The sequence below is a fragment of the Belnapia moabensis DSM 16746 genome, assembly GCF_000745835.1.
GTDB lineage: Bacteria > Pseudomonadota > Alphaproteobacteria > Acetobacterales > Acetobacteraceae > Belnapia > Belnapia moabensis.
In genome coordinates this window covers 1-53,214 of record NZ_JQKB01000014.1, presented here as the reverse complement: position 1 = coordinate 53,214, position 53,214 = coordinate 1, and the positions used below count along the sequence as shown (strand labels likewise).

The 53,214-nt window shown below is 68.8% G+C and carries 61 protein-coding genes (1 of these 61 only partly in view); 26 read left to right on the top strand and 35 right to left on the bottom strand.

Annotated elements, in window-relative coordinates; genetic code table 11:
- The 7 genes in view from EP26_RS11535 to ccoN are tightly spaced (at most 14 nt apart) and all read right to left on the bottom strand, a layout consistent with a single transcriptional unit that may run on beyond the window.
- On the bottom strand, positions 1 to 1,264 hold the 5' portion of the coding sequence (locus EP26_RS11535) for a heavy metal translocating P-type ATPase (RefSeq protein WP_043338680.1). Its footprint begins 1,073 nt before the window's first position; the window shows 1,264 of its 2,337 coding nt (coding positions 1-1,264); it begins with the start codon at positions 1,262 to 1,264; its stop codon lies off the left edge, out of view.
- Entirely contained in the window at positions 1,261 to 1,734 is a 474-nt protein-coding gene (locus EP26_RS11530) for a FixH family protein (protein WP_043338679.1), read from the bottom strand. The genes EP26_RS11535 and EP26_RS11530 overlap by 4 nt, the downstream gene beginning before the upstream one ends.
- On the bottom strand, positions 1,731 to 3,182 hold the full coding sequence (gene ccoG, locus EP26_RS11525) for a cytochrome c oxidase accessory protein CcoG (protein WP_043338678.1): 1,452 nt from the start codon (positions 3,180 to 3,182) through the stop codon (positions 1,731 to 1,733). The genes EP26_RS11530 and ccoG overlap by 4 nt, the downstream gene beginning before the upstream one ends.
- A 10-nt stretch (positions 3,183 to 3,192) precedes the next feature.
- A complete protein-coding gene (gene ccoP / locus EP26_RS11520; RefSeq protein WP_043338677.1) occupies positions 3,193 to 4,047 on the bottom strand; it encodes a cytochrome-c oxidase, cbb3-type subunit III in 855 nt (284 codons plus the stop codon).
- A gap of 11 nt (positions 4,048 to 4,058) precedes the next feature.
- Positions 4,059 to 4,214, bottom strand: a complete 156-nt coding sequence (locus EP26_RS33020; protein WP_084112468.1) for a cbb3-type cytochrome oxidase subunit 3 — start codon at positions 4,212 to 4,214, stop codon at positions 4,059 to 4,061.
- A 10-nt stretch (positions 4,215 to 4,224) separates the two neighbouring features.
- Positions 4,225 to 4,953, bottom strand: coding sequence for a cytochrome-c oxidase, cbb3-type subunit II (gene ccoO, locus EP26_RS11515; protein ID WP_043338675.1), 729 nt, complete (start codon positions 4,951 to 4,953; stop codon positions 4,225 to 4,227).
- 14 nt (positions 4,954 to 4,967) lie between these two features.
- Complete coding sequence (ccoN, locus tag EP26_RS11510; protein ID WP_052389067.1) at positions 4,968 to 6,425, bottom strand: cytochrome-c oxidase, cbb3-type subunit I; 1,458 nt, start codon at positions 6,423 to 6,425, stop codon at positions 4,968 to 4,970.
- Positions 6,426 to 6,573: 148 nt separating this feature from the next.
- Here ccoN and EP26_RS11505 point away from each other — a divergent pair, with 148 nt between their 5' ends.
- Positions 6,574 to 7,341 (top strand): DUF2189 domain-containing protein, encoded by a 768-nt coding sequence (locus EP26_RS11505; RefSeq protein ID WP_052389066.1) that lies wholly within the window; start codon positions 6,574 to 6,576, stop codon positions 7,339 to 7,341.
- Here the strand turns inward: EP26_RS11505 and EP26_RS11500 are convergent.
- The gene (locus EP26_RS11500) at positions 7,338 to 8,051 is read right to left on the bottom strand and encodes an urease accessory protein UreH domain-containing protein (RefSeq protein ID WP_245624372.1); all 714 of its coding nucleotides are present in this window, start codon (positions 8,049 to 8,051) and stop codon (positions 7,338 to 7,340) included. The two genes, EP26_RS11505 and EP26_RS11500, sit on opposite strands and share 4 nt — an antisense overlap.
- A 131-nt stretch (positions 8,052 to 8,182) precedes the next feature.
- Here EP26_RS11500 and EP26_RS31870 point away from each other — a divergent pair, with 131 nt between their 5' ends.
- On the top strand, positions 8,183 to 9,154 hold the full coding sequence (locus tag EP26_RS31870) for a glycosyltransferase family 2 protein (RefSeq protein ID WP_169747385.1): 972 nt from the start codon (positions 8,183 to 8,185) through the stop codon (positions 9,152 to 9,154).
- Here EP26_RS31870 and EP26_RS11490 read toward each other — a convergent pair.
- Positions 9,122 to 9,871: a hypothetical protein gene (locus tag EP26_RS11490; protein ID WP_043338673.1), complete on the bottom strand. Its 750-nt coding sequence runs from the start codon at positions 9,869 to 9,871 to the stop codon at positions 9,122 to 9,124. The genes EP26_RS31870 and EP26_RS11490 overlap by 33 nt on opposite strands.
- Positions 9,872 to 9,901: 30 nt before the next feature.
- On the opposite strand from EP26_RS11490, the gene sigJ reads away from it, so the two are divergent.
- Both sigJ and EP26_RS11480 read left to right on the top strand, forming a co-directional pair.
- The gene (sigJ, locus tag EP26_RS11485; protein ID WP_043338671.1) at positions 9,902 to 10,825 is read left to right on the top strand and encodes an RNA polymerase sigma factor SigJ; all 924 of its coding nucleotides are present in this window, start codon (positions 9,902 to 9,904) and stop codon (positions 10,823 to 10,825) included.
- Between the two features lie 40 nt (positions 10,826 to 10,865).
- Positions 10,866 to 11,309, top strand: a complete 444-nt coding sequence (locus EP26_RS11480; protein ID WP_043338670.1) for a carboxymuconolactone decarboxylase family protein — start codon at positions 10,866 to 10,868, stop codon at positions 11,307 to 11,309.
- 39 nt (positions 11,310 to 11,348) lie between these two features.
- On the opposite strand, the gene rpsD is transcribed toward EP26_RS11480, so the two are convergent.
- Positions 11,349 to 11,966, bottom strand: coding sequence for a 30S ribosomal protein S4 (rpsD, locus tag EP26_RS11475; protein WP_043338669.1), 618 nt, complete (start codon positions 11,964 to 11,966; stop codon positions 11,349 to 11,351).
- A gap of 193 nt (positions 11,967 to 12,159) precedes the next feature.
- On the opposite strand from rpsD, the gene EP26_RS11470 reads away from it, so the two are divergent.
- Entirely contained in the window at positions 12,160 to 12,372 is a 213-nt protein-coding gene (locus tag EP26_RS11470; protein ID WP_043338668.1) for a hypothetical protein, read from the top strand.
- 21 nt (positions 12,373 to 12,393) lie between these two features.
- Positions 12,394 to 12,942: an ester cyclase gene (locus EP26_RS11465; protein ID WP_084112467.1), complete on the top strand. Its 549-nt coding sequence runs from the start codon at positions 12,394 to 12,396 to the stop codon at positions 12,940 to 12,942.
- 47 nt (positions 12,943 to 12,989) lie between these two features.
- Here EP26_RS11465 and EP26_RS11460 read toward each other — a convergent pair whose 3' ends face one another.
- The 5 genes from EP26_RS11460 to EP26_RS11440 form a co-directional block, all read right to left on the bottom strand.
- Positions 12,990 to 13,802, bottom strand: coding sequence for an RNA methyltransferase (locus tag EP26_RS11460; RefSeq protein WP_052389085.1), 813 nt, complete (start codon positions 13,800 to 13,802; stop codon positions 12,990 to 12,992).
- 358 nt (positions 13,803 to 14,160) lie between these two features.
- On the bottom strand, positions 14,161 to 15,588 hold the full coding sequence (cysS, locus tag EP26_RS11455) for a cysteine--tRNA ligase (RefSeq protein WP_043338667.1): 1,428 nt from the start codon (positions 15,586 to 15,588) through the stop codon (positions 14,161 to 14,163).
- A 130-nt stretch (positions 15,589 to 15,718) separates the two neighbouring features.
- Positions 15,719 to 17,053, bottom strand: coding sequence for a glutamate--tRNA ligase (gene gltX, locus EP26_RS11450; RefSeq protein WP_043338666.1), 1,335 nt, complete (start codon positions 17,051 to 17,053; stop codon positions 15,719 to 15,721).
- Positions 17,050 to 17,274 carry a hypothetical protein gene (locus tag EP26_RS11445; protein ID WP_043338665.1) on the bottom strand — a complete coding sequence of 75 codons (225 nt, stop codon included), beginning with the start codon at positions 17,272 to 17,274 and terminating at the stop codon, positions 17,050 to 17,052. The genes gltX and EP26_RS11445 overlap by 4 nt, the downstream gene beginning before the upstream one ends.
- Positions 17,271 to 17,663, bottom strand: a complete 393-nt coding sequence (locus EP26_RS11440; RefSeq protein ID WP_043338664.1) for a hypothetical protein — start codon at positions 17,661 to 17,663, stop codon at positions 17,271 to 17,273. The genes EP26_RS11445 and EP26_RS11440 overlap by 4 nt, the downstream gene beginning before the upstream one ends.
- 110 nt (positions 17,664 to 17,773) lie before the next feature.
- On the opposite strand from EP26_RS11440, the gene EP26_RS11435 reads away from it, so the two are divergent.
- Positions 17,774 to 18,514 carry a class I SAM-dependent methyltransferase gene (locus EP26_RS11435; protein WP_052389063.1) on the top strand — a complete coding sequence of 247 codons (741 nt, stop codon included), beginning with the start codon at positions 17,774 to 17,776 and terminating at the stop codon, positions 18,512 to 18,514.
- Between the two features lie 81 nt (positions 18,515 to 18,595).
- Positions 18,596 to 19,852: a flavin-dependent oxidoreductase gene (locus tag EP26_RS11430; RefSeq protein ID WP_043338663.1), complete on the top strand. Its 1,257-nt coding sequence runs from the start codon at positions 18,596 to 18,598 to the stop codon at positions 19,850 to 19,852.
- Here EP26_RS11430 and EP26_RS11425 read toward each other — a convergent pair.
- Entirely contained in the window at positions 19,824 to 20,297 is a 474-nt protein-coding gene (locus EP26_RS11425; RefSeq protein WP_245624371.1) for an Lrp/AsnC family transcriptional regulator, read from the bottom strand. The genes EP26_RS11430 and EP26_RS11425 overlap by 29 nt on opposite strands.
- Positions 20,298 to 20,410: 113 nt before the next feature.
- Here EP26_RS11425 and phhA point away from each other — a divergent pair, with 113 nt between their 5' ends.
- Positions 20,411 to 21,244, top strand: coding sequence for a phenylalanine 4-monooxygenase (gene phhA / locus EP26_RS11420; RefSeq protein ID WP_043338662.1), 834 nt, complete (start codon positions 20,411 to 20,413; stop codon positions 21,242 to 21,244).
- Positions 21,245 to 21,256: 12 nt separating this feature from the next.
- Positions 21,257 to 22,360 (top strand): 4-hydroxyphenylpyruvate dioxygenase, encoded by a 1,104-nt coding sequence (gene hppD / locus EP26_RS11415; protein WP_052389062.1) that lies wholly within the window; start codon positions 21,257 to 21,259, stop codon positions 22,358 to 22,360.
- Between the two features lie 3 nt (positions 22,361 to 22,363).
- On the opposite strand, the gene EP26_RS11410 is transcribed toward hppD, so the two are convergent.
- From EP26_RS11410 to EP26_RS11400, 3 genes are all read right to left on the bottom strand, one after another.
- Positions 22,364 to 22,645 (bottom strand): hypothetical protein, encoded by a 282-nt coding sequence (locus EP26_RS11410; protein ID WP_043338661.1) that lies wholly within the window; start codon positions 22,643 to 22,645, stop codon positions 22,364 to 22,366.
- Between the two features lie 70 nt (positions 22,646 to 22,715).
- Positions 22,716 to 23,117 (bottom strand): hypothetical protein, encoded by a 402-nt coding sequence (locus tag EP26_RS11405; RefSeq protein WP_043338660.1) that lies wholly within the window; start codon positions 23,115 to 23,117, stop codon positions 22,716 to 22,718.
- A complete protein-coding gene (locus EP26_RS11400) occupies positions 23,107 to 24,456 on the bottom strand; it encodes a FliI/YscN family ATPase (protein WP_052389061.1) in 1,350 nt (449 codons plus the stop codon). Before EP26_RS11400 ends, EP26_RS11405 begins: the two co-directional genes overlap by 11 nt.
- 133 nt (positions 24,457 to 24,589) lie before the next feature.
- Between EP26_RS11400 and ctrA the strand changes: the two genes are divergently transcribed.
- A complete protein-coding gene (gene ctrA, locus EP26_RS11395) occupies positions 24,590 to 25,330 on the top strand; it encodes a response regulator transcription factor CtrA (RefSeq protein WP_043338659.1) in 741 nt (246 codons plus the stop codon).
- Between the two features lie 64 nt (positions 25,331 to 25,394).
- Here the strand turns inward: ctrA and EP26_RS11390 are convergent, their stop codons facing one another.
- The 6 genes from EP26_RS11390 to EP26_RS11365 all read right to left on the bottom strand — a co-directional run bounded on the left by EP26_RS11390 (position 25,395) and on the right by EP26_RS11365 (position 31,516).
- Positions 25,395 to 26,216 carry a CheR family methyltransferase gene (locus EP26_RS11390; RefSeq protein WP_043338657.1) on the bottom strand — a complete coding sequence of 274 codons (822 nt, stop codon included), beginning with the start codon at positions 26,214 to 26,216 and terminating at the stop codon, positions 25,395 to 25,397.
- Positions 26,213 to 27,310 (bottom strand): chemotaxis-specific protein-glutamate methyltransferase CheB, encoded by a 1,098-nt coding sequence (gene cheB, locus EP26_RS11385; RefSeq protein WP_456303874.1) that lies wholly within the window; start codon positions 27,308 to 27,310, stop codon positions 26,213 to 26,215. The genes EP26_RS11390 and cheB overlap by 4 nt, the downstream gene beginning before the upstream one ends.
- Positions 27,307 to 27,702, bottom strand: a complete 396-nt coding sequence (locus EP26_RS11380) for a response regulator (RefSeq protein ID WP_043338656.1) — start codon at positions 27,700 to 27,702, stop codon at positions 27,307 to 27,309. The genes cheB and EP26_RS11380 overlap by 4 nt, the downstream gene beginning before the upstream one ends.
- A gap of 30 nt (positions 27,703 to 27,732) precedes the next feature.
- The gene (locus tag EP26_RS11375; RefSeq protein WP_043338655.1) at positions 27,733 to 28,227 is read right to left on the bottom strand and encodes a chemotaxis protein CheW; all 495 of its coding nucleotides are present in this window, start codon (positions 28,225 to 28,227) and stop codon (positions 27,733 to 27,735) included.
- Positions 28,228 to 28,239: 12 nt separating this feature from the next.
- Complete coding sequence (locus EP26_RS11370; protein WP_043338654.1) at positions 28,240 to 30,825, bottom strand: hybrid sensor histidine kinase/response regulator; 2,586 nt, start codon at positions 30,823 to 30,825, stop codon at positions 28,240 to 28,242.
- Between the two features lie 67 nt (positions 30,826 to 30,892).
- Positions 30,893 to 31,516, bottom strand: coding sequence for a histidine phosphotransferase family protein (locus tag EP26_RS11365; RefSeq protein WP_043338653.1), 624 nt, complete (start codon positions 31,514 to 31,516; stop codon positions 30,893 to 30,895).
- A 24-nt stretch (positions 31,517 to 31,540) separates the two neighbouring features.
- Between EP26_RS11365 and EP26_RS33015 the strand changes: the two genes are divergently transcribed.
- The 6 genes from EP26_RS33015 to EP26_RS11340 all read left to right on the top strand — a co-directional run bounded on the left by EP26_RS33015 (position 31,541) and on the right by EP26_RS11340 (position 36,175).
- Complete coding sequence (locus EP26_RS33015; protein WP_211259423.1) at positions 31,541 to 31,780, top strand: DUF3553 domain-containing protein; 240 nt, start codon at positions 31,541 to 31,543, stop codon at positions 31,778 to 31,780.
- A 97-nt stretch (positions 31,781 to 31,877) separates the two neighbouring features.
- The gene (gene moaA, locus EP26_RS11360; RefSeq protein WP_043338652.1) at positions 31,878 to 32,870 is read left to right on the top strand and encodes a GTP 3',8-cyclase MoaA; all 993 of its coding nucleotides are present in this window, start codon (positions 31,878 to 31,880) and stop codon (positions 32,868 to 32,870) included.
- A 6-nt stretch (positions 32,871 to 32,876) separates the two neighbouring features.
- Entirely contained in the window at positions 32,877 to 33,218 is a 342-nt protein-coding gene (locus EP26_RS11355; RefSeq protein ID WP_052389059.1) for a hypothetical protein, read from the top strand.
- Between the two features lie 61 nt (positions 33,219 to 33,279).
- Complete coding sequence (locus tag EP26_RS11350) at positions 33,280 to 34,155, top strand: carbon-nitrogen hydrolase family protein (RefSeq protein WP_052389058.1); 876 nt, start codon at positions 33,280 to 33,282, stop codon at positions 34,153 to 34,155.
- An 8-nt stretch (positions 34,156 to 34,163) separates the two neighbouring features.
- Positions 34,164 to 34,973: an NAD kinase gene (locus EP26_RS11345; protein ID WP_408735099.1), complete on the top strand. Its 810-nt coding sequence runs from the start codon at positions 34,164 to 34,166 to the stop codon at positions 34,971 to 34,973.
- A 23-nt stretch (positions 34,974 to 34,996) separates the two neighbouring features.
- Entirely contained in the window at positions 34,997 to 36,175 is a 1,179-nt protein-coding gene (locus tag EP26_RS11340) for an MFS transporter (RefSeq protein WP_043338651.1), read from the top strand.
- On the opposite strand, the gene EP26_RS38105 is transcribed toward EP26_RS11340, so the two are convergent.
- From EP26_RS38105 to EP26_RS11315, 6 genes are read right to left on the bottom strand one after another with little or no spacing between them, the layout of a single operon-like run.
- Complete coding sequence (locus tag EP26_RS38105) at positions 36,160 to 36,282, bottom strand: hypothetical protein (protein ID WP_281177078.1); 123 nt, start codon at positions 36,280 to 36,282, stop codon at positions 36,160 to 36,162. The two genes, EP26_RS11340 and EP26_RS38105, sit on opposite strands and share 16 nt — an antisense overlap.
- Positions 36,279 to 37,316 carry an ABC transporter ATP-binding protein gene (locus EP26_RS11335; protein ID WP_043338650.1) on the bottom strand — a complete coding sequence of 346 codons (1,038 nt, stop codon included), beginning with the start codon at positions 37,314 to 37,316 and terminating at the stop codon, positions 36,279 to 36,281. Before EP26_RS11335 ends, EP26_RS38105 begins: the two co-directional genes overlap by 4 nt.
- The gene (locus EP26_RS11330) at positions 37,313 to 38,293 is read right to left on the bottom strand and encodes an ABC transporter ATP-binding protein (protein WP_043338649.1); all 981 of its coding nucleotides are present in this window, start codon (positions 38,291 to 38,293) and stop codon (positions 37,313 to 37,315) included. The genes EP26_RS11335 and EP26_RS11330 overlap by 4 nt, the downstream gene beginning before the upstream one ends.
- A complete protein-coding gene (locus EP26_RS11325) occupies positions 38,290 to 39,204 on the bottom strand; it encodes an ABC transporter permease (RefSeq protein WP_043338648.1) in 915 nt (304 codons plus the stop codon). The genes EP26_RS11330 and EP26_RS11325 overlap by 4 nt, the downstream gene beginning before the upstream one ends.
- A complete protein-coding gene (locus tag EP26_RS11320; RefSeq protein ID WP_043338646.1) occupies positions 39,201 to 40,175 on the bottom strand; it encodes an ABC transporter permease in 975 nt (324 codons plus the stop codon). Before EP26_RS11320 ends, EP26_RS11325 begins: the two co-directional genes overlap by 4 nt.
- Positions 40,172 to 41,761 (bottom strand): ABC transporter substrate-binding protein, encoded by a 1,590-nt coding sequence (locus EP26_RS11315; protein WP_043338645.1) that lies wholly within the window; start codon positions 41,759 to 41,761, stop codon positions 40,172 to 40,174. The genes EP26_RS11320 and EP26_RS11315 overlap by 4 nt, the downstream gene beginning before the upstream one ends.
- Before the next feature lie 278 nt (positions 41,762 to 42,039).
- On the opposite strand from EP26_RS11315, the gene EP26_RS11310 reads away from it, so the two are divergent.
- Positions 42,040 to 43,626, top strand: a complete 1,587-nt coding sequence (locus EP26_RS11310) for an ABC transporter substrate-binding protein (protein WP_043338643.1) — start codon at positions 42,040 to 42,042, stop codon at positions 43,624 to 43,626.
- A 5-nt stretch (positions 43,627 to 43,631) separates the two neighbouring features.
- Positions 43,632 to 44,471, top strand: a complete 840-nt coding sequence (locus EP26_RS11305; protein WP_043338642.1) for a serine/threonine-protein kinase — start codon at positions 43,632 to 43,634, stop codon at positions 44,469 to 44,471.
- A 6-nt stretch (positions 44,472 to 44,477) separates the two neighbouring features.
- Here EP26_RS11305 and EP26_RS11300 read toward each other — a convergent pair whose 3' ends face one another.
- From EP26_RS11300 to thiS, 4 genes are all read right to left on the bottom strand, one after another.
- Positions 44,478 to 44,942 (bottom strand): Lrp/AsnC family transcriptional regulator, encoded by a 465-nt coding sequence (locus EP26_RS11300; RefSeq protein WP_043338641.1) that lies wholly within the window; start codon positions 44,940 to 44,942, stop codon positions 44,478 to 44,480.
- Positions 44,943 to 44,986: 44 nt separating this feature from the next.
- Positions 44,987 to 46,117 carry a type III PLP-dependent enzyme gene (locus EP26_RS11295; RefSeq protein ID WP_043338640.1) on the bottom strand — a complete coding sequence of 377 codons (1,131 nt, stop codon included), beginning with the start codon at positions 46,115 to 46,117 and terminating at the stop codon, positions 44,987 to 44,989.
- Positions 46,118 to 46,564: 447 nt separating this feature from the next.
- On the bottom strand, positions 46,565 to 47,371 hold the full coding sequence (locus tag EP26_RS11290) for a thiazole synthase (protein ID WP_043338639.1): 807 nt from the start codon (positions 47,369 to 47,371) through the stop codon (positions 46,565 to 46,567).
- Between the two features lie 2 nt (positions 47,372 to 47,373).
- Positions 47,374 to 47,622: a sulfur carrier protein ThiS gene (gene thiS / locus EP26_RS39020; RefSeq protein ID WP_245624370.1), complete on the bottom strand. Its 249-nt coding sequence runs from the start codon at positions 47,620 to 47,622 to the stop codon at positions 47,374 to 47,376.
- Between the two features lie 83 nt (positions 47,623 to 47,705).
- Here thiS and aroQ point away from each other — a divergent pair, with 83 nt between their 5' ends.
- From aroQ to EP26_RS34780, 7 genes are all read left to right on the top strand, one after another.
- Positions 47,706 to 48,170, top strand: a complete 465-nt coding sequence (aroQ, locus tag EP26_RS11280; protein WP_043338638.1) for a type II 3-dehydroquinate dehydratase — start codon at positions 47,706 to 47,708, stop codon at positions 48,168 to 48,170.
- Between the two features lie 8 nt (positions 48,171 to 48,178).
- Entirely contained in the window at positions 48,179 to 48,673 is a 495-nt protein-coding gene (gene accB / locus EP26_RS11275) for an acetyl-CoA carboxylase biotin carboxyl carrier protein (RefSeq protein ID WP_043338637.1), read from the top strand.
- A 2-nt stretch (positions 48,674 to 48,675) separates the two neighbouring features.
- A complete protein-coding gene (accC, locus tag EP26_RS11270) occupies positions 48,676 to 50,028 on the top strand; it encodes an acetyl-CoA carboxylase biotin carboxylase subunit (RefSeq protein ID WP_043338635.1) in 1,353 nt (450 codons plus the stop codon).
- 150 nt (positions 50,029 to 50,178) lie between these two features.
- Positions 50,179 to 50,853, top strand: coding sequence for a leucyl/phenylalanyl-tRNA--protein transferase (aat, locus tag EP26_RS11265; protein WP_043338634.1), 675 nt, complete (start codon positions 50,179 to 50,181; stop codon positions 50,851 to 50,853).
- Complete coding sequence (locus EP26_RS11260) at positions 50,846 to 51,619, top strand: TRM11 family methyltransferase (RefSeq protein WP_052389057.1); 774 nt, start codon at positions 50,846 to 50,848, stop codon at positions 51,617 to 51,619. The genes aat and EP26_RS11260 overlap by 8 nt, the downstream gene beginning before the upstream one ends.
- Before the next feature lie 40 nt (positions 51,620 to 51,659).
- Positions 51,660 to 52,907: a phosphoglycerate dehydrogenase gene (gene serA, locus EP26_RS11255; RefSeq protein ID WP_043338633.1), complete on the top strand. Its 1,248-nt coding sequence runs from the start codon at positions 51,660 to 51,662 to the stop codon at positions 52,905 to 52,907.
- 85 nt (positions 52,908 to 52,992) lie between these two features.
- Positions 52,993 to 53,214 (top strand): helix-turn-helix domain-containing protein (locus EP26_RS34780; RefSeq protein WP_043338741.1); only part of this gene is annotated, 222 nt, incomplete at its 3' end.

Sequence of the window (53,214 nt, the reverse complement as noted above, 5' to 3'; positions counted from 1 at the left end):
CCAGCACCGTCGGCACGTAGAGCCGCGCCGCCTTGTCGGCGAGGGTGACGAAGCGCCCGCGCGCCGCCGCCGCCTGCTCCAGCAGCCGCCCCGTGGCGGCGAGCGAGCCTTCCGCCGCCGCCGCCGTCACCCGCAGCACCGCCGGCGCGCCCATATTGACTGCGCCGGCCATCACCGCCGCGCCTGGGGTGACGGGCCGCGGCAGGCTCTCGCCCGTCGTCGCGGCGAGGTCGAAGAGGCCCGGCGCATCCTCCAGCACCGCATCCAGCCGCAACCGCTCGCCGGCGGCGAGCAGGATGCGCTCGCCGGGCCGCACGGCGCCGGTGGAGACATCCTCGGTGCAACCATCCGGCGCCAGGCGGCGCACCATGCCGTCCTGCAAGGCAAGCAATTCGGCGACGGCACGGCCGGCGCGGCCGCGGGCGGTACGGTCGAGCAGCCGCCCGGCCAGCAACAGCGCAAGCAGCGTCGTCGCCCCGTCGAACCAGGTGAAGGGTCCGTTGCGCCAAGCCTCGGAGAGCGACATCGCCGCCGTCGCCAGCACGCCAAGGCTGATCGCCACATCCATGTTGGTCCGCCGCGCCCGCAGCGCGGCCAGCGCGGAGCGATAGAAGGGCAGGCCGGCAAGGGCGATGGTCGGCAGGCCGATCAGCGCGGCCAGCCAATGCATGAAGCCGCGCGTCTCGGCGCCCATGTCGTCGCCCACCCAGACGGCGACGGAGACGAGCATGACGTTCATCGCCCCGAAGGCGGCGATGCCGAGGGCGCGGATCAGGCTGCGCGTCTCGGCGTCGTCGGCGGCGCGGAGGCAGGCGGGGGTGAAGGGCACGGCGCGGAAGCCGAGGCGGCCGAGAAGGGCGGCGAAATCCTCCGCCCTCCCCTGCGCGCCCCGCCAGCGGAGGGTAAGGCGGCGCGTCGTCAGCGCGGCGCGGGCGGCGAGCATGTCCGGCTCGGCGGCCAGGGCCTGCTCAACCAGCCAGACGCAGGCGCCGCAGCGTAGGCCAGAGACCATCAGGTCGAGCCGCCAGAGCTCCGGCGCCTCCGCGACGGCCGCGGTGGCGAGCGGCACCGGCGGCGCGGCATCCGGCCGCAGCGCGCCATCGGCCGCGCTGCGCCGGCGGTAGAAGTCGTCGAGGCCGAGGCCCTCCACCAGCCCATGCGCCGCCTCGCAGCCAGCGCAGCAGTACCGGGCGTCGAGCGCCACCGTCGCGCCGCAATGAGCACAGGCGGCGGCGGGGATGGCGATGCGGCCGATGACGCTCATGGCACAATCACCCTCTGGCGAATGTCGAGATGCCGGCCGGCGGCGTCGCGCAGGGTGAGCCGCGCCTCCCACTGGCCGGCCGCGGGCGGCTGGGCGGAGGCGAGCCAGCGGCCTAGTGCCACCTCGGTGAAGTCGAGCTGCACGGTCCGGCCATCGAGCGGACGAAGCAGCAGGCCGATGAGCCGGCCCTCGACCGGCACGCCCGCGCGGTCCGCCACGGCGACGGAGAGGGCGCCGTCAGAGAGCGTGACATGCGCCATCCAGCCAAGCGCCGCCTGGCGCTCCGCCTCCGCGATGATGTGGTTGTAGGCGCGGCCTCGGTCATAGGAACGGCCGGTGGTGGTGCCGGTGAAGCTGCGCACGGCCGAGGTGATCAGCACGGCGTTCACGCCGATCACCAGCAGCATCATGCCGACGAAGACCCACGGGATCCAGCGGCCACGGGCGTGGTCGAAGCTGCGGACGGTCATGGTTGCGGTCCCAGGAAGACGCCCTCCGCCGCGGCGACGGGGCGGCCGACGGCATCGAGCAGGCGGAAGCGGATGGGCTGGCGCTCGGTCGCTTGCGGGGCGGTGACGAGGGCGCGGAAGCTGGCGACGCCGTCGCCCTGCACCGGCAGCAGCGGGCGGCCGGCGGCATCCGTCGCCACATCCTGCACCAGCAGCCGCAGGCTTGGCGCTTCCTCAAGCACCAGCGTGTAGCGGCCGCCCTCGCGGCTCTTGTCGGCCAGCTTGAGCAGGTAGGCGTTACGGATGCCGCCATCGGAGAGGCGGACGAAGGGCGGTGCCCTCTCCGGCAGCACGGTGAGGGAGAGCGTCTCCCGCAGCAGCAGCGCGCCGAGCATGACGGTGACAACGGCCGAAAGCACGCCGGCATACATCACCACGCGCGGCCGCAGCAGGCGGAGCGGGCGCCGCGCGGCCATGCCGGCGGCCTGCCGTGCGGGGCCCGGTACCAGCTCCGCCGCCGCGGCGGTGCTGGCGGCGAGGTTGGCCAGGGTCTCGAAGCCGATCAGCCCCTCCAGGCGGTGAAGCTTCCGCATGACGTCGTCGCAGGCATCGATGCAAAGGCCGCAGCCAATGCAGCCGAGTTGCTGGCCCTCGCGGATGTCGACGCCGGTCGGGCAGACCTGCACGCAGGCGCTACAATCGACGCAGTCGCCGGAGCCGGCATCCCTCGGCTTGCCGCGCGGCTCGCCGCGCCAGTCGCGGTAGGTGACGACCAGGCTGTCCTGGTCCAGCATCGCCCCCTGGAAGCGCGGCCAGGGGCACATGTAGGTGCAGACCTGCTCGCGGGCGAAGCCGGCCAGCACGTAGGTCGTCGCGGTGAAGAGGGCGAAGAAGAACCAGGTCTCCATCGAGGCGCCGAGCGGATCGCGCACCAGCGTTGGCGCGTCCTGGAAATACATCACCCAGGCGCCGCCGGTCACCGCGGCGATGCCGAGCCAGACGCCATGCTTGGCAAGGCGGCGCAGGCTGCGGTCGCGCGAGGGCGGGCCGGCATCGCGCTTCATCCGCGCATTGCGGTCGCCCTCGATACGGCGTTCCACCCAGAGGAACAGATCGGTCCAGACGGTCTGCGGGCAGGCAAAGCCGCACCAGACGCGGCCGAAGAGCGAGGTCGCCGCGAAGAGGCCGATGGCGCCGAGGATCAGCAGGCCGGTGAGGAAATAGACCTCCTGCGGCCAGAGCTCGATCCAGAAGAAGAAAAGCCGCGCATGCTGCATGTCGACCAGCACCGCCTGGTCGGGCACGCCCGGTTCACGGTCCCAACGCAGCCACGGCACCAGGTAGTAGAGACCAAGCAGGATGCCGAGCACCGCCCACTTGGCGCGGCGCACCCGCCCCTGCACCGCGCGCGGGTAGACCTTGCGGTGCGCGGCATAGAGCGAGGCCGGGGGCGGTCCGATATCGGGCATGACGGGTCCCCTAGCGCTCCCCGCCGCCGAGCGCGTGGACGTAGACGGTGAGCATGTTGATCGTCGCCGCGTCGAGCCGGCCTTCCCAGGCCGGCATCACGCCGGCGCGGGAATAGGCGATGCTCCGCATGACCGAGGCCTTGTCGCCGCCATAGAGCCAGATCCTGTCGTTCAGCCGCGGCGCGCCGACCTGCCGGTTACCCTCGCCGCGCTCGCCATGGCAGGCGGCGCAGTTATCGGCGAAGAGCGCGGCACCCGCCGCATTGATCGGGCCGGCGCCGGAGAGCGAGAGGACGTGCTCGGCGAGGTCGCCGATCTGCGGCATGGTCAGCCCGGCTTGCAGGAAGGCGGGCATGGAAGTGCCGCGCGCCTCGGCAGCCTCGCCGTTGCGGACGCCGTGGCGGATGGTCGTGCGGATATCCTCGAGGCTGCCGCCATGAATCCAGTCGTCATCGGCAAGGCTCGGGAAGCCGCCCGACGCGCCCTGCCCGCCCGCGCCATGGCAGCCGGCGCAGCTATTGGCGAAGGCGATGCGGCCGCCGGCCAGCGCGAAGGTACGCAGCTCGGGCTCGGCAGAAATCGCTTCCGGCGTCGCGTCACGGAGGCGGGCCAGCATCGGCGCCGCCTTGGCTTGCTCGGTCGTCATCACCGCGGCGAGGTCGCCGCGCGCGGTATTGCCGAGCAGGCCGCGCACGAAGGGCAGCGCTGGGTAGAACACCACCCACACCAGGGCGAAGGCGATGGTCGCGTAGAAGGTGTAGAGCCACCAGGAGGGCATCGGGTTGTCGAGTTCCCGGATGCCGTCCCATTCATGGCCGGTGGTTGCGACGCCGGTAGCGGCATTGGACTCGGTCTGCTTTGCCATGGTCCTGGCTTTCAGGGCTGACTGTCGCGGAGCGGGATGGCGGCGTGCCGGCTGGCGGCCTCGCGGCTGCCGGGGCGCAGCACCCAGGCCAGAATCCCGGTGAAGAGGAGCACGAACCAGACCACCCAGATGGTCGAGAGGATCTCGTGCAGGCGCTGGATATCCATCAGGCGCTCCTCAGGGCTGGCGCAGCTGGTCAGGCGTCACGTCCGAGAAGCGGACGAGGGTACCGAGCATCTGCAGGTAGGCGATCAGCGCATCCATCTCCGTCACCACCTTGGGGTCGGCGTCGAAGGCCGCCTGGCGGGCATTCGGGTAGCGGCGGCTGAAGCCGGAGGCGTCGGCCTCGGGCGTCGCCTGGGTGGCGAGGTCGTTCGCCGCCTCGGCGACCATCTCGTCGCTGTAGGGCACGCCGACGCCGCGCTGGGCACGGAGATGGGCGCGGATCGCCTCGGCATCGAGCGGCCGGTCGAGGAAGGCATAGGGCGGCATCACCGAGGCCGGCACCAGCTCGCGCGGGCTGCGGAGATGGGCCGCGTGCCAGTCATCCGAGTAGCGGCCGCCGACGCGGGCGAGGTCCGGCCCGGTGCGCTTGCTGCCCCACTGGAAGGGATGGTCGTACATGCTCTCGGCCGCCAGGCTGTGATGGCCGTAGCGCTCTGACTCGTCGCGGAAGGGGCGGACCATCTGGCTGTGGCAGAGGTAGCAGCCCTCGCGCACATAGATGTTGCGGCCCATCAGCTCGAGCGGAGTGTAGGGGCGGATGCCCTGCACGCGCTCGATCGTGGTCTCGACGAGGAAGAGCGGGACGATCTGCACCAGGCCGCCAATGGCGACCGTCAGCAGGGTGAGCACGCCGAGAAGGATGAGGTTCTTCTCGATCAGCGCATGGGTGAAGCGTTTCATGGCGCGGCCCCTCCTTACTCGGCGGCCATCGGCAGGGCGGCGGGGAGCGCGGCCGGCGCCTCCTCCTTCCCTGCCGTCACGGTGCGGTAGATGTTCCAAGCCATGATGAGCGCGCCGCTCAGGTAGAGCACGCCGCCCAGCATGCGGATGACGTAGTAGGGATGCATCGCCGCAACGGTCTCGACGAAGGCGTATTGCAGGAAGCCGTGCTCGTCATAGGCGCGCCACATCAGCCCCTGCATGATGCCGCTGACCCACATGGCGGTGATGTAGAGGACGATGCCGATGGTCGCGACCCAGAAGTGCCAGGAGACCAGCCGCTCCGAGTAGAGCTTCTTGTTCCACAGCACCGGGATCAGCCAGTAGAGCGCGCCGAAGATGATGAAGCCGTTCCAGCCCAAGGCGCCGCTATGGACGTGGCCAATGGTCCAGTCGGTGTAGTGCGAGAGGCTGTTGACCGCGCGGATCGACATCACCGGCCCCTCGAAGGTGGCCATGGCGTAGAAGCCGACGGCGGTGACGGAGAAGCGCAGGCCGGGATCGGTGCGCAGCTTGTCCCAGGCGCCCGACAGCGTCATCAGCCCGTTGATCATGCCGCCCCAGGAGGGCATCCACAGCATGATCGAGAAGACCATGCCCAGCGTCTGCGCCCAGTCCGGCAGCGCGGTGTAGTGCAGGTGGTGCGGGCCGGCCCAGATGTAGAGGAAGATCAGCGACCAGAAATGCACGATGGAAAGCCGGTAGGAATAGACCGGTCGCCCCGCCTGCTTCGGGATGAAGTAGTACATCATCCCCAGGAAGCCGGCGGTCAGGAAGAAGCCCACCGCGTTGTGGCCGTACCACCACTGGATCATCGCATCCTGCACGCCGGACGCCATGCCGTAGGACTTGCCCACGCCATCGCCCACCGGCAGCGCCAAGTTGTTGACAATGTGCAGCATGGCGACGGTGATGATGAAGGCGAGCAGGAACCAGTTCGCCACGTAGATATGCGGCTCGCGGCGCTTCAGGATCGTGCCGCCGAAGGCGACGAGGTAGGTGACCCAGACCAGCGTCAGCCAGAGGTCCACGTACCACTCGGGCTCGGCGTACTCCTTGCCCTGGGTAACGCCGAACAGGTAGCCTACGGCCGCCGCCACGATGAAGAACTGGTAGCCCCAGAACAGGAACCAGCCCATCTCCTCGCCGCCGAAGAGCCGTGCGCGGCAGGTGCGCTGGACGATGAAGAGGCTCGTTCCGATCAGCGCGTTGCCACCAAAGGCGAAGATCACCGCGCTGGTGTGCAGCGGGCGGAGCCGCCCGAAGGTGGTCCATTCCAGGTCGAGGTTGAGCAGGGGGAAGGCGAGCTGCGCGGCGATCACCACGCCGGCTAGGAAGCCCGCGATACCCCAGAACACCGTGGCGATGGCGAAGGCGCGGACCGGCGCCTCGACGTCAGGCTCGGTGGGGATAGGGGCGGCAATCGCTGCCATGCGACACATCTCCGGACCGGGGCGGTCGATGGGTCCCCGGCATCGGCACAACCTCGCCCGATCGGGCCTGGGCGTCCTTGATCCCGATCAAGGTCCCGCGCCGGCATTCATGCTTAGGCTCGGGCAGGCCGCGGTTGAGGATGGAAGAATGCCGATCGAAGCGCTCAACGTCCCACTGCGGAGCCGTGTGCGCCGCGTGGCGAGCGACCGGCCCTGGGTGTGGATCACCCTCGGCTGGCGGGACATGATGGCGCACCGGGCTATCAGCCTCAGCCTTGGCGCGGCGCTCGCCCTCTTCGGCTGGGTGCTGTCGCTGCTGTTGTTCGAGTTGGGAGCGCCATGGGCGATCCTGCCGGCGACGGCGGGCTTCTTCATCCTTGCTCCGCTGCTCGCCACGCCGCTCTACGAGGTCTCGCGCCGCGCCGAGCTGGGCGAGACGGTCACGCTGCACCAGGCGATGCAGGCCTTCCGGCCACAGATCGCCATGATGGGCGTACTGCTGCTCATCATCCACCTGTTCTGGGTGCGCGTCGCGGGGCTGCTCTTCGCGCTCTTCTTTGGTGGCGTGGCGTTGCCCTCGCTCGCGCAACTGCCGATGGCGATGCTGCAGTCGGAGGCGCTGCTGCCCTTCCTCGTCACCGGCACCGGCATCGGCTGCCTGCTGGCGGCGGGCAGCTTCGCCCTCGCCGCCGTCTCACTGCCGATGCTGGTCGACCGCGACATCGCCTGGCTGGAGGCGGTGACGATCAGCCTGCAGGCGGTGATGGAGAACAGCCGCGCCATGGCGCTCTGGGCCGGGCTGATCGTGCTCTTCACCGGGCTGGCGCTGGTGCCCTTCTTCCTGGGCCTTGTCGTGGTGCTGCCGCTGGTCGGCCATGCGACCTGGCATGCCTACCGGGACTTGGTCGTCCGTTAAGCCAGCCGCAGGGCGAGCGCCAGGAGCACCAGGGCGTTGAAGCCGTAGAGCAGCGGCGCAACGCGACGGAGCAACGGCTCCGCGCGGCGGCGGAAAAAGCGGCCGAGGAGAGCGAGCGCCACCAGCGCCGGCACGGTGCCCAGCACGAAAGCCAACATGGCGAGCGCCCCGGCGAGCGCGCTGCCGCTCGCCGCAGCCGCCGCCAGCGCTGCATAGAGGAGCCCGCAGGGGAGCGCGGAGAGCAACAGGCCGAGCAGGAAGGCGCGGCTGGCGCCCGGCCCTTCGAGCAGTCGCCCGAGCCGTGGGGTGATCAGCCCACCGAACCCGCCCCGCGGCAGACGTGCCGCCAGCGCCGGCACCGCCCGGGCCAGCATCGCCAGCCCCGCCAAGCCGAGCAGTAGCGGCGGCATCAGGCCGAGCCCGGGCAGATGCGCTGCCGCGGCCGAGAAGCCACCGCCCACTGCACCGAGCGCCCCATAGCCGAGCCCACGCCCGAGGTGATAGGGCAGCAGCAACGCCCCAGAGAGCCGCGCCAGCCGTCCGCCGCCTTGGCTGCCGCCCGTCGCCATCTGCGCCAGCACGAAGGGTCCGCACATCGCCGCGCAATGGCTGGCGCCGCCAGCGAAGCCGGTGAGGAAGAGCGCCCCCATCAACGCCGGCAGCCCGTCCGGGCCGAGCGCGTCGAGGGAGTGGAGACAGGATGCCAGCATTATCGCAGCCTGGACCATGGGCCAGCGCCCGTCCTTGATCAGGATCAGTCTTCCACCAGAGGACACAAGGGCGAGACTCCGCGCAGGCGTGATCCCCGCACCGAGCATTCCCGTGTCACCCGAGGGGAATGATGCGCGATCTCGTCACCCCTGCCCCAGCCGTCTCCGTCCTGACGCCGGCCTTCGACGTGGCCCGGTATGTCGGTGCTGCGCTGGACAGCGTCCTCGCCCAGACCTTCACCGACTGGGAGATGATCGTGGTCGATGACGGCTCCCGCGACGGCACGGCGGAGGTGGTGGAGGCACGAGCCGACAAGCGCATCCGCCTGATTCGGCAGGAGAATGCCGGCGTCTCCGCCGCCCGCAGCCGCGCGATCGCCGAGGCGCGGGGCGAGGCGGTGCTCTTCCTCGATGCTGATGACTGGCTGGCTCCCGATGCGCTGGAGCGGCTGATGGTCGCCCTCGCCTCGATGCCGGCCGCCATCGCCGCCCATGGCGCCTATGCGGTGATGGCCGAGACGGCGAAGCCCGGCGACCCGCCCCTGCGGCTGAAGGGCACCCCTGCCCTTTCCGGCGACCTGTTGGAGCGGTTGCTGGTGCAGAATCTCTTCGTTAATGGCGGGCATCTGCTGATCCGGCGGGAGGCGATCGCCGCCGCCGGGCCGTTCCTGCCGCATCTCCGCTATGGCGAGGACTGGGAATATTGGATTCGCCTCGCCTTGCAGGGTCCCTTCATCGCGGTCGAGGAGGCGGAGCCGGTGCTCTTCGTCCGCGAGCGGCAGGGCAGCGCCTATCGCCGGATGGCGCATGACCCGGCGGCCTTCGCCCCGGCGATGGCAGCGATCTATGCGAATCCGCTGCTGGCGGAGCGGCTCGGCCCGCAGCGCCTGGCGCGGACGCGGCGGCGGGCGGAGGCGGAGAATGCCTGGATCGTCGGGCGGGAGTTGATCCGCCATGGCGACCGCGCGGCGGGGCTCGGGCGCCTGCGGGCCTCGGTGGCGGCGGCCCCCTCGCCAAAGCGGGCATTGCTGCTGGCAGCGGCGCATGCCCTGCCGCTGCTGCCGCGGCCGCTACATGGGCCGTTCGTGGCGTATCCGGGCTAGATACGCCGCCACCGCGACGATCAGCATGCCGAGGCCGGCGGTGATGGCGACCGCCGGCAGCGCCGCGTTGGCGATGACGATGGCGATCAGCGCCCAGAGCAGCGCGCCGGCATACCAAAGGTCGCCGTGGCTCCGGCGCAGCACGGCGCCGCCGATCCAGGCGGCAAGCAGGATAAGCCCCATCGCCACCAGGGCCGGGTCGGTCCCGCCCCAGGTCACGCCCTCGGTCGCCGCCGCGCCGGAGAGGTTGACGATGCTGGCGGCGGAGACCCAGCCCGCCAGTAGGCCGAAGAGCGGACGGGCGATCCAGCGCCAGCCGCCCCCCGTCGCGGGCAGCGCTGCGGCGCGGAAGAAAGCCATCAGTGCCGCGACCAGCAGGGCGAGGATGATTGCCAGCAGGTGCCAGCCATTCGGCGTCAGCTGCGCCACGACCATCCAGAGCAGCATCAGCGCGAAGGCCCCCGCCGCGGGACCACGCAGCCGGGCGAGGCGCAGATCGGCGCGTCGCGCGGGGTGCGTCTGCCAGATGCCCCAGGCCAGAGCCAGGGCGAAGATCGGCCCCCAGATCGAGAAGGCATAGGGTGCCGGCACCACCGGCGTCCGGATGGTCTGCATCGCCCAGAGTGGGTGGCCGGTACCGATGAGGCTCGCGAGCACTCCGGCGAGGGGTAGCAGGGCGGGGAGGATGAGATTTAGCAGCGGTTGGAATCGGGGCATGCTCGGCACTTTGGCAGCGGAGGAAGGCGGATGCAGCAGCGGGACAGGCTCGACCCTTTCCTCGCCGAGCGGCCGCGGCTGCTGGCCCTCGCCTACCGTATGCTCGGCGCGACAGGCGAGGCCGAGGAGGTCGTCCAGGACGCCTGGATCCGCTGGCAAGGCGCCGAGGGCATCGCCGATCCCTCTGCCTGGCTGGTGACGGTGGTGACGCGGCTCTGCCTCGACCGGCTGCGGCGGAGCGAGGCGGCGCGGCGCGACTATCCGGGCCCCTGGTTGCCGGAGCCCTGGCTGGAGGAAGTACCGGCACCACCCGCGACCGCGGCGCCCGACCGGCGTCTGGATCGCGCAGCTGACCTCTCCATCGCTTTCCTGCTGGTGCTCGAGCGGCTCTCGGCGCCGGAGCGGGCAGCGCTGCTGCTTCGGGATGCCTTCGGGGCGGAGTATGGGGTAATCGCCGCGGCGCTCGGGCGGACGGAGGCGGCCTGTCGCCAGCTGCTCCACCGGGCCCGGGAGCGGCTGCGGGAGGCAGGGCCGGCGCGGCAACCAGCGAGCCCGGCGGCGCATCGGCGGCTCCTCGGAGCTTTCATGGCGGCAGCCCGCTCTGGCGATGCGGCACGGCTCACCCGCCTGCTGGCCGAGGATGCCCGGCTGCTGACAGATGGCGGCGGCAAGGCACGGGCGGCGCTCAACCCAATTCTTGGCGCGGGCAAGGTAACGCGCTTCGCCCTTGGCGTGTGGCGAAAGCCCCCGGCGGAGATTGAAGCGTGGCCGGTGGTCTTCAACGGGCAGCCGGGCCTTGCCCTTTTCCTCGACGGGACACCTTGGGGGGCGCTGGGCGCCGAGGTGGCAGGGGGCCGCATCCGATCGCTCTATCTGATCCGCAATCCTGACAAGCTGCGTGGATTTTTGCCGGCGGCCGTCACAAGCGGCGGGGCAGGCGCGTTCTTGGGGTAGCGGGCGGCCTCTCCGCCCGCCGAACCGAAGGGACGTATTGATGAGCCAGAGACTGAACCCGCCTGACGCTAATCCGGGCCTCTACAAGGCCTTGATCGCGCTGGAGATGCAGATTCGCCAGAGCGGTCTGCCGCACGGGCTGATGGAGCTGGTGAAGACCCGCGCCTCGCAAATCAATGGCTGCGCCTACTGCATCCACATGCACAGCCGGGATGCGATGAAGGCCGGCGAGACGCCGGAGCGGCTGTTGCTGCTCTCTGCCTGGCGGGAAAGTTCGCTCTATACGGCGCAGGAGCGGGCAGCGCTGGCCTGGACGGAGGCGCTGACCCTGCTGCCGCAGACCGGTGCGCCCGACCCGGACTATGCCGCGGCGGCGGAGCAGTTCTCGCCGGCGGAGCTCGTCGCGCTGACGACGCTGATCGGGATGATCAACCTGTGGAACCGGTTGGGCGTCGGCTTCCGCCTGGAGCATCCCAGCCGTTGATACAAGAAGGGCCGGGTCTTGCGACCCGGCCCCTGTGGGTTACCGCGAGTAGAACTCGACGACCAGGTTCGGCTCCATCTGCACCGGATAGGGTACGTCGGAGAGCTTCGGTGCCCGGACGAAGCGGCCGCGCATGGCGCGGTGGTCGATCTCCAGATACTCCGGCACGTCGCGCTCGCCGCTCTGGACCGCGTCCAGCACCACGGTCATCTGCTTCGACTTCTCCTTCACCTCAATCAGGTCGTTGTCCTTGACCTGATAGGAGGGGATGTTGAGCCGCTTGCCGTTCACCGTGACATGGCCATGGTTGACGAACTGCCGCGCCGCGAAAGGCGTCACCGCCAGCTTCATGCGGTAGACGACGCAGTCGAGCCGGCGCTCAAGAAGGGCGATGAGGTTCTCGGAGGTGTCGCCCTTGCGGCGCACGGCCTCCTCATAATACTTGCGGAACTGCTTCTCGCCGATATTGCCGTAGTAGCCCTTCAGCTTCTGCTTCGCCATCAGCTGGACGCCGAAGTCGGTCGGCTTCTGCTTGCGGCGGGCGCCATGCTGGCCGGGGATGGTTTCGCGCTTGTTGATCGGGCTCTTGGCCCGGCCCCAGAGATTGACCCCGAGGCGGCGGTTGATCTTGTACTTGGATTCGAGACGCTTGGTCATAGGCTGGTGCGTTCCGCCCCGGTTTCCGGATGCGGCCTTCCGCTAGCGATGTTGTCCCGGTAGGCCCAGGCCCAGTATGGGCAAGAGCGGGCGCACAGCCCGAAGCTGCGTCCACATTCCCAGGAAGAGGCGCGCGTATAGAAGCACGGGCCCCGGCTTGTCAAACCCCAGAGCGGCTGCCTATTCCCTGTCCATGGTAACACGCGCGGACATCCTCATCCTCGGTCTGACCGCCGGCGTGGTCGGCAGCCTCGTCGGCGGGCTGATGCTCGGCATCGGGCTCGGCCTTGTCGTGCAGAACGTGCATATCGGCTGGCTGCTGGTGCTCCCGGCGGCGCCCGTCGCCGGACTGCTTGGCTATGCCCTGGCGCGGAAGCTGGCGAACCGGCTGCCGGACCCGCAATGACCGCATCAAGGAGGCTAGGTGATGCCCGGCCATGACCTCGTCGCGCTCTGGGAAGCGCATTGCCGCTACGAGTTCGAGACCCGCGACGTGGAGGCGACCATGGCCTCCATGGTGGCCGAGCCCTATGTGAACCACGTCCCGACCATGACCGGCGGCGTCGGGCATGACCAGCTCAAGCGCTTCTACAAATACCACTTCATCGGCGCCAACCCGCCGGATACCGAGTTGGTGCCGATCAGCCGCACCGTCGGCGAGAGCAGTATCGTCGACGAGATGCTGTTCCGCTTCACCCATACCTCCGGAATCGACTGGATGCTGCCCGGCATCCCGCCCACTGGTCGTCGGGTGGAGGTGGCGCTGGTCGCCATCGTTCAATTCCAGGACGACAAGCTGGTGCACGAGCACATCTACTGGGACCAGGCCTCGGTGCTGGTGCAGGTCGGGCTGCTCGACCCGAAGGACCTGCCGGTCGCCGGCGTCGACGCCGCGCGCAAGGTCGTCGACAAGACCCTGCCCAGCAACGCGCTGATGGGCGATGACTGGGCCCGGAGCGAGGGCAAGCCGATATGAGTGCGCAGGGCTGATTAACGCCTTCGGGCGGGTCCGCCCTGCCGCGATCAGCCCTGGTCGAGGTCCGGACGCCCGCGGCGCATCCGCCCTTGGGACAGCTCCGTCACCACGCCATGCAGAGTGCGGAGTTCCTGTTCCGTCACCTCGCCGCGCTCGAACCAGTGGCGCAGGTTGCGGACCATGTTGGCTCGCTTTTTCTCAGGCTCGAGGAAGCCGGAGGCGTCGAGCTCGCTGATCAGCCGGTTGAGGAAGGCTTCCAGCAGCCCCTTGCTCGCCACCGCAGTGCCATTGGTGACGAGGCGCCGGGGCGGCGCGATCTCCCGCGCCGTCCACCACTCATAGGCGAAGATCATCACCGCTTGGGCTAGGTTCAGCGACATATGCGCCGGGTTCAGCGGATAGCGGACCAGCGTATCGGCATAGGCCATGTCGTCGGCCTCGAGACCTGCACGCTCCGGGCCGAAGAGCACGGCACAGCGCAGGCCGCGCTCGTTTACCTCGCGCACATCCTCCGCGGCGGCACGGGCGGTGCGCAGCGGCTTGATCATGTGGCGCGGCCGCGGACAGGTGGCGAAGACGCGGTGGCAATCGGCGATGGCGCTCGGCACATCCGGGAAGACCTGGGCCGCTTCGAGGATGGCGTCCGCACCGGAGGCGGTACGCCAGGCGCGATCCTGCGGCCAGCCATCGCGCGGGGCGACCAGGCGGAGGTGGAACAGCCCGCCATTCGCCATGGCGCGGGCCGTGGTGCCGATATTCTCGGCGAGCTGCGGGCGGACGAGGATGACGACGGGGCTTTCGCCCGCCGCCGGTTCCAGCTTCGCCGCCGGCTTGCCGCCACGAGTCCAGGCATCGGGCACGACGCGGTGAATGCCAAGGGCGAAGGCGAGCGGCGCCCGGAGGCGCCAAGCCCCCTCCCCAACCGGCTCGGCCACCAGGGCCAGCGGCTCCTCCGGCAGGTCGGTTTCCAACGCTGCGGCCAGCTCGGCGGCGAGCGCCCGGTACTCGGCGATGGGCTGGCCGGCGGCGGCAGCCAGCGCAGCCTCACTCGCGCTGCAGCCCGGCGCATCGAGATGGGCGCGGAACCAGGCGCGCTTCGGGTCGGTCAGGGCGATGCGCTTCAGCGCATCCATCCAGTCCTCGGCGGTCAGTGCCATCGGGTCCGACTCAGACCTCCCGTGCTCGGCTGCGCCTGCGCCCTCCGGCCATCGGACCCGATCACGCCCGCCGCCAGGTCGTGCCTTGCGGACCATCCTCCAACAGGATGCCCTTGGCCTTCAGGTCGTCACGGATACGGTCGGCCTCGGCGAAGTCGCGCGCCGTGCGGGCGGCGAGACGGTCGGCGATGGCCTGCTCGACCCAACCCGTATCCTCGCCACCGCGCAGCCAAGCGGCGGGCTCCGAGGGGTAAAGGCCGAGCACCGAAGCCGCCTCGCGAAAGGCCTCGGCCGCCAGCCCCGCCACCACGGGCCAGGGCTTGCCGATGCGGTGCAGCACCGCGGTCGCGCTGCCGCCGACGCTCGCCACGTTCTCGAGCGTGCGAAGATCCCGCAGCCGGGCGAGCGCCAACGGCGTGTTGAGGTCGTCGAGCAGCGGCTCCAGCGCCCAGTCCACCATGGCGTCCCGCGTCAGCTCGTGCCCATCGGCGGGCGCGACGGCGCGGGCAAGCATGGAATAGCCATCGTCCAGTTCCGCCTTTGCCTCATCGAGCCCGGCAAAGGTGAAGTCGAGATCGGCCCGGTAATGGGTGCGCAGCAGCAGCAGGCGGAAGGCCTCGCCCGCCCAGGCGCCGCGGGCCAGGATGTCGCGCACGGTGAGGAAATTGCCGAGCGACTTCGACATCTTCTCGCCGTCGACGCGCAACATGCCGTTATGCAGCCAGACATTCGCCATCCGCGGCGTGCCGAAGGCGCAGCGGCTCTGCGCCACTTCGTTCTCGTGGTGCGGGAAGATCAGGTCATGCCCGCCGCCATGGATGTCGAAGACCTCACCTAGAGCCTGCCAGGACATGGCGGAGCACTCGATATGCCAGCCCGGCCTGCCACGGCCCCAAGGGCTGTCCCAACCGGGCGTTGCCGTATCGGAGGGCTTCCACAGGACGAAGTCGCCCGGGTCCCGCTTATAGGGGGCGACATCCACGCGGGCGCCAGCCACCAGCTCATCCGGGCTGCGGCCGGAGAGGGCGCCGTATTCGGAGAAGGAAGGCACGCTGAATAGCACATGCCCCTCGGCCGCATAGGCATGGCCCCGGCCGATCAGCCGCTCGATCAGCGCGATCATCGGCGCGATGGACTGCGTCGCCCGCGGCTCCTCATCCGGCTGCAGGGCGCCGAGGGCCGCCATGTCGGCATGGAAATCGGCGACGGTGCGGGCGGTGATGGCACCGATCGGCTCGCCGCTCTCGGCCGCACGTGCGTTGATCTTGTCGTCCACATCGGTGATGTTGCGGACATAGGTGACGCGCGGGAAGAGGCGCCGCAGCAGCCGGGCGAGCGTGTCGAACACCACCACCGGCCGTGCATTGCCGAGATGCGCTAGGTCATAGACCGTTGGCCCGCAAACATAGAGCCGCACATGGCCGGGATCGATCGGCGCGAATTCGTCCTTCGCGCGCGTCAGGCTATTATGCAGGTGGAGCTGGGTCATCAGGGGGTCCATCGTCGCAAAAGGCACGCGGCTGAGGCCGCGGGCCGAGCCCGCGGGCGGGAGAGGTTCAGCAGCGGCAGCGACAGGCCTGGAACATGGCTGACATTCTAGGCCGCCTGCTGCCGCGCTTTCAACCCTCGGCGCCGAGCCCGAGGCGCGACGCCGCCCGCTCCCGCCCGATCAAGGGCAGCAGTTCCTTGAGGTCGGGGCCATGATCCTCGCCGGTGAGGGCCAGGCGGAGCGGCAGGAAGAGCGCCTTGCCCTTGCGGCCGGTGGCCTGTTTCAGCGCCTCGGTCCAGATGCCCCAGGTGCCGGTGTCCCAGGGCTCCGGCGGCAAGGCGGCAAGGGCGGTACGGAGGAACTCCCCCTCCCCCGGCTGGACCGGCGGAACGATGGTGCCGCGCACCACCTCGAACCAGGACTTCGCCTCACCGAGCAGGTCGAGATTGCCGCGCACGGCGAGCCAGAATTCCTCGTCGGCCCCGGCGGGCAGTTGCGCTTGCACCGCCGAGAAGGGCAGTTCGTGCAGGTGCTTCCGGTTGAGCGCCAGGAGCTGCTGCACGTCGAAGCGCGCTGCGGAGCGCGAGATGGCAGTCATTGCGAAGCCCGGCACAAGCTCCGCCGGCATCCCCGGCGCCGGGTCGGTCGAGGTGCCGAGCGCGGCGAGGTAGCCGGCCAGCGCCGCCGGCTCCACCCCATCCCGCCGCAGCTGGCGGAGCGAGAGGCTGCCGAGGCGCTTCGAGAGCGGCCCGCCATCCGCATCGGTCAGCAGCGGCAGATGGGCGAAGGAGAGCGCCTCCGGCCGGCCGCCGAGCGCCTCCCAGATATCGAGCTGGACGCCGGTATTGGTGACGTGGTCCTCGCCCCGGATGACATGCGTCACCTTGCTGTCGAGATCGTCCACCACCGAGGTGAAGGTGTAGAGCGGCGAGCCGTCGGCGCGGACCAGCACCGGGTCGGAGATGGCCGAAAGCTTCACAACCCGCCGACCGAGCACGCCGTCCTGCCACTCGCGCTGTAGGCCACTCAGCTTGAAGCGCCAATAGGGCTGCTTGCCATTGGCCAGCGCCCGCTCGTACTGCTCCGGCGTCATCTTGAGCGCACCGCGGTCGTAGAGCGGCGGGCGGCCCTGCTTGAGGCGGAGCTCCCGCTTGTAGCGCAGTTCCTCCTCGCTCTCGAAGCAGGGATAGAGATGACCGGAGGCCTTCAGCCGCTCGGCCGCCACGGCATAGAGCGGCAGGCGGTCGGACTGGCGGAAGCTCTCATCCCAATCGAGGCCGAGCCAGCGAAGATCCTCCTGCAGAGCCTCGGCATACTCGGCCTTGGAGCGTTCCAGGTCGGTATCGTCGAGGCGCAGCAGCACCGTGCCCCCGCGCTGCCGGGCGAAGAGCCAGTTCACCAACGCGGCGCGAGCATTGCCGACATGCAGCAGCCCGGTCGGCGAGGGGGCGAAGCGGAGCTTCATGCGCGGCGGCCCTGCGGCTCGGGCGCCATGGTTGCGGCCTGCGCCCTGCGATGGGCGGGGATGCGGATATAGTCGCCGACGCTGCGAACCATCTGTCTCATTTCCTCGGTGGAGCCGGTCGCGGCCCGCACATCCTCGATCCGGGCACGGACCGCGACGGCATCCGGCCGTTCCTCATCCGGATCGCCATAATCCCCGCAGCGGGCGGCGTGAAGCCTCACGCCTCCTCCTCATCGTCCTCGTTCTCGTCGCGGCGTGGGTCGAGAGCGCGCCAATTGCGGTCCTCGGCATCGCGCACCGGCTGGGCGGCGAAGTCGGCGAGTTCCGTGGCGCTGGTCCAGGCCTGCTCGCCGGCGCCCTGCACCTCGGCATCCTCACCAAAGGCGAACCAGCTGGCGATCACCTCGTCCGGCGTCATGCCAGCGGTGCGGGACCGCTCCAGGCTGTCCCGGACATAGCGGCGGGCGAAGGCGTTGGCGTGTTCGAGGGTGCGGAAGCCGGTGACGGTCTCGACCGGCTCGGACCCGTTGGCGCCCGACAGGTCCATGATCCGCACCGAGAGCCCGGTCTGCAGGAAAGGGTTGGGACGGAAGATGGGGTCGTCGCTCATGGCCGGAAGCTAGGGACGGGGCCGGCCAGGGTCAACGCGGCTGCCATGCTGGACCGACCGACGGGCTGCATGATAGCTCGCCGGAGCCGATCACGCCGGGCGGAGCACGCATGAGCCTCCAGTTGAACTACGTCCAGAGCTACGCTGCCATGGTCCACGCCTATCTCGCGGCTTTCCCGGAAGATGAGGCGGTCGCCCGGTCGGTCGGCGGCAATCTCGAGCTTTTCGGCGTGCTGGAGCACAGCCTGCTGCGGCAACACGGCCTGAAGGAAGACAGCCGCGTCGTCGATGTCGGCTGCGGCGCCGGGCGACTGGCGGCGCAGCTGCGGCGCTACCCGCAGCTGCGCTATCTCGGCCTCGATGTGGTTCCGGAACTGCTGGATTATTGCCGCCGGAAGATGGCGCGGCCCGATTTCCGGCTGGAGCTGAGCCAGGGCAACCGCATCCCGCTAGCCGATGGCGAGGCGGATTTCGTTACCTTCTTCTCGGTCTTCACCCATCTCCTGCACGAGGAATCCTATGTCTACCTGCAGGAATGCGCCCGGGTGCTGGCGCCGGGCGGGAGAGTGATATTCTCCTTCTTCGAATTCGCCGTGGAGGCGCAATGGAGCGTCTTCGAAGGCAATGTCGACTGGGTGCGCAAGCGCTCCTATCTCGGCCACATCAACGTCTTCATGCATGCGGATGACCTGCGGCTCTGGGCGAAGCGGCTCGGTTTCACCGTCATCGCCATGGAGCGGGGCGACAGACCGAGCATCGCCGTCACCCCGGAGACGGCAACCGAGGCGGTGCCGGCCGGCCAGCGGGCACTCGGCCAGTCCTATTGCGTATTGGAGAAGGCGAAAGCGTAAGGCATTTCACCTGTTTGTTACGAAAATGGACCGGACCGCTGCCGCACGCTAAGACGTTGAAGGGAAACAGGGACAAAGACCATGCAGGTGCTGGTGATCGGCGCGGGTATCGGCGGGCTGGTGACGGCGCTCGCCCTGCATGCCGCCGGAATCCGGGTTGAGGTGTATGAGGCGGCCCCGGAAGTCCGTCCGCTCGGCGTCGGCATCAACCTGCAACCGCATGCGGTGCGCGAGTTGATGGAGCTTGGCCTCGGCGAGGCGCTGGCTCGGACGGGCGTCGCCACACAGGAATTCCGCTACGCCAACCGCTTCGGCCAGACCATCTGGAGCGAGCCGCGCGGCCTCGCCGCCGGCTATCGCTGGCCGCAATACTCGATCCATCGGGGCCGCTTGCAGATGCTGCTCTGGGAGGCGGCGCTGGCGCGGCTCGGGCCTGGGGGGCTGCATTGCGGCCGGCGGTTGGCCGGGTTCAGCCAGGATGCGGAGGGCGTTACCGCCCGGTTCGAGGATGGCGGCACGGCACGCGGCGACGCGCTGATCGGTGCCGATGGCATCCATTCCGCGGTACGCGCGCAACTGGTCCCCGGCGAGGGGGCACCGCGCTGGAACGGTGCCATCCTTTGGCGGGCGGTGAGCCCGGCGCGGCCCTATCTCACCGGCGCCACCATGGTGCAGGCCGGGCACCGCGACACGAAATTCGTCTGCTATCCGATTGGCGATGCTCCAGGTGGGCGGATGCTGGTCAATTGGATCGCCGAGCAGCGATTCCCGGCCGATACGCCCTGGGCACGGGAGGACTGGAACCGCCCGGCGCGCCTCGAGGACTTCCTGCCGATCTTCGCCGACTGGCGCTTTGCCTGGCTGGATGTGCCTGGGCTGATCCGCGCCGCCGAGACGGTCTATGAATTCCCCATGGTCGACCGCGACCCGCTGCCGCGCTGGCGCCGGGGGCGGGTGACGCTGCTCGGCGACGCAGCGCATCCGATGTACCCAATCGGCTCCAACGGTGCTTCCCAAGCCGTACTCGATGCGCGCTTCCTCGTCCTGCAACTGGCGAAGCACGGTCGGGTGGAGGACGGGCTCGAAGCCTATGAGGCGGTGCGGCGGCCGGCGACGGCGGCGGTGGTCGAGGCCAATCGTGGCGACGGGCCGGACCGGGTGCTGGACCTGGTCCACGCCCGCGCGCCGGGTGGGTACGAGCGGCTGGAGGATGTCATCTCCCGCGCCGAGTTGGAGGCGACGATCAACGGCTACAAGCGCATCGCTGGCTTCGACCCTGAGACACTGAATGCGCGGGAGAGCTGGAGCGTCACACCGGAACCTCGCCCGGCGGTTTGAGAGCGGTGAGGACGAAGCTGCTGCGCGTCTCCTTCACCCCCGGCATGCGGAGCAGGGCCTTCAAGGCAAAATCTGCATAGGCTTCGAAATCGGCGGCGAGGACGTGGAGCAGGTAGTCCATCTCGCCACTCATCGCATAAGCGGCCAGCACCTCCGGCCGCTCGGCCAGCGCCTTGTGGAAGCGATCGACCACCTCCTCCGCATGGCTCTCCAGTGCGACCATGACGAAGGCCTGGAGCGGCAAACCGAGCCGGGCCGGATCGAGCACCGCGCCATAGCGGGTGATGATGCCCGCCTCCTCCAGCCGCTTCACCCGGCGTTGGCAGGGCGTCGGCGAAAGGCCGACCTGCTCGGCGAGTGCCACCACCGACACGCGGCCATCGCGTTGCAGGGCGCGCAGGATGCGGCGGTCGAGCGCATCGAGGTTTATAGTGGCTTTCGCCAAGATCAGGGCTTTCAGCAGCGGATATCGCTCAATTTAGCAAATCAAAGAACTGACTTCGCCGGAAAACCCTTCGCGGCCTGGCTTACTCTCGTGGCAATCATGGGAGGTCCGTCATGGATGGGCTGATCGAAGGATTGCCGGCGGGGCTGCGAGGCGACTACGCAGCAGCCGAAGCTGATTTCACCCTGGTGCAGGACATGGCGCGCTATGCGCCGGCCGACCACGCCACTTGGCGGACCCTCTACGGGCGTCAGGCCGCCTTGCTTCCACGCCATGCCGCGGCCGCCTTTCGCACCGGCCTTGCCGCCCTCCCCTTCGCCGAGGGCGTGCCGGATTTCGCCGCCTGCTCCGCCCGGCTGCGTACTGCGACCGGCTGGAGCCTGGTGGCGGTGCCGGGCCTGATCCCGGACGGTGCCTTTTTCGGCCACTTGGCGGCACGGCGCTTCCCCGTCACCTGCTGGATCCGCCGGCCGGAGGAGCTGGACTACATCGTAGAGCCAGACATCTTCCATGACGCCTTCGGCCATGTGCCGCTGCTGACCCAGCCCGATTTCGCCGATTTCCTCGCTGCCTATGGCCGCCTCGGCGAGCAGGCGGCGCGGATGGGTGCGCTGAAGCCGCTGGCTCGGCTCTATTGGCACATGGTCGAATTCGGCCTGATCCGGGAGGATGGCGGGCTGCGGGCGTATGGCGCCGGCATCCTTTCCTCCTCCGCCGAGACGGTGCATGCGACCGAGAGCGACCGGCCACGGCGCCTCCGCTTCGACCCGCGGCGGGTGCTGCGGAGCGATTACTTCATCGACGACCTGCAGCCGACCTATTTCGTCATCGAGGGCTATGCCGAGCTCTTCGCGGCGATGCAGGAGCTGCCACGTTTGCTGGCAGAAGCCCGCGATGCGGCGCCGATTGCGCCCGGCGCTGCGGCCCCCGGCGACCAACCTGTCTGAGGAGACCCGAGCATGGACATCCCCCCCGATCGCACTGGCTTCGCCGGCACCATCTCCGACCAGAACCCGATGGGCACGGACGGTTTCGAATTCGTCGAGTTCACCGGCCCGGACATGCATGGGCTGGAGGCGCTGTTCGGCCGGCTCGGCTTCACCCGCGTCGCCGTACATCGCAGCAAGCAGGTCTCGCTCTGGCGACAGGGCGACATCAACTTCATCCTGAATGCGGAGCCGGAGAGCTTTGCTCAAGCCTTCCAGAAGGTGCATGGGCCTTCCGCCTGCGCCATGGCATTCCGGGTTGCCGATGCGGCCAAGGCTTATGAGCGGGCGATCGCCCTCGGCGCCAAGCCGGTCACCGGCAAGGTCGGGCCGATGGAGCTGAACATCCCGGCGATCGAGGGCATCGGCGGCTCCCTGCTCTATTTCGTCGACCGTTATGGCGCGCGCGGCAGCATCTACGACGTCGACTTCCGCTGGATCGATGGCGTCAACCCGCGGCCGGCTGGCCAGGGCCTCACCGTCATCGACCACCTGACTCATAACGTGCATCGCGGGCGGATGGATGTGTGGTGGAGCTTCTACGAGAAGCTCTTCAATTTCCGCGAGATCCGGTACTTCGACATCGAGGGCAAGCTGACCGGCCTCAAGTCCCGCGCGCTGACCTCGCCCTGCGGCCAGATCCGCATCCCGATCAACGAGAGCAGCGACGACAAGTCGCAGATCGAGGAATATCTCCGCGCCTATAACGGCGAGGGCATCCAGCACATCGCCCTCGGCACCAACGACATCTTCGCCAGTGTCGAAGGCATGCGGACGGGCGGGATCGAATTCATGGACAGCCCGGACACCTATTATGAGTTGTTGCCGAAGCGCATGCCTGACCTGACGGCGGAGGAGATCGGCCGGTTGGCGCGCAACCGCATCCTCACCGATGGCGCGCCCACGCCGGAGGGCGGGCGGCTGCTGCAGATCTTCACCGGCACCGTCATCGGCCCAATCTTTTTCGAGTTGATCCAGCGTAAGGGCGACCAGGGCTTCGGCGAGGGCAATTTCCGTGCCCTCTTCGAGAGCATCGAGCTGGACCAGATCCGCCGCGGGGTGCTGGCGGCGGAGTAGGCTTCAGCGCCGGTCCGCCGCGCGGCTATCCTCGCGGCGGACCGCATTCGGGTCCCGGCCGGTAAGGTCGCCGTAGGGCCGGTAGACTTTGGCCGAGCGGGCCTGCTCCGTCTGGGCCGCCTGCCCACATTGCCGGGCGCGAGCCTCGATTTCTGCCGGATTAAGCTGGTGCTTCTGCCAGCCCCGGTTCGGACCGATGCGCTGTGGTGTCTCGGCGGATTGGTCGAGGGCAGGGCCAGATACTACTGCGGCCAGCAGGGGCCTCCAATGCCGCGGGCCGTGCATCGCGCGGCCTTCATTTCCTCCGTAATGCAAGCTGCGCCAAGCCGCTTCTCCTGAGTATGGCCAGCTCCTGTCATTCCCGCAGGGTGAGGCGGGCAGCGACCTCGTCGAGTAGCAGTTGCCCCTGGCGAAGAATCTTGCGGCGGGCGATCTCGGCACGAACTTCGCGCAGTTGCGCCAATGCCCGCTCGGCGGCACGGCGCTCAGCCAAGCCCTGCCGGGCGATCTCAGCGCTCTCGACAGCAAAGCCGACGGCGCGGGCGGCCCTGTCCCGTTCCGCGAGGCCGCGGATGAGCCAGCGACCGTAATCCCCTTCCCCGCCTGGCGCCCCCTCTGCGCTGAGCGCTGCCTCTGCGGATGCGGATCGCGCCTCCGCCGCAGCCAAGCGGGTATTGGCCTCGCCGAGCGCCCGGCGCGCCTCATCGCTTTCCAGACGGCGCAGCCGGGCCAGTGCGGCGAGCGGATCACGCGCCATCGGCATACTCCAAGGCGGCGGCCAAGGCGGCGAAGGCCCCGTCGATGCTGTCCCGCTCGCCTTTGCCCTGCGCCAGCACAGCCTCGATCCGAGGCGCGAGCCGCACCGCCTCATCAACCGCCGGGTCGGTGCCTGCCCGATAAGCGCCGAGACGGACCAAATCCGCCATCTCTGCGTGCAACGCCAGGATAGCCCGCGCCCGCCGCATCAGCGTCCCTTCCTCCGGCCGGAGGCAGCCGGGGACGGTCCGCGAGAGGCTACGAAGGATGCCGATGGCCGGGTAGCGCCCACGCTCGCCGATGGCGCGATCGAGCACCACATGCCCATCGAGGATGCCGCGCACCGCATCGGCAACTGGCTCGTCATGGTCATCGCCTTCGACCAAGACGGTGAAAAGGCCGGTGATGGCTCCGGCGCAACCCTCCTCCCGAGGCCCCGCGCGCTCCAGCAGGCGCGGCAACTCGGCGAAGACGCTTGGTGTGTAGCCGCGCGTCGTCGGCGGCTCTCCGGCAGCGAGGCCGATCTCCCGGAGCGCGAGGGCGAAGCGGGTGACGCTGTCCATCATGAGCAGCACCTGGCGGCCGGCATCGGCGAAATGCTCGGCGATGGCCATGGCGGCGAGCGCGGCCTCGCGCCGCATCAGCGGCGGGCTGTCGGAGGTGGCGCAGACGACGACGCTGCGGGCGAGGCCGGCCGGGCCGAGATCATCCTCCAGAAACTCCCGCAATTCCCTTCCCCGCTCCCCGACCAAGGCAAGCACCGCGACATCGCAATCTGCCCCCGCCGCCAGCATGGACAGCAGCGTCGACTTGCCGACACCCGAAGCAGCGAACAAGCCAAGCCGCTGGCCACGCCGGCAGGTGGCGAATCCATCAAGCGCACGCACCCCGAGATCGAGGCGTGGCCCGAGCCTCGCCCGGGTACCCGCTTCCGGCGGCGCGGCGCGGACCGGCCGCGGCAGCGGCCCAGGACGAAGCGGCCCCTTGCCGTCGACCGGCCGGCCCAGCGGATCGATGACCCGGCCGAGCCAGCTCTCATCAACGAACAGGCAAGCCGGCGGGGCGAGCACGGCCGGCACACCCGGCGCGATGCCCTCAAGGGGCGCGAAGGCAAGAGCACGGGCCTGACCTGATTGAAACCCGACGATTTCGGCTGGGATGGGCGTCCGGCCATGCGGGTGCAGATGAAGCCGCGCGCCAACCTGCAACCACTGAGCGAACCCCTCCAGGTTGAGATGGAGGCCTGCCGCCGCCACAACCTTTCCATGCAGACGCAGCGGATCGAGCCGGGTGAGGGCTGGTTGCAAGCTCGATAGGGAGCCAATTTGCTGCGGATTCATATTTTTGCAGCCTCTTTTTAAGGATTTTGAAACAATGTCACCCATCTTTATACGTCTCAAAGATGAGTAACTTCTTCCGAATGCGCGCGAAGGTGGTATCTATGCACACGTAAAACGTGTGGGGAACCGCAACATGCGCGTACTTCTGGTTGAGGACGATCTGACAGCGGCCCGCGGCATTACCGCCATGCTCAAGGCCTCCGCCATGGTGGTGGATGCCGTGGACAGCGGCGAGGAAGCCCTTGAGCTGGTCCGCCTCTACGATTACGACATCGTTATCCTCGATCTCATCCTGCCGGACATGGAGGGCTATGAGGTTGTCCGCCGGTTGCGCGCAGGTCGGGTTGAGACGCCGGTCCTGATCCTCTCCGGCTTGGCCCGGCCACAGGCCAAGGTGAAGGGCTTTGGCGTCGGTGCCGACGACTTCATCACCAAGCCCTTCGATGGCCAGGAATTGCTGGCCCGCATTCAGGCCGTGGTCCGCCGCGCCAAGGGCTTCTCCCAGCCGAGCCTCTCGGTCGGCGGCCTCACCCTCAACCTGGGCTCGCGCGAGGTGATGGTCGGTGGCCGGCAGGTTCACCTCACTGGCAAGGAATACGCGATCCTCGAGTTACTGACGCTGCGCAAGGGCATGGTCCTCACCAAGGAGGCCTTCCTCAACCACCTCTATGGCGGCATGGACGAACCCGAGGTGAAGATCATCGATGTCTTCATCTGCAAGCTCCGGAAAAAGCTTGCCCTGGCAGGAGCGGACAATCTGATAGGCACGGTTTGGGGCCGCGGCTATGTCATGCGCGACCCGGAAACCCGCCTCGCTCCCGGTTTCGTCGTCCCGAGCCCAGCCATCGCTCCCACCGATCGTCAGGTCGCCTGACATTAGAAAGGCCCGGTGGGGTATATCCACCGGGCCTTGGGACACCCCTGACATTGGCCAGCAGTCAGCCAGCCAGCGCCGCTTCCCTTGGCCGCTCATAAGCGCCGCGCTCGCCCGGCACCGGCACCAGCCGATCCGTCAGCCCGAGCACCGTCTCCGCGCCGCCCAGATAGAGCACTCCATCCGGCTGCAACTGCGCCGCGAGGGCGTTCAGCACCCGCGCCTTGGTCGGCGCGTCGAAATAGATGAGCACGTTGCGGCAGAAGATCACCTCGAACCGCCCGAAGCCGCGCAACTCACCGAGCAGGTTGCCGCGTTCGAACCGCACCATACCACGCAGTTCAGGGGAGGCGCGCCAGCGACCATCCTCCTGCCGGAAATGCTTGACCAGCAACCGAGCCGGAAGGCCGCGCTGCACTTCGAACTGAGTGAAGAACCCCTCTCGCGCCCGGCCGACGACGCCATCCGCGATGTCCGTGCCGATGATCTCCACGTGCCGGCCTTCTAGCGGAACCTCCCCAAGGAGCATGGCAATCGAATAGGCCTCCTGTCCGGTTGAGCAGGCTGCGGACCAGATACGCAATGTCGCGCCAGCCGATCGAGCGCGAACCAGCACCGGCAAGACCTTCCGCAAATGGTCGAAAGGCTTTCCATCGCGGAAGAAGCTGCTTTCATTGGTGGTGAGAGCCTCCGTCACCGCCTCGGCCAGCGCCCCAGCCCGCGGGTCACGCAGCTTGACTGCCAGCGCATTCAAGTCGGCGAGGCCGTCGCGCTTCAGCAGGGGGCCGAGCCGGGTTTCCAGCATGTAGCCTTTGTCCGGCGTCAACACGAGGCCAGAGCGGGATTTCACCAGCCCGGCGATGAAGGCGAAGCTGTCGGGACTCATGCCGTCACTCCTTGCCGAGTGGGTCGGGACTTGGCTGAAGTCGCCGCCACTATCTGCTCCGCCAGCTCTTCAGGGGGCAGCAATGCCTGGGCAAGGCCGGCCCGCGCCACGGCGCCGGGCATGCCCCAAACAACGGAGCTTGCCTCATCCTGAGCCAGCACTGCGCCACCCGCGGCGGCAATGGCACGACATCCGAGCAACCCATCCTGCCCCATGCCGGTCAGGATCACGGCTAGCGCCGCACCACCGCAGGCCGCGGCGAGGCTGCGCAGCATGGGATCGACTGCGGGGCGGCAGAAATTCTCGGGCGGCGCATCGGAGAGGCGGGCGAAAAGGCCGCCATCCGCCTTGCCTTCAACCAGCAAATGGCGATCACCAGGCGCCAGGTAGAAGCGGCCAGGTCGCAACGCTTCGCCGTCCTGGGCCTCGGCGCAACCTGGACCACCGAGCCGATCTAGGTGGTCGGCCAGCATCGCGGTGAAGCCTGCCGGCATATGCTGCACAGCGACAAGCGGCACGGGCAATGGTCCGCTGAGGCCGCGCAACAGAGTGGTCAGCGCCTGAGGCCCACCGGTGGAACAGCCGATGCCGACCGCCCGCAACCCGCGCCCCGGCGTGAGCGGCGCCGCCCGTTGGGGCACAGCAGGCTTGGACACCGGTTGCGAGGGGCCGATCCGAGCCCAGCCCTTCACCTTGGCGAGCAATTCCGTCCTGAAACTGGGATCGGCAAGCCCCCCGCCGGCGGCGCCAGGCTTCGGGACGTAATCCGCGGCTCCGGCGCGCAAAGCGGCCATGGTGGCGCTCGCGCCCTTCTGGGTCAGGGCGCTGGCGACAATGATAGCAGGCCGCGGCTCCTGGCGAAGCAGCAACGGCAGGGCGGTCATGCCATCCATCACAGGCATTTCGAGATCGAGCAGCACTACCTGCGGCCGGCCGGTAGGCGGCAGGGTGGCGAAGGCGTCGACCGCCTGCTGCCCATTGCCGACACGGGAGACGACTTTGATACCGGGATCCGCTTCCAGTACCCGCGCGAGGGCAGCTCGGACGGTTGCGCTGTCGTCGCAGAGCATGACCCGGACAGGTGCGGAACTCACGCGGCCCGATCCTGCAACAGGCCGGCCTGCTGGAACTTGTCCCGCAGCAATTCCTCATCGAAGGGTTTCATGATGTATTCCTGCGCGCCGGCGCCGAGTGCTTCCACGATCCGGTCCATCGCAGCCTCGGTGGTACAAAGCACAATCGTAGGTCGGTCCGGGCCGAATTCGGCGCGGGCATGGCGAAGAAACGTGATCCCATCCATGACTGGCATGTTCCAGTCGAGCAGAATCACCTGCGGCATGGCAGCACGACAGGCGGCCATCGCCTCCGCCCCGTCACCAGCCTCGGCGACGGTGAAGCCAAGTTTCTCCAGAATGCGCCGGGCGGCCTTGCGGACGGTACGGCTGTCATCCACCACCAGACAAGTGGCAGGGCTTGCGCCGGTCATGATGTGGTTCTCCTTACCCGGAGGCAAATCTCAGCCGATCGCCAGAATGCGCTCGACATCGATGACGATCAGCAGACGCTCGCCGATGCGATGGACACCCGTCGAGACGTCGCGCCAGACGGTGTCGAGCGTAACCGGATTGGGCGCACGTTCGGCGCGCGGCAACGGCAGCACCTCTCCCACTTGGTCGGCGAGCAGGCTGTAGAGTTCGCCATCGCGTTCGACGACGACGCTCATCGCGCCGCGATGCCCCTCCGGCCGCGGCGGCAGGCCGAGCCGGCAGCGCAGGTCGATCGCCGTGACGATGCGGCCGCGCAGATTGAGGCTGCCGGCCACTTCAGCCGGGGCGAGCGGAATGCGCGTTATGACTTGCACGCCGAGCACGTCACGGATGGCAAGGACCGGCACGCCGCAAAGTTGATCGGCTACCGTCAACGTAAGATAGATATCCTCAGCCGCATCGGCGGGAAGGCCTCCACGTGCCAGCAGGCCGGGCGCCGGGCCCGTTGTGGTCTGGGTCTGCATCGGGGGTTCTCCTCAGCCGACGACCGGGGCGCTCAGGCACTGCCGAAGGCTTTCCAGCAGTGCGGCACGGTCGAACTTCGTCACGTAATCAGTGAAGCCGACAGCGCGGCCGCGCTCGATATCGGCCTGATCCGCTCGGCCGGTCAGGGCGATCAGCGGCAGGTCGCGCCAGGCGCCGCCCTCGCGCAGCGCCCGGGCAAGGGCGAAGCCGTCCATGCCCGGCATGGCGATGTCGGAGATGATCGCGTCGAAGACGGCACCGGCTTCCCGCAACCGGAGTGCTTCCTCGGCATCGGCGACGGCGGTCACACTATAGCCCGCAGCACCAATCGCCGGGATGACGAGATTGCGGAAGAAGGCGCTATCCTCGACCAGGAGGATGCGGCAGCCATTGCCCGCCTCCTGCTGCGCGTCCTGCCCAAACCAGTCCTCGCCTGCCTGGCGCAGCCACCAGGCCGTATCCAGCATCTCCGTCACCTTGCCACCGATCACCGTGGTGCCGAGGAAGCCCGGGCGCTCGCCTGCGCCGTCGATCATCATATGCTCCTCGACGACATCGAGGATCTCGTCGACCATCAGCCCCATGGCGCGGTCGCCGTCTGAGAAGACGAGGACCGGCTGGCGCTCCGGCGCCATCGACTGCTCCCAATGGCCGCCGAGCGGCACGAGCGGCATCAGCTTGCCACGATACTGGACGAGCGGCCTCCCGCCGGCATTCTCGATCCGCTCGCGCTCGACATCCTCGAGACGGGCGATGAGGCCGAGCGGCACCGCCTTCGGCGTCGAGTCACCGGCACGGAAGAGCAGTAGCGCGGTGCGCTGGTCGGAGCGATGGGCAACGGCCTGGCGCTTGCCGTCCCGCTCTGCCTCCCCTTCCCCGCTCTCGGCGCCGACGCCTGTGGCGCGGGCGATGCCGTTGGGGTCGAGGATCATGATGACGCTGCCATCGCCGAGGATGGTGTTGCCGGAGAACATCGTCACATGGCGCAGGATGGGCGCCACCGGCTTCACCACGATCTCCTCCGTGTCGAAGACGCGGTCCACGATGATGCCGAAGACATGCGGCCCGACCTGGGTAACGACGACGAAGGCGCTCTCCTCCTTGGCGGGGCTCTCGAGATGCAGCAGGCTCGACAGGTTGACGAGCGGCAGGAGCCGGTCGCGCAAGCGCAGCACGGCGCTGTTCTTGATGCGCTCCAGCTGCGGCGCGCCCTCGCCTCCGACGCGGACCAATTCCACGACGCCGATCTGAGGTATGGCGAAGCGCTCGCCGCCCGCCTCGACGATCAGAGCCGAGACGATGGCGAGCGTCAGCGGGATCTTGACGACGAAGGCGGTGCCGCGCCCGTCCTTCGAGCGCACCTCGATCGTGCCGCCGATGCGCTCCATGTTGGTCTTGACGACGTCCATGCCGACGCCGCGGCCGGAGACGGCCGTGACCGCGGCCGCGGTGGAGAAGCCGGGGCGGAAGATGAAGCGTTGGATCTCGCGCTCCGGCATCGCCGCCAGCTCGGCCTCGGTGGCGAGGCCCTGCGCCAGCACCTTCTGCCGGATCCGCTCCGCATTGAGTCCGCGCCCGTCATCGGCGATCTCGATGATGATGTGGCCGCCCTCATGCGAGGCGTTCAGCATGATCCGGCCGGCCTCAGGCTTGCCGGCCGCGATGCGCTGTTCCGGCGTCTCGATGCCATGATCCGCCGAGTTGCGGACCATATGGGTCAGCGGGTCCTTGATGAGCTCCAGCACCTGCCGGTCGAGCTCGGTCTCGGCACCGCGCATGTCTAGCTCGATCTTCTTGCCGAGTTCGACGCCAAGGTCGCGCACGAGGCGCGGCAGTTTGGCCCAGGCATTGCCGATCGGCTGCATGCGCGTCTTCATCACCCCCTCCTGCAGGTCGGAGGTGATGTGGGAAAGGCGCTGCAATGGCACGGCAAAAGCGCTGTCGGCGCCGTTGCGGGACAGCTGAAGGAGTTGGTTGCGGGTCAGGACGAGCTCGGAGACGAGCATCATCAGCCCTTCCAGCACATCGACGGTGACGCGAATGGTCTGCGGTGGGGCATTAGGGCCGCCGGCCTCGGGTTCGGCTGAGGGCTGCGAGGGAGCGGCCGACGCAGCAGGAGTGGGCGGCGGCGCCACGATTACCGGAGGCGCCGCGGAAACGGGGGGCGAGGCCTCGGCAACGGGCTTGGCGGCGACGGACACCGCCGGGACCGGCACAGCCTCGCCGGAGGCGACCGCATCGAGCGAGGCGATCAGCGCCGAATCGTTGCCTGCAGGCTCCGCTCCCGTTCCCTCCAACCCTGCGACGATGGCGCGGATGCAGTCGATGGCGCCGAGGATGACCGAAATGCCGGATTGGGTGACCCGCAGCGTCCCGTCCCGATAGCGGCCAAGGACATTCTCCGCCGCATGCGCCACGCCCTCCATCCGGGTGAGGCCGAGGAAGCCACAGGTGCCCTTGATGGTATGAACGATGCGGAAGACCTCGGAGAGGGTCGCTATGTCGTCGGGTGCTCGTTCGAGCCGCACGAGGGCGGCATCGAGCGCACCAAGGCCCTCTTGCGTTTCTGTCAGGAAGTCGGCGAGCAGGTCATCCATGGCAATCCTCGAGGCGGTCTGCGAAGTGCAGATTGCGCCTCGAGAGGCGAAAAATCGGTAAAGGCGCTTACCCGGGCATGATGAGCAGCGGTGCCGCCGCCTGGGCGGCCCCCATGGTGAGGATCGCGCTCCAGCCGGCCTCGGACAGCAAAGCCTGGAGCAACGGCGCCAGCACGTCGCGCGGGCTGGGCGATGGCTGCGCCTGGCCCGCCAACAATGCCAGGAGGCCGGCAGGCCAGGCCGCGGCCGGGGCGCCGAGGTCAGCGGTCGGCAGGACCATCAACCCGTCAAGCGGCGAGCCGCCGACCCGCACCGTGCCGCCACGCGGCAAGGCCTCGGCGGCAAGCAGCGCAGCATTGAGGAGGATCGGAACGAGCGGTGCCGGCAAGGCCACCGCCCGGTCCAGCGCGGAGAAATCGAACCGGACGCGCGGCACGACGGGAGCGCCGCCAAGCAGGACCTCCATCGCCGCCGGCTCCATCGCCACCGTCGGCCCGCCCCAGGCCGCGCTGTAGAGACGGAGGCGAAGGCGGAGCGCGGTCGCACTCTCCTGCGCCACCTCCAGCAGTTCATCGTCACCTGGGGGAAGCAGGTCGAGCGCCCCGGCAAGGCTGCCGATGGCGCCGCCGAGGTCATGGCACAGCCGGGCGCAAAGGGCCCTTGTCAGGGTCGTATCCGGAGGAGAGGTCATGGGCGGTTTCCTGTAGGCCGCCCTATGGGCTACCTTGTCGGTGTTAGCGAAGCGTTGCACGGCCCGTTCTACGAAGGGATCGAGGTGCCCAGTCTACTCGAACCAGGTATGCGGGTGCGCCATCCCGGCCAGCCCGATTGGGGAATTGGCCAGATCCAGTCCGTCATCGGGGACCGGGTGACGGTCAATTTCGAGCATGCCGGCAAGGTTCTGATCAATGCCGCCGTGGTGACGCTTGAGCCTCTTGCCGAGCCATGGCCCTGACGCTGGGCTGCGCCGCGGGACCCCGGGGGTTGCGGGCGATGGGGGTCGCGGCCCAAATGAGTAGCCACGTTTCGTTTGTCCCAAGGGAAACCCGCCCATGATCGATCCGTTCGGCCGACGGATCTCCTATCTCCGCGTCTCCGTCACTGACCGGTGCGACCTTCGCTGCGTCTACTGCATGGCGGAAGATATGACCTTCCTGCCGAAGCGGGAGGTCCTGACGCTTGAGGAACTGGACCGGCTTTGCGGCGCCTTCATTGGCCTCGGCGTCGAGAAGATCAGGTTGACCGGTGGCGAGCCGCTGGTCCGGCGCGGCGTGATCGGTCTTATCCGCAACCTCGGCGCGCGCATCGGTGCCGGCGGCCTGAAGGAGCTCACCATCACCACCAACGGCACCCAGCTGCCGAAGATGGCGGATGACCTCTATGCAGCAGGGGTGCGGCGCATCAATGTCTCGCTCGATACGCTCGATCCGGCTGTCTTCAAGGCGGTGACGCGCTGGGGCGAGATCGGCCAGACGCTGGATGGCATTTTCGCGGCCAAGGCGGCCGGGCTGGCCGTGAAGATCAATGCCGTGGCATTGAAAGGCGTGAACGAGGGCGAGTACGACCGGATGCTCGCCTGGTGCGGCGAGCATGGTTTCGACCTCACCCTGATCGAGACCATGCCGCTCGGCGAAATCACCGGCGACCGCATGGACCAATACCTGCCCCTCTCCATGGTGCGGGACCGGCTGCGCGAGCATTGGACGCTGGAGCCGACCGACTACCGCACCGGCGGCCCGGCCCGGTACTTCACGGTTAAGGAAACCGGAAGGCGAATCGGCTTCATAACCCCGATGACGCATAACTTCTGCGAAAGCTGCAACCGCGTCCGCCTGACCTGCACCGGCACGCTGTATATGTGCCTCGGCCAGGAGGATGCGGCGGATCTCCGCCAAGTGCTGCGCGACCCGGCGGCCGGCGACGACGGCCTCCGGACGGCAATCGAGGCGGCGATGTTGCGAAAGCCGAAGGGCCATGACTTCGTCATCGAGCGGCGCGAGGCCCGGCCGGCCGTTGCCCGGCATATGAGCGTGACCGGAGGCTGATCCCTTATGGCCTTGCTGCAGGACCTGGCATCCCGCCTTGCCATCCCCGGCCTGCCGGACTGGACCGGGTTGCTCGCGCTGCTGATCCTGCTGCTGGTCGGCCTCGCCTATCTGTTGATGCCGTTCAGCGTCTTCGGGCTGAAGGGACGCCTTGATACGGTCGAAGCTCAACTCGACGAGATCCAAGGCGAGCTACGGCTTATTTCCATGCGCCTGGCCGATGCGCCACGCCGCAGCACCGTCTCCGAGGACTGGATGGACTTGCCGCCGGTGCAGCCGGAGCCGAAGCGCCAGCCCTCCTGGCCCGAGGCCGCCCGTCGCGGCAGGGCGGAGCCGCGCATCGACTGACCCGAGGCTTGCCCTCGGCCCCCTGCCGGGGCTTGATGCGCCGATCCGGCGGAGTGGGGCGATGCGCGTCAGCGTCATCCAGATGAACCAAGGCAGCGAGAAGCAGGCCAATCTTGACCAGGCACGGCGGCTGGTCGAGGCCGCGGTGGCGGCCGATCGGCCTGGTCTCGTCTCCCTGCCCGAGACCTGGACCAATCTCGGCGGTGGACGCGAGAGCCGGCAAGCGGCGGCCGAGCCATTGCCAGCGCCCGGCGAGACCGGCGGCCCGGCCTATGAGCTGATGCGCGGCCTCGCCCGGGGCCATGGCATCCACCTCCATGGTGGTTCGATGATCGAGGCGCCGGGGCCAGGCGACGACCCAGAGAAGCTCTACAACACCACCGTCGTCTTCGACCCGGAGGGGCGGGAGGTCACCCGCTACCGCAAGATCCATATGTTCGACATCGTGGCCCCCGACGGCACCGGCTACCGCGAGAGCGCCCTCTACGGTGCCGGCGACCGGCTGGTGACCTTCGCGGCCGGCGGCATCACCTTCGGCTGCACCATCTGCTACGACATGCGCTTCGCTGAGCATTATGTCGCGCTGCGGCGGTTGGGGGCGGAGGCGATCCTGGTGCCGTCCAATTTCACCCTCCAAACCGGCAAGGACCATTGGGAGCCGCTGCTGAAGGCGCGCGCCATCGAAACCCAGTGCTGGATCATCGCCGCCGCCTCCAGCGGCCAGTATCTGGAGCGCGGGCAGCCGCGTTCGGTCTATGGGCATTCGCTGGTGGCGGACCCTTGGGGTCATGTCGTCGCCCGCGCCTCCGACGGCACCGGCTGGGCGACGGCCAGGATCGATCCCGGCATCACCGCGCGCGTCCGTCGGGACATGCCGGTGATGGAGCATCGCGCCTCGCGGCGCATCGACCTCGACGCCGCGGCGCGCGGCGCGTGAGCGATGTCGTGCCGGCGCCCTTCCCGCAGCCGGTGAGCCTGGGGCCGGCGGATTTCGCCGGGCGCATCACCTTCTTTGCCGCCGCCACCGAGGTCGCCACGGCGGCCAAGGCGCGGCTTACCGCCCGCTATGGCGATGCGCCGCTGGAGCATGCGCGTGCCGTCGTGACGCTTGGTGGCGATGGCTGCATGCTGGAGACGCAGCACCGCCTGCTCGGCCGCAATCTCGCCGTCTACGGGATGAATTGCGGCAGCGTCGGCTTTCTGATGAACGATTACCGCGAGGAGGCGCTGCCCGAGCGGCTGGCCGAATCCCAGGCGGCGATGCTCCACCCCCTCCGCATGCGGGCCATCTCCGCCGATGGCACGGTACGCGAGGCCCCGGCGATCAACGAGGTGTCGCTGCTGCGCGAGACGCGGCAGGCCGCCAAGATCCGCATCCTGGTCGATGGCAAGGAGCGGCTGCCGGAGCTCATCTGCGATGGCGTGCTGGTGGCGACACCGGCCGGCAGCACCGCCTACAACCTCTCGGCGCATGGGCCGATCGTGCCGCTCGGCGCCAACCTCATGCCGCTGACGCCGATCTCTGCCTTCCGCCCGCGGCGCTGGCGCGGCGCCCTTTTGCCGGGCGACGCCTCGGTCGTCTTCGAGATTCTCGAAGGCCCAAAGCGCCCGGTCGCCGCCGTCGCCGACTATACCGAGGTGCGCGACGTGCGCCGCGTCGAGGTGCGGGAGGATCGCAGCCTCGCGCTTACCCTCCTCTTCGACCCGGATCATGGGCTGAGCGAGCGGATCATCGCCGAGCAGTTCACGGTCTGAGGCGCCTCGGCCGGGCATCGCACATGGAAGGCAGCCCACCCGCCTCGGATCGCCGTCTCATCCTCTGCATCGCCATCGGCCAGTTGATCGGCTGGGGCACGCTCTTCTCCGCCTTTCCGCTCTTCGGCGCACCGATCGCGGCGGAGCTCGGCTGGACGAGCTCCGAGTTCAATGCCGGGCTGACCCTTGCCCTGCTCGTCTCCGGCCTCGCCGCCGTGCCGGCCGGGCGCTGGGTGGACCGGCGAGGCGGGCGCTGGCTGCTGGCGCTCGGCGGCTGGGGCGGGGCGGTGCTGCTGGCGGCCTGGTCGCAGGTCTCCGCCCTCCCCGCTTATTGGGCGATCTGGGCGGCGATGGGCCTCGCCCAGGCGACGGCGCTCTGGAGCCCGGCCATGGCCGTCGTGGTGGCGCAGGCGCGGGAGCCGGTGCGCGCCATTACCGGCATCACCTTCATCACCGGCTTCACCGCGACGCTCTTCGTCCCGCTCACCGCGCTGCTGATCGAGCGGCTTGGCTGGCGCGAGGCGCTGCTGGTGCTGGCGGCGCTGCAGGCCATCCCCGGCTTCCTGGCGCTCTGGCTGCTGCCGCCGGATGAGGCTCGGGCCAAGGCCGCTCCCGGCGCCGGCTTCGATCTCGGCCGGGCGATGCGGAGCCCGGCCTTCCTTGGCCTCGCCGGTGCGCTCGCGGCACATGCCTTCATCGGCGTCGGGCTCGGCGCCCATGCCATCCCCCTGCTGCGCGAGCGGGGCTTAGCGGAGGCCTCGGTGATCGCCCTGGTCTCGCTGCACGGGCCCTTCCAGGTGGCGGCGCGGCTGGCGCTCTTCGCCCTCGGGCGGCGGGTGACGATGCGGGGCGTCGGGCGCATCGCCTCAGCCCTCGTCCCCATCGCCATGCTGGCGCTCGGGCTGGCGCCACCGGAGTTTGCTTGGTTGCTGATCTACATTCTCGCTTGGGCGGTGGCGGATGGGCTGATGACCATCGTCCGCGCCGCCGGCGTCGCCGAGATCCTGGGTCGCGAGGGCTATGGCGCCATCACCGGCGCGCTAAGCGCGGTGACGGTGCTGCCGCGGACGCTTGCGCCGGTGCTGATCGCCCTAATCTCCGAGGGCAAGTCGGGTTATGGCCCCGTTCCCTGGCTGCTGGCCGGGCTTGGAGCGCTCGGCGCCGCCTGCTTCGCCATGGCGGCCGCTCAGCGCAGCCGCTGATCCTCGCGGATATTGGTGCCGACCGAGCCGCCGACATAGGGCCCGCTGGCGCCGCCCGATTGGCAGGCTGCCAGCAACAGCAGGGCAAGAAGGATCGCACCCCTCATGCCGCGTCGTTCAGATGGCAGGCGCTGCGATGGCCAGCACCGACCTGCTGCAGTGCCGGACGTTCGATGCGGCAGCGGTCGAAGGCGAAGGGGCAGCGTGGATGGAAGTGGCAGCCGCTCGGCGGGTTCAACGGCGAGGGTATCTCGCCCTTCACCCCCGCGAAGGCGCGCTTGCGGGCCTCGATGCGCGGCACCTCGGCAAGCAGCGCCTTGGTGTAGGGATGGTTCGGGCGGCGGAAGACCTCCTCGGCCGGCGCCTCCTCCACCACGCGGCCGAGATACATGATGACGACCCGGTCGGAGAGATGCTCCACCACGCCAAGATCGTGGCTGATGAAGAGATAGGTGAGGTCGAGCTCCCGCCGCAGTTTCATGAAAAGGTTCAGGATCTGCGCCTGGATGGAGACGTCAAGCGCCGCCACCGCCTCGTCGCAGACTAGGAATTCCGGCTGCACCGCCAGTGCGCGGGCGATGCCGATGCGCTGCCGCTGCCCGCCACTGAACTGATGCGGGTAGCGCCGCTTCAGCGCCGGGTCGAGGCCGGCGCGGCGGAGTTGCTCGTCGACATAGGATTCGATCTCGCCGCGCTTCGCCATGCCGTGGAATTGCGGCGCCTCGCCGACGATCTCCTGCACCTTGAGCCGCGGATTGAGCGAGGCGTATGGGTCCTGGAAGATCATCTGCGTCCGCAGCTTCGCCTCGCGCGCCTCCGCGGCATTGAGGCTCGTCAGGTCGCGGCCGCGCCAGAGAATTGTTCCCTCGCTCGCCGGCATGATGCCGGCGACCATGCGGCCGAGGGTCGACTTGCCGCAGCCCGACTCGCCGACGAGGCCCACCACCTCGCCCTTGCGGATGGTCAGGTCGACGCCGTCCACCGCATGCACCACCTCTTCGCGGAGGTTGGCGCCGAGGCGACGGGCGATGCGGCCGGCGAAATCGAGCGTCTTCGAGAAGCGCTTGGAGACGCCACGCAACTCGATGATCGGCTCGGCCAGGGTCGCAGCGGCGGAGGGGGCGGTCAGGGTCTCGCTCATGCCGCCACGGCCTCCTGATGCGGGTGGATGCAGCGGGCGTGTTGGCCCGGACGATATTCGGCGAAGGGCGGCGGCTCGGCGCATCCCGGCTCGGCCCTCGGGCAGCGGGACCGGAAGGCGCAGCCGGCCGGCAGGTTGAGCAGACTGGGCGTCATCCCGGGGATCTGCCGCAGCGGCTCGCCCCGCTTGTTGCGGCTCGGCACGCTGCCAATGAGGCCGAGGGTATAGGGATGCAGCGGGGCGTCGAGCACCTGCGTCACCGGCCCACTCTCGACCACCTTGCCTGCATACATCACGGCGATGTCATCAGCGAGGCCGGCGACGACCGAGAGGTCATGGGTGATCCAGACGAGGGCGGTGCCGAATTGGGCACAGAGCTTTTGCGCCTCGGCGAGGATCTGGCCCTGGATGGTAACATCGAGCGCCGTGGTCGGCTCGTCCGCCACAATCACATCCGGCTTGTGCAGCAGCGCGATGGCGATGGCGACGCGCTGGCGCATTCCGCCGGAGAATTGGTGCGGATAGGCCTTCAGCCGCTCATCCGGGCTCGGGATGCCGACCTGGCCGAGCGCATCCCGCGCCCGCTGCCGTGCCTCCTCGCGGCTGACCTTGGCATGGGCGAGAACCGTCTCGATCATCTGCGTGTCGATGCGCAGGACCGGATTGAGGGTCATCATCGGGTCTTGGAAAATCATCGCGATGCGGTTGCCGCGCAGGCCCCGCATCTCGGCTTCCGGCAGGGTCGCCAGGTCGCGGCCCTTGAAAAGGATCTGACCGCCCGCGATCCGCCCCGGCGGATCGACCAGGCCAAGGATCGAGAACCCGGTGACGGTCTTGCCCGAGCCACTCTCGCCGACGAGGCCCATGACCTTGCCGGCCTCGACGGTGAAGGAGACGTCGTCCACCGCTTTCACCACGCCGGCGCGAGTGAAGAAATGCGTCCTGAGATTGCGGACCTCGAGGGTCGGCGCGCTCATCGCTTCAGCCTCGGGTTCAACACATCGCGCAACTGGTCGCCGACCAGGTTGATCGAGACGATGGTCACCAGCAGGGCGATGCCGGGATAGAAGCTGATCCAGTACTTCCCGCTCAACATGTACTCATAGCCGTTGGAGATGAGAAGGCCGAGCGAAGGCTCGGTGATCGGCACGCCGAGGCCGAGGAAGGAGAGCGTTGCCTCCAGCGCGATGGCGCGCGCCACCTGCATGGTGCCGACGACGATCAGCGGCGGCAGGCAGTTCGGCAGCAAGTGGCGGAAGATGATGCGCCGCGTCGGCAGGGCAAGGCATTGCGCCGCCTCGATATACTCCCGCCGCCGCTCGACCAGCGCCGAGCCGCGGACCGTCCGGGCGTAATAGGCCCACTCGACGATCACCAGCGCGAAAACGACATTGAGGATACCCTTGCCCAGGAAGGCGAGGATCATCAACGCCGCGAGGATCGCCGGAAAGGAAAGCTGGAGATCAACCAGCCGCATGATCAGGCTGTCGGTCCGCCCGCCGGCATAGGCCGCCAGCATGCCGAGCGAAGCACCGACCAGGCAGGCGATGATGGCCGAGCCCGCGCCCACCATCAGCGAGATGCGCAGCCCGTACATGATGCCGGAGAGCATGTCCCGCCCCTGGTCATCCGTGCCGAGCCAGTAGGTGAAGCCAGCGCCGCCGACCGTGCCCGGCTCCATCCGCCCGTCCATGATGTCGAGTTGGGCGAGATCGTAGGGGTCCTGCGGCGCGATCCAGGGCGCCAGCACCGCGATGACGACGATGGCCAGGAACAGCACGAGCCCGAAGAGCGCGATGCGGGAAGCGGCGAATTCCGAGACGAAGCGCTGAAAGGGCGTCTCGACCTTGGGAACGGGTGGCGTGGCGGCGATAGTGGTGGTGCTCATTGCTTGCCCTCCAGCCGCACACGGGGATCGAGCAGGGAATAGGTGATGTCGACGACGAGATTGATGGTGATGAAGAGCAGTACGATCATCATCAAATAAGCGACCATCACCGGCCGGTCGAGCACGTTGATGCTGTCGATGATGAGCTTGCCCATGCCCGGCCAGGCGAAGACGCTCTCCGTCACCACCGAGAAGGCGATGGTCCCGCCGAACTCCAGACCGACCACGGTGACAACCGGGATCAGGATGTTCTTGAAGACGTGGACGAATGTGACCCGGGCGGGGCTGAGCCCCTTGGCGCGGGCAAATTTCACGTAGTCCATGAGCATCGTCTCCCGCACCCCCGCGCGGGTCAGGCGGATGACGAGGCTGATCTTGAACAAGGCGAGGTTCAGCGCCGGCATGATGAGATGGGCGATGCCGTCACTCGTCAGGAAGGACCAACGCATGCCGAGGATGGTCACCGTCTCGCCGCGCCCCGTGCTCGGCAGCCAGCCGAGTTGCACGGCGAAGACCATGATGAGCATCAGCCCGACCCAGAAGGTCGGCAGCGAGAAGCCGAGGATGCTCGTCGCCATGATGCCCTTGCTGACCGGGCTGTTCGGCTTCAGCCCGGCATACAGGCCAAGCGGCAGGCCGATGATCAGGGCCGCGACGGTGGCGCCGATGGCAAGTTCCAGCGTCGCCGGCATGCGCTCGAGGATCAGCTTCAGCGCCGGCTCGTTGAAGACGAAGGAGCGGCCGAGATCGCCCCGCAAGGCATTGCCGAGGAAGACGAGGTATTGCTGCCAAAGCGGCAGGTCGAGGCCGAGCGCCTTGACCGCCCGCTCCCGCTCGAATTGGTCGGCTTCCGGACTGATGAGGATCTCGATCGGGTCGCCGACGGCGAAGACGCCGAGGAAGACCAGCAGCGACATCACGAGGACGACGGCGGCCGCCTGAATCAGGCGGCGGAGCAGGAAGGCGGTCATCGCGCAGCCGCCGGGCGCACATCCTGCGCCCGCGTGAGCTCATCCGCCCGTGCCTCCATGGCGAAGCCGCGGCGCATGGCCCAGGCGTTCTTCTGGATGTGCAGCGGCAGGATGCCGACATCCTCCATGGCGATGCGCGTCGCCTGCTGCAGCAGCGCCTCGCGCTTGGCATCGTCCAGCTCGCGCATGGCTTGTTCCAGGATGCGGTCCGCCTCGGGGTTGGAGTAGCGGCCGCGATTGGAGGCGCCATAGCCCTTCTCGCGGTCGAAGGTCGCGGTCAGGTTCCGCAGCGGGTTGGAGGCCTCGCCGGAGGAGGTGCCCCAGCCGATCAGGAAGGCCGATAGCTCCTGCCGCGCCGCGCGACCGACGAAGGTCGTCCAGGGCTGCGCCTCCACCGCCGTGCGCACGCCGGCCCGCGACCACATCTGGCCGATGGCCTGGATGATGCGCGCATCATTCGGGTACCGGTCGTTCGGCCCGTGCAGGGTGATGCGGAAGCCTTGCGGGAAACCCGCCTCGGCCAGCAGCTTCTTCGCCGCCTCGGTATCGAAGCGCGGCGGGTTGAGGCCGGGCACATAGCCGAAACTGCCCTCGGGCAGGAACTGCCCGGCCGGGATGGCGGCATTCTCCATCACCCGCTCGGTGATGGCGTTGCGGTCGATCGCCGCGGAGAGCGCCCGGCGCACCCGCACATCCCGCAACGGGTTGCGGGGGACCGGCTTGCCGTCATTGTCGGTGACGAAGGGCGAGGCATCGTCCCGCATATGGTCGAAGCTGAGGAAGATGACGCGCAGACCCGTGGTCTCGGCAAGCGTCAGCCGCTGATCGCCGCGCAGCTTGGCGAGGTCGCTGGTCGGCACCTGGTCGATTACATCCACATCGCCAGCGAGCAGCGCAGCGGTGCGCGCGGCATCGTTGGTGATCATCCGGTAGTTCACCCGCGTCCAGGCCGGGCGCGGCCCGAAATAATTGTCGTTGCGCTCGAACTCGATGCGGTCGCCGTTCCGGTGGCTGACCATGCGGAAAGGCCCGGTGCCCACCGCCATCGGCCCGGCATTGAAGCCCTCGGTCGTCGCGTTGGCATGGGTCTCGCGATCGAGGATCATGACGCTCGCGAGGTCGGTCGGCATCAGCGGGTAAGGCGAGGCGGTGTGCAGCCGCAAGGTGTAACTGTCGACGATCTCCACCCGGGTGATCGGCCGCGTGTAGATGGCATAGGAAGAAGGCGAGTTCGGCACCCTCGGCACCCGCTCGAAGGTGAAAGCTACATCCTCCGCGGTGAAGGGCGAGCCGTTATGGAAGGTGACGCCCTGGCGGAGCTTGAACTCCCAGACCGTGTCGGAGACCGGGCGCCAGCTCTCGGCCAGGTCGGGCGTGATGCGGGCATTCGCATCCGTCCGCGTCAGGCCGCTGAAGATCATGTGGCCCACCGCCGTGTTCGGCGAGAGCTGGTGGTAGTGCGGGTCGATCGAGGTGACCGGCGCTCCGACGCCCATGGTGAGGGTCTGGGCCTGCCCCGAACCGCTCGCCAGCCCCGCAATTGCCAGACCGACGGCCAATCCGGCCGCGCGACGAAATCCTGTCATTGTGTCCCTCGGAAGCCCCAGCGGAGCAAAAGCTAGCATTCCGGTCATCCTCTCGCCAGCTTCCGCCCGGGGGTCGCAGCCCGGCCCTCGCCATGAATGACAGGCAACTCGCCCAGGCATGCAGCAGCGCTCGCACTGAATGCCGCGGCGACGGGCACCTGGGCCGGGCGGTGCCCAGGCCGCACCCGGCCCCGTCCCTGCTCGCAGGCAAGCCCGATGCCGGGCGGTTGGCGGAAGGCGCAGCGGCCGGTACTCTCCGTGCCATCCTGGAGACATGCATGCGATACCGCACCGCCACGGGCCTTGGCCTCGCAGCCGCCCTGTTCATCGCCGCCCCCGCCATCGCACAGAGTGCCGATGGCACCTTGAATATCGGCATCGGCGGGGCCGTCACCTCGGTCGACCCGCATTTCTACAACGCCTCGCCGAACAACAGCCTGGCGATGCACATCTTCGACCGGCTGGTGGAGCGAGATGCGCGGGCGCAGCCCTATCCGGGCCTGGCGGAAAGCTGGCGGGTGATCGGTGAGACGGTGTGGGAGTTCAAGCTCCGCCCGAGCGTCAAGTGGCACGACGGGCGCGACTTCACCGCCGAGGACGTCGCCTTCACCATCCAGCGCACGCCGAACGTCCCGGGCAGCCCGGGCGGCTTCGGCGGCTTCGTCCGCGCCATCGAGAGGGTCGAGGTGGTGGACCCGCTGACGGTGCGCTTCCACACCGCGCGGCCGCATCCGCTGCTGCCTACGGAGCTCGCTTCCGTCGCCGTCATCGCCCGCCATGCGGCCGAAGGGGCGAGCACGGAGGATTTCAACAGCGGCAAGGCGGCCATCGGCACTGGCCCCTACCGGATGGTCGCCTACCGCTCCGGTGACCGCACCGAACTCGCCCGCAACGAGGCCTATTTCCGCGGGCCGGAGCCCTGGGCGCGGGTGAATTACCGCTTCATCGGCAATGACGGCGCCCGCACCGCGGCACTGCTCGCCGGCGATGTGGACATGATCGACCAAGTGCCCTCGACCGACCTCACCCGGATGCGGCGGGACCCGAAGGTGACGGTTTCCGAAATCCAGGGCCTTCGCCTCATCTACCTGCTGACGGACCATTCGCGGCATCGCGACGTGCCCTTCACCAGCGACAATGACGGCAAGCCGCTACCCAACAATCCCTTCAACGACGTGCGGGTGCGCCACGCCCTCTCCCTCTCGATCAACCGCCAAGCCCTTGCCGAGCGGGTGATGGAGGGCACCGCCCAGCCGACCGGACAATGGCTGCCGGAGGGCACATTCGGCTACAATCCGGAGGTCCGGCCGCCCGCCTTCGACCCGGACGGCGCAAAGCGCCTGCTCGCCGAAGCCGGCTTCCCGCAGGGCTTCCGCATGACCCTGCATAGCCCGAACGACCGCTACCCGAACGACGCCAAGACGGCGCAGGCGGTGGCGCAGATGTTCACCCGCATCGGCATCCGCACCGAGGTCGAGGGCGTACCCTGGGCCAGCTTCTCGCAGCGTTCCAACCGGCAGGAATATGCAATCCGCCTCAGCGGCTGGGGTAGCGTGACCGGCGAGGCCAGCTATGCGCTGGTCAACATCCTCGGCACTTACGACCGCGAGCGGCGCACCGGGGCGAGCAACAGCGGCCGTTACTCCAACCCGGAGCTCGATGCGCTGACCGCCCGGGCCGCCGCCACCATCGACGATCGGCAGCGAGAGCAGCTGCTGCGCGAGGCGGTGAAGATGGCGATGGACGACGTCGCCATCATCCCGCTCTTCCAGCTCGTCAACAGCTGGGCGCTCCGCAAGGGCCTCACCTACGACGCGCGGATGGATGAGCGCACCACGGCCATGGCCGTACGGGCGGCGCGCTGAGCGTGATGCGGCTCCGCACGCTCGGCCTCGTCCTGGCGTTGGCCTCGGGCTGCGCGCCGCGCCAGCAACCGCCGTCCAGTTTGGCGGCGGCGGCCGACCCGGCCGATTCCTGCGGGCCGCAGGTGGTCGTTTTCGTCTCGGCCAGCGATCTCTTCGGCGAGCCGCCGCGGCGCCAGGGACCGCCGGGCGCCGAGGAACTGGCCCGCGAGCTGGCGCGGGAGAATGCGGCGATCGAACGCCTTCAGATCGCCTTCGATGCCCTGCTCTACTGCCGCTGGACGGAGGTGCGGGTGATCCGCGCCGATGCCGCCGGCAACCTCATCCCCAGGGCGGAGGCCGAGCTGCGGCTCGCTACCGCATCGGGGCGGCTGCGCGCCGATCTCGTGCGCGCGCGGCAACTTCGCCAGCGCATGACCGAGCGCAGTGCCCGCCTCGAGGCCGCAATCGAGCGCGCCGCGCCCGGTACGGCCGCCACCCTTCTGGCCGAGCGCGCCGCGCGGGAGGCGCCGGTCCGCGCCATCGCCTCCGCCCCCGTCGCCCTGAGGCTGCGGCCGGATCTCACGGCGCCCGAGATCGGACGGGTGCCGGCAGGGGCCGAGGTGTCCCTCCGTCCATCAACTGGCGGCTTCGGCTTGGTCGATGGGGGGCTGCGGGCTTCGGGCTATGGCCAGCTCGGCGCCTTCACCGTGCTGCAACAGCGCCGCGCCCCTGTCGCCGAAGCAGCCGGGCCGCAGGCGGAGCTTCGCCGACTGGCCGCGAGCAACCTCGCCAGGCGCGACAATTTCGCGCAGAGCCTCGACCTCGCGGTGCGTTCGGCCGAGACCGGCTTCGAGCCGGCCTTGTGACGTGGCTTATTCTTCCGTCGCCGGCGCCACCGGCAGGATGGAAGTCTCCTTCACCGTGGCGATGGCGAGCAGCGTCTCCACCCGCTGCACGCCCGACTGGGCGCGCAACTCGTCATTGAGGAAAGCGTCGAGCGCCGGCAGATCCGCCAGCCGCACCTTCAGCAGATAGGTCCAGTCGCCGGTGATGGCGTGGCATTCCAGCACCGCCTCCTGCCGCCGCATGGCCTTGCGGAAGGCGGCCTCGTCCCGCCCGGGTGCCACGGTGACGAGGATATGCACCAGCAGCGGGCAGCCGGCGGCGACCGGGTCGAGATCGGCCCGCCAGCCGCGGATGACGCCGCGCTCCTCCAGCCGCTTGACCCGTTCTGCGGTGGCCGAGACGGAAAGCCCCGCCACCTTCGCCAGCTCCGCCAGCCCCGCGCTGCCATCGAGCTGCAGCGCGACGGTGATGTTCCGGTCGATTTCATCCATGACGCAAGACTATGCGCCCGATGCCGCCTTGGAAACGGAAAGAATCAGACGTAATGCTCGGCGAGCGGCCGGAAGCCGTTGAAGGCCTGGCTGGCATAGGTGGTCACGTAGGCGCCCGTGGCCAGCAGCTCCACACGGTCGCCGCAGTCGAGCGCCAGCGGCAGGCGATAGTTGGCCTTCTCGTAGAGCGTGTCCGTGCTGTCGCAGGTCGGGCCGGCGATGGTGACGGGGCCGTCAACCTCGCCATCATGCGGCGTGCGGAAGGCGTATTTGATCGCCTCGCCCTCGGTCTCAGCGAGCCCGCCGAAACGGCCGATATCGAGATAGACCCAGCGCACGGGATCGTCCTTCGCCTTGCGCGAGACCAGCACCACCTCAGCGCTGACCACGCCGGCATCGCCGACCATGAAGCGGCCAGGCTCGATGACGATCTCCGGAAGGGCATTGCCGAAATGCTCGGTCATCGCGCCCATGATAGCGGCGCCGAAATCATCGATCTCGGGCACCTCGGAGCGGTAACGCACCGGATAGCCGCCGCCCAGGTTGACCATCCGCACCTTCACGCCTGCGTCGCGGAGGTCGGTGAAAAGCATGGCGACCTTGGCGATCGCCGCCTCATAGGCGTCGGTCCGGGTCTGCTGGCTGCCAACGTGGAAGGAGAGGCCGAAGGGGTCGAGGCCGAGTTCGCCGGCCAGGATCATCAGCTCTCGCGCCATCTCCAGCTCGCAGCCGAACTTCTTCGACAGCGGCCATTCGGCGCCGACATTGCCGACCAGGATGCGGCAATAGACGCGGGCGCCGGGTGCGGAGCGGGCGAGCTTGCGCAGCTCCGCCTCGCTGTCGAAAGCGAACATGCGGACGCCGGCGGCATAGGCGGCGCGGATCGCGCTCTCCTTCTTCACCGTGTTGCCGAAGCTGATCCCTTCGGGGCGCGAGCCGGCGGCGAGGCAGGCCTCGATCTCCTCCCAACTCGCGGCATCAAAGCAGGAGCCGAGGCCGACGAGACGCTCCAGCACCGGCGCAGCCGGATTGGCCTTCACGGCATAATAGATGCGGGCGAGCGGCAGGGCGGCCATCAAGCGCCGGTAGTTTTCTTCAACCCGATCGACATCGAGGACGAGGCAAGGCGTGGCCGGCGCGTGATCGCGCAGGAAGCGGGAGACCTTGGGGGTCATCGCAACTCATCCCTACAAACGGTAGGACCACCCCGTATCGGGCGGCGGCCCCAGATTGACGAAACGGTCGAACGAACCAGCGACCAAACGGACCGCAGGGATTGCGCCCCACGGGGTTGCCAGAACGCTTGACGTCGTTGCGTAAACCTTGCGCCGCGGTGACCGTCCTTAGTCTGCGCCGTTGTGGAGGGGCGCCGGGTTCCGTGGGCCTGGGGCCAGAGGCACGTGCGTACTGCGTCTGAACCGGCATATAGGCCCCACCCTCAGGGGTGAAAAGCGGAAAATGCAGGCCGGCTTAGATTTTTTTCCCGCCGCCCCAGCCAGGCGCCGGAAACTCCGCCGAAAGCCTTGTCGACTGGCCGCTGATCGCCCTGCCGAAGGGGGAATGAGCCGGGAAAATTGCCGCCAACGAATCGGCAATGGTTCGCCGGGGTCGCCGCCCCGGCGCTAATTCCGCCCGATAAGTCCCTTGGCGAGGGGGCTTGATGGGTCGGCCGCGTATTGCCGCGGCATCCGCCCGGCGAGGAAGGCCTGTCGCCCCGCCTCCACCGCCGCCTTCATCGCGCGGGCCATCCGCACCGGGTCCTTGGCATGGGCGATGGCGCTGTTCATCAGCACCGCATCGCAGCCGAGCTCCATGGCGAAGGTGGCGTCGGAGGCGGTGCCGACCCCGGCATCAACCAGCACCGGCACCTTCGCATTCTCGATGATGGCACGAATCATGACTGGATTCTGGATGCCGAGGCCGCTGCCGATCGGCGCCCCGAGCGGCATGACCGCGACGGCGCCCATATCCTCGAGCCGCTTGGCGGCGATCGGGTCGTCAGAACAATAGACCATGACCTGGAAACCGTCCTTCAGCAGCGCCTCCAGCGCCTCGAAGGTCGCCTGCATGTCCGGGTAGAGGAAGGGCGGCGGCCCCAGCACCTCGAGCTTGACGAGGTTCCACCCGCCTGCCTCGCGCGCGAGGCGGAGCGTGCGGACGGCGTCCTCGGCGGTGAAGCAGCCGGCGGTGTTCGGCAGGTAGGTGTAGCGCCGTGGGTCGACGTAATCCTGCAGCATCGGCGCCTTCGGGTCGCCGAGATTGACCCGGCGCACGGCGACGGTGACGATCTCGGCGCCCGAGGCCTCGATGGCCCGCCCCGTCTCTTCCAGATCCTTGTAGCGCCCGGTGCCGACGATCAGGCGCGAGCGGAAGCGCAGCCCGGCGACCTCCCAGCTCTCGTCGAGAGCCGGCTGTGGCAATCCGTCCATGTTCAGCCTCCGCCGATGAAATGCACGATCTCCAGCCGGTCGCCGGCGGCGAGCTGCGTCGCGGCATAGGTGGAGCGGGGGACGATTTCGAGATTCCGCTCGACCGCGACCTTGCGCGTGTCGAGCCCGATCCGCTCCAGCAGCTCGGCCAGGGTGACGGGCGCCGGCTCCTGCCGGGGCTCGCCATTCACGGTGATCTGGATCTCTGCGCCCATGGCAGGGAATGTGGCGAAGCCCGGGGCCGAGGACAAGGCGCCCGCCCCAGCCCATCCGCTTGCCCCTCGAAACCCCTCCGTGCTAGCGCAACCGCTTCGATCTCCGCCGGATATATGCCATGTCGCCCCCGTTGGTCGTCGTCCTGAATGGCCCGAACCTCAACCTGCTCGGCATGCGGGAGCCGGAGAAGTACGGCACCGCGACTCTCGACGACGTCGAGGCACTTTGCGCCGAGGTGGCGGAGGGGCTCGGCCTCGCCATCGACTTCCGCCAGACCAATGGCGAGGGCGAGCTCATCACCTGGGTCCAGGAATGCCGCGGCCGGGCGGCAGGCATCGTCATCAACCCGGCGGGCTATACTACCACCTCGATCGGGTTGATGGACGCGCTGCTGGCGGTCGACCTGCCGGTGATCGAGGTCCACATCACCAACATCCACCGCCGGGAGGAATTCCGGCAGCACAGCTTCGTCTCCAAGGCCGCCACAGGGGTTATCGCCGGGCTCGGCGTGCAGGGCTATGCCCTGGCGCTCGAGGCGATGGCCGGGCTGGTCGGCACCGACGATCCGGACGACGAGGCTTAGGAACAGGCATGAGCAACGGCATCCAATTCGACCCGGAGGCGATTCGCGCCCTGGCGCAAATCCTGCGGGACACCGACCTGACCGAGATCGAGCTGGTCGAGAAGGACAGCCGCATCCGCGTGGCCCGCAAGCCCCCTGCCCCGCCGCAGGCTGCGGCGCCGATGGCCTGGCCCGCCGGTATGATGCCGCAGGCCGCGCCGCTGCCCGCCGCCACACCGGCCGTGGTGGCGACCATCGCCGCCGAGGCTGAGGTGCCGGATGCCAAGCACCCGGGCCTCGTCGCCTCGCCCATGGTCGGCGTCGCTTATCTCTCGCCGGAGCCGGGCCAGGCGCCCTTCGTCACCGTTGGCGCCAAGGTTGCCCAGGGCCAGACTCTGCTGCTGATCGAGGCGATGAAGACCTTCAACCAGATCCGCGCGCCCCGTGCCGGCACCGTGACCCGAATCCTCGTCGAGTCCGGCACGCCGGTCGAATATGGCGAGCCGCTGCTGATCGTCGAATAACCATGTTTGGCAAGGTCCTCATCGCCAACCGCGGCGAGATCGCGCTGCGGGTCCATCGCGCCTGCCAGGAGATGGGCATCCGCACCGTCGCCGTGCATTCGACGGCCGATGCCTCCGCCATGCATGTGCGCCTCGCCGACGAGAGCGTCTGCATCGGCCCACCGGCCGCGCGCGACAGCTACCTGAACGTCGCCGCCATCCTCTCGGCCGCCGCCATCACCGGCGCGGACGCGGTGCATCCCGGCTACGGCTTCCTTTCGGAGAACGCCTCCTTTGCCGAGATGGTGGAGGCGCACGGCCTCGCCTTCATCGGCCCCTCCCCCGCTCATATCCGCATGATGGGCGACAAGATCCAGGCGAAGGATGCGATGCGCCGGCTCGGCGTGCCGCTCGTCCCCGGCAGCCTCGGGGCGCTGGCCTCCATCGAGGAGGCGCGGCAGGTGGCCGCCGAGGTGAAGTACCCCGTCCTCATCAAGGCGGCCGCCGGCGGCGGCGGGCGCGGCATGAAGGTCGCCCGCTCGGAGGATGAGCTGGAGGAGGCCTGGCGCGTCGCCCGCACCGAGGCCAAGGCGGCCTTCGGCAATGACGAGGTCTATCTCGAGAAGTATCTCGACCGCCCGCGCCATATCGAGCTGCAGGTCCTGGCTGATACACACGGCAATGTCGTGCATTTCGGCGAGCGCGACTGCTCGCTGCAGCGCCGCCACCAGAAGCTGGTGGAGGAGGCCGGCTCGCCCGTACTGAACGCCGCAGAGCGCGATGCACTGGGCGCCCAGGTGACGCGGGCGCTCCGCGAGCTCGGATACCGCAATGCCGGAACGCTGGAATTTCTTTGGCAGGATGGGCAGTTCGCCTTCATCGAGATGAACACCCGGCTTCAGGTCGAGCATCCGGTGACGGAGATGGTTTGCGGCATCGACTTGGTGAAGGAGCAGCTCCGCGTCGCCGCCGGCGAGGCGCTGGGCTACGGCCAGTCCGAAATCCGCTTCCACGGTCATGCCATCGAGTGCCGGATCACTGCGGAAGATCCGGATACCTTCACCCCCTCCCCCGGCCGGGTCCACACCTATCACGCGCCGGGAGGCCTCGGGGTGCGCGTCGACAGCGCCCTCTACTCCGGTTACGCGGTGCCGCCGCATTACGACAGCCTGATCGCCAAGCTGGTCGTCCATGGCGCGACGCGGGCGGAGGCCATCGCCCGGCTCCGGCGGTCGCTGGCCGAGATGGTGGTGGACGGCATCCGGACCACCCTGCCTCTGCATCTCGCCATCATGGAGGACCCGGAATTCCAGGCCGGGGACTACACCATCCACTGGCTGGAGCGCTTCGTCGCCCGGCGGCTCGCGCAGGGCTGAAAGGGAACCGGTGGCGAGGAGCGGGGCGGCTGGCTATGCTGCCCCCATGTCGCGCCACAGCATCGCCGAGGCGAAGGAGCGCTTCCCCCCTCGAATCGGCCATGACGGCCTGGGGCGCGATGCCATGTCGCCCCGTCCGGCGGTGTCCGCATGAGCCGCCGCCATATCGACATCACGCCGGAGCTCATGCTCCGGGCCTATCGCGCCGGCCTTTTTCCCATGGCGGAGAGCCGCGGCGGCGACCGGCTCTACTGGCTCGATCCGGAGCGGCGCGGGATCATCCCGCTGGACGAGGGCTTCCACCTGCCGAAACGGCTGATGCGGACCGTCCTCTCCGGCCCTTATGAGGTCACCGCCGACCGCGACTTCGCCGCCGCCATCGCCGGCTGCGCCGCGGCCGCGCCGGGGCGGGAGGACACCTGGATCAACCCGGAGATCGAGCATCTCTTCCTCGCGCTCCACAGGCAGGGTCACGCCCATTCCATCGAGGTCTGGCAGGAGGGGCGATTGGTCGGCGGCCTCTACGGCGTCGTCCTCGGCGCCGCCTTCTTCGGCGAGAGCATGTTCAGCCGGGCCCGGGATGCCTCGAAGGTCGCGCTGGTGCATCTGGTGGCGCGGCTGCGCCTCGGTGGCTTCGCCGTGCTCGACAGCCAATTCCTGACCGAGCACCTGGCCCAGTTCGGCGCCCACGAGATTCCTCGCGCCGACTACAAGCGGCGCCTCGCCCATGCCGTTGCCATGCGGGCCGAGTGGCACATCACCCCCGACCCCGGCCTGCTGGAGGCCGAGATCCGCGCCCTCCGCGCTGCCTCCCCGCATGACTGACACGACTGAGGCCCCGCCCCGCGCCCGCCGGGTGCAGGGCGGCAGCGCAACGGCGGATGTGGTGCTCTCCGCCCATGCCGGCGGGAATGCGGCGCTGTTCCCGCAAATCCTGGCCCTGCATGTCCCTCCCGGCGCGCTCATCGCCGATGTCACCTATGGCCAAGGCGTCTTCTGGCAGCAGGTGCCGGAGGGGCTCTACCGGGTGCTGCCTTCCGATCTCGCCACCGGGACGGATTGCCGCGCCCTACCTCATGCCGATGGCAGCCTCGATGCCCTGGTGCTCGACCCACCCTATATGGAGGGCCTGCTCCGCCCGAAATCCAACACCCGGGGCGGCCTCGGCAGCCATGCCGGTCTCAGGACCTACTACGCCGCCGGGGGCGAGGGCGAAGCGCCGGGCGGCGGGCGCTGGCACCAGGCCGTGCTCGACCTCTACCTCGCCGCGGCGGCGGAGGCGCGGCGGGTGCTGCGCGACCACGGCATCTTCATCGTCAAATGCCAGGACGAGGTCAGCGCCAACCGGCAGGAGCTGACCCATGTGCAGATCGTGACCGGCTTGGCCGAGCTGGGCTTTTACGCCCGCGACCTTTTTGTCCTGGTCCGACCGAACCGGCCGGGGGTGGCGCGACTGCTGCGGCAGGTCCATGCGCGGAAGAACCACAGCTACTTCCTGGTCTTCCAGAAGGTTCCCTCCGGCCAGTCGGTCGCCCGCTACAGGACCCGGGACCTGCGTCCCCGAACCCCGGGCTTGGCGACCGGCCCGTAAGGGCGCAAGAAGCGCCCCCGTTTTCCGCCCCGGAGCCCTCATGTCCGACCGCATCTCGCTCCCCAAGGACCGCATCCGGGTCCTGCTGCTGGAGGGTATCTCCGATAGCGCCGTGGAGCTGCTGGCCGCCGCCGGCTACGAGAACGTCACCCGCATGCCGAAGGCGCTGGAGGGCGCCGACCTCGCCAAGGCGCTGCACGGCGTCCACCTGCTCGGCATCCGTTCACGGACCCAGCTGACGGCCGCGGCGCTGGAGGCGGCAGACCGCCTGATCGCCGTCGGCTGCTTCTGCATCGGCACCAACCAGGTCGACCTGGAAACCGCCCGCCTTCGCGCCATCCCCGTCTTCAACGCCCCCTTCTCCAACACCCGCTCCGTCGCCGAGCTGGTGATGGGCGAGGTGGTGATGCTGCTCCGCGGCATTCCGGACCGCTCCCGCTCCGCCCATCAGGGCGGCTGGGACAAGTCGGCCGAGGGCAGTTACGAGGTGCGCGGCCGCACCCTCGGCATCGTCGGTTATGGCAATATTGGTAGCCAGCTTTCGGTCCTCGCCGAGGCCTTCGGCATGCGGGTGATCTATTTCGACCACACTACCAAGCTGCCGCATGGCAATGCCCGGCCCTGCGCCAGCCTCGGCGACCTGCTGGCCGAAGCCGATATCGTCACGCTGCATGTGCCGGAAACGCCGGACACCGTCGGCATGATCGGCCCGGCGCAGATTGCCCGGATGAAGACCGGCTCGATCCTCATCAACAATGCCCGCGGCTCGCTGGTCGATCTCGAAGCCGTCGCCCAAGCCCTGCGCGACCGCCACCTGCTCGGCTTCGCCGCCGATGTCTTCCCGGTGGAGCCGGCTCGCAACGGCGAGCCCTTCAAGAGCCCAGTGCAGGGCCTGCACAACGTCATCCTGACGCCGCATATCGGCGGCAGCACGCAGGAGGCGCAGTCCCGCATCGGCCAGGAAGTGGCGCGGACGCTGATCGATTTCAGCGACACGGGCGCCACCATGGGGGCGGTGAATTTCCCCCAGGTGCAGCTGCCCGCCCGGGCGAGTGGTGCGCGCTGGATCCATGTCCACCGCGATGCACCCGGTATGCTCTCCCGCATCAACGAGGCCTTCGGCCGACGTGGCCTCAACATCGCGGCGCAGTACTACCAGACCCAGGCGGAACTCGGCTACGTCGTGGTCGAAAGCGTCGAGGCGCGGGACGAGGCGGAGGCAATCCTCGCCGAGCTCCGCGCCCTGCCCGGCACGGTGCGGGCAAGGCTGATCTACGAGCGGGAGTAATACCAAGTCTCGGAGAGCGTGACTTGCTGGGGATTCCCAGGAGGACGGCGCTCTGATTCAACGTGGCGAACAGGGGAGCTTTGCCATGCCCATCCCACTTCGAGCTGACTTTAACGCGGCTGGGCTCCGTAGTGCGGCTCGACGGACCAAGGATGCGGCCCAGGCACGTCGCCTGTTGGCCTTGGCAGCCATTTACGATGGCGCATTGCGCACGGAGGCCGCCCGGATCGGCGGGGTGACGGTGCAGATCGTCCGGGACTGGGTTGTTCGGTTCAATGCCGAGGGTCCGGCTGGGCTGATTGACCGT

Coding starts and splice junctions, on each gene's coding strand:
- EP26_RS11530 (WP_043338679.1), bottom strand. CDS start 1,734: ATGACCGTCCGCAGCTTCGACCACGCCCGTGGCCGCTGGATCCCGTGG.
- ccoG (WP_043338678.1), bottom strand. CDS start 3,182: ATGCCCGATATCGGACCGCCCCCGGCCTCGCTCTATGCCGCGCACCGC.
- ccoP (WP_043338677.1), bottom strand. CDS start 4,047: ATGGCAAAGCAGACCGAGTCCAATGCCGCTACCGGCGTCGCAACCACC.
- EP26_RS33020 (WP_084112468.1), bottom strand. CDS start 4,214: ATGGATATCCAGCGCCTGCACGAGATCCTCTCGACCATCTGGGTGGTC.
- ccoO (WP_043338675.1), bottom strand. CDS start 4,953: ATGAAACGCTTCACCCATGCGCTGATCGAGAAGAACCTCATCCTTCTC.
- ccoN (WP_052389067.1), bottom strand. CDS start 6,425: ATGGCAGCGATTGCCGCCCCTATCCCCACCGAGCCTGACGTCGAGGCG.
- EP26_RS11505 (WP_052389066.1), top strand. CDS start 6,574: ATGCCGATCGAAGCGCTCAACGTCCCACTGCGGAGCCGTGTGCGCCGC.
- EP26_RS11500 (WP_245624372.1), bottom strand. CDS start 8,051: ATGCTGGCATCCTGTCTCCACTCCCTCGACGCGCTCGGCCCGGACGGG.
- EP26_RS31870 (WP_169747385.1), top strand. CDS start 8,183: ATGCGCGATCTCGTCACCCCTGCCCCAGCCGTCTCCGTCCTGACGCCG.
- EP26_RS11490 (WP_043338673.1), bottom strand. CDS start 9,871: ATGCCCCGATTCCAACCGCTGCTAAATCTCATCCTCCCCGCCCTGCTA.
- sigJ (WP_043338671.1), top strand. CDS start 9,902: ATGCAGCAGCGGGACAGGCTCGACCCTTTCCTCGCCGAGCGGCCGCGG.
- EP26_RS11480 (WP_043338670.1), top strand. CDS start 10,866: ATGAGCCAGAGACTGAACCCGCCTGACGCTAATCCGGGCCTCTACAAG.
- rpsD (WP_043338669.1), bottom strand. CDS start 11,966: ATGACCAAGCGTCTCGAATCCAAGTACAAGATCAACCGCCGCCTCGGG.
- EP26_RS11470 (WP_043338668.1), top strand. CDS start 12,160: ATGGTAACACGCGCGGACATCCTCATCCTCGGTCTGACCGCCGGCGTG.
- EP26_RS11465 (WP_084112467.1), top strand. CDS start 12,394: ATGCCCGGCCATGACCTCGTCGCGCTCTGGGAAGCGCATTGCCGCTAC.
- cysS (WP_043338667.1), bottom strand. CDS start 15,588: ATGACCCAGCTCCACCTGCATAATAGCCTGACGCGCGCGAAGGACGAA.
- gltX (WP_043338666.1), bottom strand. CDS start 17,053: ATGAAGCTCCGCTTCGCCCCCTCGCCGACCGGGCTGCTGCATGTCGGC.
- EP26_RS11440 (WP_043338664.1), bottom strand. CDS start 17,663: ATGAGCGACGACCCCATCTTCCGTCCCAACCCTTTCCTGCAGACCGGG.
- EP26_RS11435 (WP_052389063.1), top strand. CDS start 17,774: ATGAGCCTCCAGTTGAACTACGTCCAGAGCTACGCTGCCATGGTCCAC.
- EP26_RS11430 (WP_043338663.1), top strand. CDS start 18,596: ATGCAGGTGCTGGTGATCGGCGCGGGTATCGGCGGGCTGGTGACGGCG.
- phhA (WP_043338662.1), top strand. CDS start 20,411: ATGGATGGGCTGATCGAAGGATTGCCGGCGGGGCTGCGAGGCGACTAC.
- hppD (WP_052389062.1), top strand. CDS start 21,257: ATGGACATCCCCCCCGATCGCACTGGCTTCGCCGGCACCATCTCCGAC.
- EP26_RS11410 (WP_043338661.1), bottom strand. CDS start 22,645: ATGCACGGCCCGCGGCATTGGAGGCCCCTGCTGGCCGCAGTAGTATCT.
- EP26_RS11405 (WP_043338660.1), bottom strand. CDS start 23,117: ATGGCGCGTGATCCGCTCGCCGCACTGGCCCGGCTGCGCCGTCTGGAA.
- EP26_RS11400 (WP_052389061.1), bottom strand. CDS start 24,456: ATGAATCCGCAGCAAATTGGCTCCCTATCGAGCTTGCAACCAGCCCTC.
- ctrA (WP_043338659.1), top strand. CDS start 24,590: ATGCGCGTACTTCTGGTTGAGGACGATCTGACAGCGGCCCGCGGCATT.
- EP26_RS11390 (WP_043338657.1), bottom strand. CDS start 26,216: ATGAGTCCCGACAGCTTCGCCTTCATCGCCGGGCTGGTGAAATCCCGC.
- EP26_RS11380 (WP_043338656.1), bottom strand. CDS start 27,702: ATGACCGGCGCAAGCCCTGCCACTTGTCTGGTGGTGGATGACAGCCGT.
- EP26_RS11375 (WP_043338655.1), bottom strand. CDS start 28,227: ATGCAGACCCAGACCACAACGGGCCCGGCGCCCGGCCTGCTGGCACGT.
- EP26_RS11370 (WP_043338654.1), bottom strand. CDS start 30,825: ATGGATGACCTGCTCGCCGACTTCCTGACAGAAACGCAAGAGGGCCTT.
- EP26_RS11365 (WP_043338653.1), bottom strand. CDS start 31,516: ATGACCTCTCCTCCGGATACGACCCTGACAAGGGCCCTTTGCGCCCGG.
- EP26_RS33015 (WP_211259423.1), top strand. CDS start 31,541: ATGGGCTACCTTGTCGGTGTTAGCGAAGCGTTGCACGGCCCGTTCTAC.
- moaA (WP_043338652.1), top strand. CDS start 31,878: ATGATCGATCCGTTCGGCCGACGGATCTCCTATCTCCGCGTCTCCGTC.
- EP26_RS11355 (WP_052389059.1), top strand. CDS start 32,877: ATGGCCTTGCTGCAGGACCTGGCATCCCGCCTTGCCATCCCCGGCCTG.
- EP26_RS11350 (WP_052389058.1), top strand. CDS start 33,280: ATGCGCGTCAGCGTCATCCAGATGAACCAAGGCAGCGAGAAGCAGGCC.
- EP26_RS11340 (WP_043338651.1), top strand. CDS start 34,997: ATGGAAGGCAGCCCACCCGCCTCGGATCGCCGTCTCATCCTCTGCATC.
- EP26_RS38105 (WP_281177078.1), bottom strand. CDS start 36,282: ATGAGGGGTGCGATCCTTCTTGCCCTGCTGTTGCTGGCAGCCTGCCAA.
- EP26_RS11335 (WP_043338650.1), bottom strand. CDS start 37,316: ATGAGCGAGACCCTGACCGCCCCCTCCGCCGCTGCGACCCTGGCCGAG.
- EP26_RS11330 (WP_043338649.1), bottom strand. CDS start 38,293: ATGAGCGCGCCGACCCTCGAGGTCCGCAATCTCAGGACGCATTTCTTC.
- EP26_RS11325 (WP_043338648.1), bottom strand. CDS start 39,204: ATGAGCACCACCACTATCGCCGCCACGCCACCCGTTCCCAAGGTCGAG.
- EP26_RS11320 (WP_043338646.1), bottom strand. CDS start 40,175: ATGACCGCCTTCCTGCTCCGCCGCCTGATTCAGGCGGCCGCCGTCGTC.
- EP26_RS11315 (WP_043338645.1), bottom strand. CDS start 41,761: ATGACAGGATTTCGTCGCGCGGCCGGATTGGCCGTCGGTCTGGCAATT.
- EP26_RS11310 (WP_043338643.1), top strand. CDS start 42,040: ATGCGATACCGCACCGCCACGGGCCTTGGCCTCGCAGCCGCCCTGTTC.
- EP26_RS11305 (WP_043338642.1), top strand. CDS start 43,632: ATGCGGCTCCGCACGCTCGGCCTCGTCCTGGCGTTGGCCTCGGGCTGC.
- EP26_RS11300 (WP_043338641.1), bottom strand. CDS start 44,942: ATGGATGAAATCGACCGGAACATCACCGTCGCGCTGCAGCTCGATGGC.
- EP26_RS11295 (WP_043338640.1), bottom strand. CDS start 46,117: ATGACCCCCAAGGTCTCCCGCTTCCTGCGCGATCACGCGCCGGCCACG.
- EP26_RS11290 (WP_043338639.1), bottom strand. CDS start 47,371: ATGGACGGATTGCCACAGCCGGCTCTCGACGAGAGCTGGGAGGTCGCC.
- aroQ (WP_043338638.1), top strand. CDS start 47,706: ATGTCGCCCCCGTTGGTCGTCGTCCTGAATGGCCCGAACCTCAACCTG.
- accB (WP_043338637.1), top strand. CDS start 48,179: ATGAGCAACGGCATCCAATTCGACCCGGAGGCGATTCGCGCCCTGGCG.
- accC (WP_043338635.1), top strand. CDS start 48,676: ATGTTTGGCAAGGTCCTCATCGCCAACCGCGGCGAGATCGCGCTGCGG.
- aat (WP_043338634.1), top strand. CDS start 50,179: ATGAGCCGCCGCCATATCGACATCACGCCGGAGCTCATGCTCCGGGCC.
- EP26_RS11260 (WP_052389057.1), top strand. CDS start 50,846: ATGACTGACACGACTGAGGCCCCGCCCCGCGCCCGCCGGGTGCAGGGC.
- serA (WP_043338633.1), top strand. CDS start 51,660: ATGTCCGACCGCATCTCGCTCCCCAAGGACCGCATCCGGGTCCTGCTG.